The sequence below is a fragment of the Mesorhizobium sp. B2-3-15 genome (genome assembly GCF_006442875.1).
In the GTDB taxonomy this organism is placed as follows: domain Bacteria; phylum Pseudomonadota; class Alphaproteobacteria; order Rhizobiales; family Rhizobiaceae; genus Mesorhizobium; species Mesorhizobium australicum.
This window is the reverse complement of sequence record NZ_VFVO01000005.1, coordinates 1-55,828: the sequence shown is the minus strand read 5'-3', so window position 1 is coordinate 55,828 and position 55,828 is coordinate 1. Positions and strand designations below refer to the sequence as shown.

Sequence of the window (55,828 nt, the reverse complement as noted above, 5' to 3'; positions counted from 1 at the left end):
CGGTATCCGCAAGGCCGGTTCCTCGGTTGGCGCGGTGATCGAGATCGTCGCCGACGGTGTGCCTGCCGGCCTCGGCGCGCCGATCTACGCCAAGCTCGACCAGGACATCGCGTCCGGCCTGATGTCGATCAACGCCGTCAAGGGCGTCGAGATCGGCAATGGTTTCGAGGCCGCCCGCATCACCGGCGAACAGAATGCCGACGAGATGCGCATGGGCAATGACGGCAAGCCGGTGTTCCTGTCCAACAATGCCGGCGGCATCCTGGGCGGCATCTCGACGGGCCAGGCGATCGTCGCCCGTTTTGCGGTGAAGCCGACTTCGTCGATCCTGACGCCGCGCAAATCGATCGACAAGGACGGCAGGGATGTCGAAGTGATGACCAAGGGTCGCCACGATCCTTGCGTCGGCATCCGAGCCGTGCCGATCGGCGAGGCCATGGTTGCCTGCGCCATTGCCGACCACTATCTGCGGCACAGAGGACAGACGGGGAAGGGAGGGGAATAGGGCCGTAGGGCAGTAGGGCAGTAGGGCAGTAGGGCAGTAGGTTACGCAGCCAGCCGAAACAGCCAGGATTTTCCTTTCCCCTACTGCCTTACTGCCTTACTGCCCTATTCCCCTACTGCCCTGCGAGCAAAGCGAGCGTTCCATGCCTTATGACCAGAAGAAGATCGTCGAAGCCATCCGCGCCTTCGAACGCGGCGAGATCGTCGTCGTCATGGACGATGACGGGCGCGAGAACGAGGGCGACCTGATCGTCGCGGCCGTCCATTGCACGCCGGAGAAGATGGCCTTCATCGTGCGCAACACGTCGGGCATCGTCTGCACGCCGATGCCGCGCGAGGAGGCTAAGCGGCTGAACCTCGCGCCGATGGTGGCCGACAATGATTCGGCCCACACCACCGCCTTCACCGTCAGCGTCGACTTCAAGCATGGCACGACGACAGGCATTTCGGCCGACGACCGCACGCTGACCGTGCGTAACCTCGCCAACGGCAATGTCGGTGCCTCCGATTTCGTTCGCCCTGGCCACATCTTCCCGCTCATCGCGCGCGAGGGCGGCGTCTTGATGCGCTCGGGTCATACCGAGGCGGCGGTCGATTTGTGCAAGCTCGCCGGCCTGCCGCCGATCGGCGTGATCTCGGAACTGGTCAACGACGATGGCACCGTCAAGCGCGGCCCGCAGGTCGCGGCTTTCGCCGAGGAGCATGGCCTCAAGCAGGTATCGGTCGCCGACCTCATCGCTTACCGGCAGCGCAAGGAGACCCTGGTCGAGCGCGTCGCCTGCTCCGACATCGAGACGCTGGGTGGCAAGGCGCAGGTCTTCACCTACACGCTGCCCTGGGACACGATGCATCACGTCGCCATCGTCTTCGGCGACATCCGCGATGGCGAGGAGGTGCCGGTGCGGCTGCATTCGGAGGATGTGGTGACCGACGTGTTCGGAACCAGCCACCGGCTCGACGGCATCATGAAGGCGATGGGCGAACGCAAGCGCGGCGTCATCGTCTATCTCAGGGAAGGCTCGGTCGGCGTTGCCCACCAGGAGCGCAACCGGCCGGCGCCAGGCGACCGCGAGGACCATGAAGAGGCGCGCCGGCGCGAGAGCGAATGGCGCGAGATCGGCCTTGGCGCCCAGATCCTGAAGGACCTCGGCATTTCCTCGATCAACCTGATTGCCTCGCGCGAGCGCCACTATGTCGGCCTCGAAGGCTTTGGCATCCACATCGCTAAGACCGAGATCATCTGAGCTCGCCAAACCCTGCCTGTCACTCGGCCGGGATTGCCGCCTCGCATCGTTCCAACTCGCATTCGTGGGTGGCGAGGCTGCGCTGGCCGAGCAGCACCGTGATCAGCGCGATAGCGCCTGACGTCACCGAAACCCAGAACCCGTTCTGGGCGCCGAACACATCCACCACCGCGCCGGCGGCAAACGAACCAAGCGCCATGCCGATGCCGATGCCTGTCGTCACCCAGGTGATGCCTTCGGTCAGCATCGCTTCCGGGACATGCCGCTCGATCAGGCCGAAGGCGGTGATGAAGGTCGGCGAGATCGCCACGCCACTGATGAAGACAGTCAGCGCGAGCGCTGGCACGGTGCTGGCGGTAAGCGGCAGCAGTGTGCCGAGCGCGACCAAGGCAACCGCGATGGCGAGCTGGCGCTGCAGCGGTGCTTTCAGGTTGAGCGCGCCGATGATGATGCCGAGCACGAAGGAGCCCAGCGCATAGACGCCGATGACGAGACTGGCAGTGCCCGGCTGGCCGAGTTCCTTGGTAATCGCCACCGTGCTCACCTCCGTCGTCGCGAAGGTCGCGCCGATGAAGATCATGGCGAAGGTGATGATTTGGACCGGCCCCAGGCGGATTGCCGAGCCGCTGGAGCCATGGTCCACCGGCCGCACTTGCGGCTCGGTCGAACGCTGCAGAATGAAGGCTGTCGAGCCCAAGGCGAGGAACAGCGTGCTGACGAGCACGCCCGCTTCCGGGAACAGCGCGGCGCTGAGGCCCACAGACAGCGATGCGCCGGCGATATAGACCAGTTCGTCCGCCGCCGACTCGAAGGCGAAGGCGGTGTTCATCTCGGACCGGCCCCGGAAAATCTCGGTCCAGCGCGCCCGCACCATGGCCGGCATGCTTGGCATCGCCGCGGCCAGCAGTGCCGACGCGAACAGCGTCCATACCGGCCAGCCTTGATTGGCCGATGCGATCAGGGCCGCGAATGCGAGCACGGAGATGATGGTGGTGGGTACGACAACCCGCGTCTGGCCGAGGCGGTCGACCAACCTCGATATCTGCGGCGCCAGGAAGGCATTGGCCAAGGCGAATGTCGCCGAAACCGCACCCGCCAGCCAGTATTCGCCACGCGTCTGCGACAGCATCGCCACGATGCCGATCGGCGCCATGGCGATCGGCAGGCGCGCCATGAAGCCGGCGGCGGCAAAGCCCCTGGCTCCGGGAGCGCGAAAGATTTCCGAATAGGGGTTTTGCATGATCCTGTTCCTCGACAAGGGGCGATTCGACAATTACATACGAGACGTATAAGTGTTAAATAGAGCATACGTCGCGTATGTCAATTGGCATACGGAGCGTATGTAAGTAAGGCCAGAAGCATGCATCGACCGCGCAAGGAGATGATCGCCGAGACACGCGCCAAGCTGATCGCCGCGGCGCGCCAGGCTTTCGGCACCATCGGCTATGCCGAAGCGTCGATGGATGATTTCACCGCGTCGGCCGGGCTGACGCGCGGCGCCCTTTATCATCACTTCGGCGACAAGAAGGGACTGCTTGAGGCGGTTATCGCCGAAATCGACGCGGAAATGGCGGCCCGGGTGAATGAGGTCGCGTCGCGGGCGCCGACCCGCTGGCAGCATTTCGTCGACGAATGCACCACCTATATCGAAATGGCGCTGGAGCCGGAAATCCAGCGCATCATGTTCCGGGATGGTCCGGCTGTGCTGGGCGATCCGGCACTGTGGTCGAATGCCAATGCCTGCGTCGGTTCAATGACCGATCATCTGACAGCGCTGCAGCGGGAAGGGGTGGTCGTCCCCGGCGTCGACCCGGAGTCGGCAGCGCGGCTGATCAATGGGGCGAGCAGCCAGGCCGCGCAGCGCATCGCCAATTCGCAAGATCCCGAAGCGACATCGAAGATGGTGGTGGCCGCGTTCAAGCAATTGCTCGAAGGCCTGCTGAAAAAGCCGGAAGCGCTTTCAAGATGAACCACCATGGCAGTCCCGCCACTGCCTGCAATTGACAATAGCCGGTTTGAGCGCATCCTCCGCAGCCATCTCTGAGGGGAGATTCGGGCATGTGGGATTTCGATATCGGCAGGTCGGTGTCCATCATGATGCGGACCTGGCCTTTCATTGTCTTTCGCATGATCATCTATTTTGGGATCACCCTGGCCTACATCGTGGCCACCGGCACCGGCGCCTCCGTCGGCTATGGCGTCGGCCATATTTCCACCGATCCCGACGGACCATTGTCTTTTGCGATGTGGGGCGGCGTGGTCGGTTTCGGCATCGTCTCGATCGCCGTCTACTGGATCCGCGAATACATTCTCTACGTCGTCAAGGCGGGCCATATCGCCGTCATGGTGCATCTGATCGACGGCAATGATATTCCCCACGGCCAGAACCAGATCGCCTACGCGAAAGAGGTCGTGACCGAGCGTTTTGCCGAGGCCAACATCCTTTTCGTCGTCGACCAATTGGTCAAGGGCGCCATACGCGCCATCACCGGCCTGCTCGGCGGCATCGCGGCCTTCCTGCCCATTCCTGGCCTGAGCGGCCTGGTTTCGTTCCTCAACACGGTGATTCGCCTGTCGCTGACCTATGTCGACGAGATCATTCTCGGCTACAACATCCGCATCAGTTCGTCCTCGCCGTTCGAAACCGCGCGCCAAGGCGTTGTGCTCTACGCCCAGAACGGCAAGACCATGGTCAAGAATGCCGTCTGGCTAGGGGTCATCATGTGGGGCGTGTCGTTCGTGATTTTCCTGCTGATGCTGGCTCCGGCAGCCGCTATTCTTTACGTCATGCCCGGGCAGCTCGCCGGCTGGGCTTTCGTGCTGGCAATCGTCTTTGCCTGGGCTTTCAAGGCGGCCTTCATTGAGCCGTTCGCCATTGCCTGCCTGATGCAGGTCTATTTCAAGACCATCGAGGGTCAGGTGCCCGATGCCGCCTGGGACGCCAGGCTGGCCGAAGCCTCGTCGAAGTTCAGGGAACTCAAGGACAAGGCGCTCTCCACTTTCGGCGGTTCGCGCTGGGGCACTGCCGGCGCGACGAGCTGATCAACCGGCCTCGCCGGCGCACCGGCGACGGTGCCGAGGCGCGCCACTGCTGATTTGAGCGGCGCTTCGCCTTGCCCGCGAAAAGTCTCGCTCATGATAAGCTCGGGCAACGGCAGCCGCCGGCCCCAGCCGTGTGTTTCGAGATCCGGCTTCGGTGCGAACTCGGAAACACGGCCGACGCAGAGATAGGCGATCGGTGTCACCTGGTCGGGAATGGCCAGCAAGCTTTTCAGCGCTTGCGCCTCGATGATGCTGACCCAGCCGACGCCAACGCCTTCGGCGCGTGCCGCCAGCCAGAAATTCTGCACCGCGCAGACCGTGCTGTAGAGATCCATCTCCGGATTGTGCCAGCGCCCCAGCGGCGAGCCTTTCGAGCGTTCGCGGTCGCAGGTGATGCAGATGTTGAGAGCGCTTTCGCAAATGCCTTCGAGCTTGAGCTTGCGGTAGAGCGCCTGCCGTTCTGCCTCGATTTCAGGCAGTTCCCGTTCTCGCGCGGCCAGGAACAGGTCGCGCACTTCCGCCCGCCGCGCGGCATCGCGAATGACGATGAAATTCCAAGGTTGCATGAAGCCGACCGACGGCGCGTGGTGGGCGGCAAGCAGCAGCCGCGCCAGCACCTCGTCGTCGATGGCCTCCGATGTAAAATGGCTGCGGACGTCGCGCCGCGTGAAGATGGCGCGGTAAACAGCGTCGCGCGCAATCTGGTCAAATCCATCGCCCATTGGAGTGGTCATAGCTTCCGGCATCGCTTGTCCCCTTGCGATTGCAATCGATGTCATCCGCCTGACCATGCGGATGACGATGCCTGCCAGGCCGGTCTTCTGGCTCGGGATCAACCCGCGTCCGGTGCCTTCCCGTCATCGACAGTGGCATTTACCGGCGCGGTCCCCCTCACAGCGTTGGGCACGCCACGGAGTTCAACCGTGTTCCCGATTCTCCCGCCAGGGCATTTGCAGCCAAGTGGAATCACTTGGCGTCGCAAAATGCGGCTAAAACAAACAGCCCGGCGGGCACCAGGCAGTGGTTGCGACCTTACGCCGAAGGGCCGGCGCCGCCAATGCCCGCAGCGACATGAATGGACGCAGGTTCGATTTTCCCCAGCGATCAAGCCGCAACGCATGGCCATCACGACGCCGGGGCACTAGATAGGGGGCATGGCCACCCGTCTCTACACGCACCCGATCTTTCTCGAACACATCACGCCGCCCGGTCACCCCGAGCGGCCCGACCGCCTGCGCGCCATCGAGCGCGTGCTCGACGACGAAGCTTTTGCCACGCTTGACCGCGTCGAGGCACCGCACGGCGACGAGGCGACCATCCTCTACGCGCATCCCGCCGATTTCGTCGCGCGTGTCCGCGCCGCCATCCCCGACGAAGGCATTGCCCGCATCGACGCCGACACCACCGCCAGCCCGAAAAGCTGGCAAGCGGTGATTACGGCGATCGGTGCCGCCAATGCTGCCGTCGACGACGTCTTTGCGGGCCGCGCCGACAACGTTTTCGTCGCCGCCCGTCCGCCCGGCCACCATGCCGAAAAGACCACGGCCATGGGCTTCTGCTTCTTCAACACGGCGGCAATCGCAGCGCGCCATGCGCAGAAGAAGCACGGCGCCGAGCGTGTCGCGGTCGTCGACTGGGACGTGCACCACGGCAACGGCACGCAGGATATTTTCTGGGACGATCCCTCGGTGCTCTATTGCTCGACGCACCAGATGCCGCTTTATCCCGGCACGGGCGCGAAGAGTGAGACCGGCGCCGGCAACATCGTCAATGCGCCGCTGGCGCCTCGGACGGGCAGCGAGGTGTTTCGCGATGCGTTCCTGTCGCGCGTGCTGCCGGCACTCGACAATTTCGCGCCGGATCTGATTATCGTTTCGGCCGGCTTCGACGCGCACCATCGCGACCCGCTGGCGGAAATCAATCTGACCGAGGACGATTTCGACTGGGCGACCGGCCAGCTGATGCAGCGCGCCGCAATCCACGGCGGCAACCGGCTCGTCAGCCTGCTCGAGGGCGGCTACGATCTGCAGGGATTGGCATTTTCGGTCGCCGCCCATGTCGGGCGACTGATGAAAGGATGAATGATGACCGGTGAGATCAACGAAGACGTCAAGGCGATGAGCTTTGAACAGGCACTCGACGCACTGGAGAAGATCGTCGATGATCTGGAGCGTGGCGACGTGCCGCTCGACCAGTCGATCCGGATTTACGAGCGGGGCGAGGCGCTGAAGGTCCATTGCGACCGGCTGCTGAAGGCCGCCGAGGACAAGGTCGAGAAGATCAGGCTGTCGCGCGACGGCAAGCCGGTTGGAACCGAGCCGCTCGACGCGGACTGAGGTCCGGAGCAGCCTACCGGTTTTTGGACACGATCATCATTGAGGATACAGTTCGTCCCGATTGAAACGGACAAGAGGAGATACGGAAGCGATGTGCAGAAACATCAAGACCCTGTTCAATTTTGATCCGCCGGCAACCAACGACGAAGTCCGCGACGCGGCACTGCAGTTTGTCCGCAAGCTGAGCGGCACAACGCGGCCTTCTGCCAAGAACCAGCATGCGTTCGATCATGCCGTCGAAGCCATCGCGGCATCCGCACGCGAATTGCTCGATTCCCTCGAAACCCACCAGCATCCGCGCAATCGCGAAGAGGTGGCGGCCAAATTAAAAGCAAAAGCGGCGATCCGGTTCGCCTGATATGCCCAAGCGACCATTGACCGCTGACGAGGAGAGTTCATGAGCTTCTTCCCCGGCAAGGACCCTGAGGCCGGCGATGCCTTCGCCAGCGACCAGATCGAGTTGATGGTTATCCCCAACGCCAAGGACATTGGCGGTTTCGAGGTGCGTCGCGCCTTGCCGACAGCCAAGCGGCGCCTGGTCGGGCCGTTCATCTTCTTCGATCGAATGGGCCCCGCGATCATGCGTGCCGGCCAGGCGCTCGATGTCCGTCCCCACCCGCATATCGGCCTGTCGACCGTGACCTATCTGTTCGACGGCAAGATCAGGCACCGCGATTCGCTCGGCACCGAAATGGTCATTCAACCCGGCGACGTGAACCTGATGACGGCCGGTCGCGGCATCGTCCACTCCGAACGCACGCCGCAGGAATTGCGCGGCGCGCCGATGTCGATCTCCGGCCTGCAGACCTGGTTGGCTCTGCCGGACGGCAAGGAAGAGGTGGCACCGGTGTTCGAGAACACAGCGGCGCTGCGGCTTCCCGAAATCGACGCCGAAGGCGTCAGCGGCCGCGTCGTCATCGGCGATTTCCAGGGGTTGCGGTCTCCGGTGCGGGCCGATTCCGAAACACTCTATGCAGATTTGCGGCTGGCGCCTGGCGCCAGCGTCAAAATCCCGCGCGATGCCGAGGAGCGCGCCATCTACACGCTGGAGGGCGAGGTTTCGATTTCGGGTGATGCCTTTCCAGCGGAACGGCTGCTGGTGTTCCGGCCCGGCGACGAGATCATCATATCGTCATCGATGGGTGCGCATTTCATGCTGTTCGGCGGCGCGTCTCTCGGTTCGAAGCGCTACATCTGGTGGAATTTCGTTTCCTCGTCCAAGGAGCGCATCGAGCAGGCCAAGCAGGAATGGAAGACCGGCCGCTTCGATATCGTTCCTGGCGATGAGAAAGAATTCATCCCGCTGCCGGAAGGCTGAGAAGATCGTGAGGGGCTGACCGTCCGCGTCAGCGACACGCATTTACTTTCGCCGGCCGGCGGCCTATCCGCCGATGAACAGAAAGTCTGGGCCCAACGTGAACGCAACGCCGCATACGCCGCTTCTCGATAGGGTTCGCGTCCCGGCCGACCTGCGCACGCTGGCCGAGAGCGACTTGCCGCAACTGGCATCAGAGCTTCGCCTCGAACTGATCGACGCGGTGTCGCGCACCGGCGGCCATCTCGGAGCCGGGCTGGGCGTGGTCGAACTGACCGTGGCGCTGCACTATGTCTTCAACACACCCGATGACCGGCTGATCTGGGATGTCGGCCACCAGGCCTATCCACACAAGATACTGACCGGCCGTCGCGACCGCATCCGCACCTTGCGCCAGGAAGGCGGGTTGTCGGGCTTCACCCGCCGAGCCGAGAGCGAATACGACCCGTTCGGCGCCGCCCACTCCTCGACATCGATATCGGCCGGCCTCGGCATGGCCGCCGCCCGCGACCTCTCAGGCGGGCGCAACAATGTCATCTCCGTCATCGGCGACGGCGCCATGTCGGCCGGCATGGCTTATGAGGCGATGAACAATGCCGGCGCGCTCGATGCGCGCCTCATCGTCATCCTCAACGACAATGACATGTCGATCGCCCCGCCAACCGGCGCCATGAGCGCCTATCTGGCGCGTCTGGCTTCCGGCAAGGCCTATGTCGGCCTGCGCGACTTTGGCAAGAAGCTGACCTCCTATCTAGGCAAGCGGGCCGATCGAGCCATCACCCGCGCGGTCGAGCATGCGCGCGGTTACGTCACCGGCGGCACCTTGTTCGAGGAACTCGGCTTCTATCACATCGGCCCGATTGACGGTCACAATCTGGAGCATCTCATCCCGGTCCTGAAAAATGTCCGTGACAACGGCAAGGGTCCGGTGCTGATCCATGTCGTCACCCAGAAGGGCAAGGGCTACGCGCCGGCGGAAGCGGCCGCCGACAAGTATCATGGCGTCAACAAATTCGACGTCATCACCGGCGCACAGGCCAAGGCGCCGGCCAATGCACCGGCCTACACCAAGGTGTTTGCCGAAAGCCTGATCCAGGAGGGCCGCGAGGACGACCGCATCGTCGCCGTCACCGCCGCCATGCCGGGCGGCACCGGCCTCGACCTGTTCGGCGAGGTGTTTCCGTCAAGGACTTTCGACGTCGGCATTGCCGAGCAGCATGCGGTGACCTTCGCCGCCGGCCTGGCGACGGAAGGCTACAAGCCCTTCGCCGCGATCTATTCGACCTTCCTGCAGCGTGCCTACGATCAGGTCGTCCATGACGTCGCGATCCAGAAACTGCCGGTGCGTTTCCCCATCGATCGCGCCGGCTTTGTCGGCGCCGACGGTGCCACCCATTGCGGCGCGTTCGACACCACCTTCCTGGCAAGCCTGCCGGGCTTCGTCGTAATGGCCGCGGCCGACGAGGCGGAATTGCGTCACATGGTGCGCACCGCCGCCAGCTATGACGACGGGCCGATCGCCTTCCGCTATCCGCGCGGCAACGGCGTCGGCGTCGACATGCCCGAGCGCGGCTCTGTTCTGGAGATCGGCAAAGGCCGCGTCGTCCGGGAAGGCAGCAAGGTTGCCCTCCTGTCCTTCGGCACAAGGCTGCAGGATTGCCTCATCGCGGCCGAGGAACTCGGCGCGGCCGGGCTTTCCACCACGGTCGCCGATGCCCGTTTCGCCAAGCCGCTCGACCAGGATCTGATCCGGCGGCTGGCCCGCTCGCATGAGGTTCTGGTGACGGTGGAGGAGGGCGCAATTGGCGGCTTCGCCAGCCATGTGCTGCAATTCCTCGCCCATGAAGGACTGCTCGAAAGCGGCCTGAAGGTACGCCCGCTGGTGCTGCCGGATGACTTCACCGACCACGCCAAGCCAGAGAAGATGTATGCCGATGCTGGCCTCGACGTCGCCGGAATCGTGCGCACCGTATTCACCGCGCTCGGTCATACGGTCCGCGCCCAGCGCGCCTGAATCAAAACCTCAACAGCTTGAATCAGTTTGCCGGCTCGATTTTATAAGGCATTGTTAACGTTGCCGTTTGGCGTTTTGCTTACCCTGTCCCTTGGCCGTTTTTCAACGCCGCCCTGCTAGATCACAGCCAGGCAGGGAGACAACGAGAATGAAGACGCTTCTGTGCGGCGCGGCCTTCTTGGCGGTGATGGTCGTACCGGCTGCCGCCGAAACGCCCTACGACCGCAATCTCGAAAAGGCGGCGATAGGCATTGTCGCCGGCAAGATGGGCGATATCCGCGGCGGCTTTTCCTACAAGCAAATTCCGCAGCTTGTGGTGCCGCCGGATCCTTCGCCTGTATCACCTGTTGCGACCGGGCATGCGCGTGAGCAGGCTTCAGGCGGTCGAGACGACGGTTTGTCTCCAGCCATCGAGCGCCAGGCTCCGCGAACCATCTTCTAAAACCACATGTCGCGTACGCAGCGGCCGTCGCGCGGCAGATCGTCGTACGTGTCGAGACCATCGAAATGGTCGATCGGCAGATCGGCCACGGCCTCGGGGGGCGCCAGCCGGACATTGACGGCCATGCGTCTTCGACCCGAGGCGCTGGCGCGCAGTCCGCGCCAGCCGAGCACGCAGGCGCAACGCGGGCAGAACAGGATCTCGAGCGACGGGTCTTCCTGTCCGGCGCGCGTATAGCTGCCCATTGGCCCCGAAACGCGAATGCGTTCGTCGACATAATCATAGGCCCAGAGCGTGCCATAGCGGCGGCAAAGCGTGCAGTTGCAGGCCGTCACCGGGCCGGGGTCGCCCTCCAGCGTCCAGTGGGCGGCGCCACAGTGGCAGGTTCCCGTCAGCATTCGTTCTCCTTCGAGTTGCGACAAACAGAGGGCTCTTCGTGACCAATATTCTGCCGGACCCGGCATGATGGGCGCAAGCCGCGGCCTGGTTCGATGCACCAGCCGCTCTCGTAGGATCACTTTGGTCCATCTAATGTCCTTGCCTTCACCGCGGGCTTTCGTCAGAGAAGGCCGATGAACTCGCCTCTGCCAGCCAGCACACGCCAGCGGCTCGACGACCTGCTCGTCCAGCGCGGGCTGTTTGCCAGCCGCTCGCGCGCCCGCGACGCGGTGGAGCGCGGCACGGTGACGGTCGACGGCGCCATAGCCCGCAAGCCCGGCCAGAACGTTTCGCCGCAATGCGTTGTCGCCATCGACGATCCGGCGCAAGCCTATGTCTCGCGCGCCGCGCTCAAGCTGATCGCCGGGCTCGACCATTTCAGCCTCGACCCGGCCGGTCGCGAGGCCCTCGACATCGGCGCCTCGACCGGCGGTTTCACCCAGGTGCTGCTCGAACGCGGCGCGTCCCATGTCACGGCAATCGATGTCGGGCATGGCCAGATGCATCCTGATGTCGGTGGTGATCCGCGCGTGACGGTGATCGAGGGCCTGAACGCGCGCGATCTCACCGTTGCCGATCTTGCCGGCCGCAATCCGGATTTCATCGTTTCCGACGTCAGTTTCATCTCGCTGAAACTGGCGCTGCCGCCGGCACTCGCCATTGCCAAGCCCGGCGCCGGTGCGATCTTTCTGGTCAAGCCGCAATTCGAGGCCGGTCGAGAGGCGATCGGCAAGGGCGGTTTGTTGAAGGATCCCTTCGGTGCCGCCCGTGTCGCGGGCCTGCTGCAGGATTGGCTGGATGCCGTTCCCGGCTGGCGCTCGCTTGGCCTGCATCTGTCGCCGATCGAAGGTGGCGACGGCAATCGCGAATTCCTGCTCGGTGGGATCAAGGGCCGATGAGCGTACGCTTCACAATACGAAAGCTCGGATCGCAGGGCGACGGCATCGCCGAAACCGAGAGCGGCGATCTGTTCATTCCCTTCACGCTGCCAGGCGAGATCGTCACCGCCGCGCGCGAGCGGGATCGCGCCACGCTGATGGCGGTGCTGGAAGCCTCTCCGCTGCGCGTCGAACCAGCCTGCCGCCATTTCACCGAATGCGGCGGCTGTGCCCTCCAGCATTTCGAGACCGAAGCCTATCGCCGATGGAAACGCGAAAAGGTGGTGCACGCATTGAGGGGCAAGGGCATCGAGTGCGAGATTGGCGAACTGGTCGCCTGCGCGCCGCAGTCGCGCCGCCGCGTCGTGCTTGCCGCCCGGCGCACGGACGCAGACATGCTGCTCGGCTTCAATCGCCATCTGTCGCCCGAGATCATCTCCATATCCGAATGCCCGATCTCACTGCCCGAGATCGTCGCGGCACTCGGCCAGCTGAGGGCGCTGGCCGAATTGATATGCGCCACCACCAAATCGTTCCGGATGGCGGTCACCGTTACAGGTTCCGGCCTCGACATCGCGGTGCACGAGTCAGGCAAGCTCGGCGAACACCAGCGCCGTATCGCCTCCAACTTTGTCATTGCGCAAGGCTTTGCCAGGCTGTCCATCGATGACGAGATTGTCATCGAGCCAAGGAAGCCCGTGGTCATGTTCGGCAGTGTTGCGGTCGCCGTGCCGCCCGGCACCTTTCTGCAGGCGACGGAGGCCGCCGAACGGACCATGGCCGAGATCGTCAGCGGACATCTGAAGCGTGCAAAAAAAATTGCCGATCTCTTTGCCGGTTGCGGCAGCTTTGCCTTGCGGCTGGCGACGAAATCGGAAGTCCATGCGGTCGAAGGCGACGCGGCCGCGCTTTCGGCGCTCGACCGGGGATCACGTTTCGCGACCGGCCTCAAGCGGGTGACGGGCGAACGACGCGACCTGTTTCGCCGGCCACTGACCTTCAAGGAGTTGAACGCCTTCGACGGCCTTGTCTTCGATCCGCCGCGCGCCGGCGCCGAAGACCAGTCGAAGCAGATCGCCCGCTCGGATGTTCCATACGTTGCCGCGGTGTCCTGCAACCCGGTGACGCTGGCCCGCGACCTGCGCATTCTCATCGACGGCGGCTATACCTTGACCAGCGTGACGCCAATCGATCAGTTCCTGTGGTCGCCACATGTCGAGGCGGTCGCCTTGCTGGAGAAACCGAGGAGGAGGCGCGGCTGAGCACGGTTCGTTGAGACTGCTGAGGCCACAGAAAACCGCGCTTCCCAAGCGCTGCTGCGGGATCCTCCGGTTAAAGCGACTCCAGGAAGAATGGGTAGCGGTTTTCCGTCCGGAATTGCGTCGAAATGAAGAGAGAGCGGTTCAGCGATTCTATCAAACACCGAACCGCTCTAAAAAATTCGCCGAACGCCTGTAATGCCTGGACCGTACGGTCCAGGCAGGCTCAATCTACGAGCTTTGCAGCATTCGCGAAGGTTTTCGGCGTGCCGCCTCGCTGGTTGACCGACTGCCAGACGTTCGGATTCTGCTGCGATTGACGTTTCAGGAAGTAGTAGCCGGTTGCGTTCCAGGGCCTGATTTGGTCGACCATATTGTCGAGGACAAGATCGCCTTTATCGGTTTTCACGGTCAGGATGGTGTGGCCCTCATTGTTGAGATCGCGCACGACCGTCATCAACAGCGCCTGCCGGGGAAATCCAGCCTCTTGAAGGAGCTTGCGTTTGTAGAGTGCATAGATCTTGCAATCGCCTTTGCCGTCAACCGGATAATCCCAATGGTCCGCCATCGTGCCCCAGTGATCGAAATTGCTGACGGGTTTGATGGCGCTGTTCGCCTTCTGATTTATCCGCTTGAGGATACGAAAGGTCCGCGCTGTCAGCTTGACATTCGCGGCCGGCAGAGCAGGCACCTTGCACTCTTTTGGTCGGCGATGACAGAAATCGATCCAACCGTAGGGGACGCTGGTGCTTCCTCCCACGGAGGCAGAGCGCGACCCCTCCATGGAAGATTGGGTCGGTCGCGACTTGAACAAAGTCGACTGGGCCGACGCCGGACTGGCTAGCAGCGATGCCGCACCAATCAACGAAACAAAGCCAAGCAGGAGAGCCAGGACGGGGGAGTGCCGCATTGCCAAAACCACCACCGCAACGAGGAACTGGTGCTGCGTTCACGCGCGAGAGGCAGCCCAGGCAGTCAAAGACCTAATAATTTGTTAATGTGGATTGTGTCCACTTCAAGGTCCCGGCCGCCGGAAAGCCGGCCCCTGTCAGGCCGGCACCTGTCAGGATGACGATGGGCATGGTGGAGGGCGCCTGCATCCGGAAACGTCACGGCGGGTGATGACACCGGAACGGCACCGATTTTCAAACCCGCGTGCCGCCGACCGTCATCTGGTTCATCCTGAGATGCGGCTGGCCGACGCCGACGGGTACGCCCTGGCCGGCCTTGCCGCACATGCCGATGCCATTGTCGAGCTTCATGTCGTTGCCGACCATCGAGACGCGGTGCATGGCATCAGGCCCGTTGCCGATCAGCATCGCGCCTTTGATCGGCTGCGTCACCTTGCCGTTCTCGATCATGTAGGCCTCGGTGCAGCCGAACACGAATTTGCCCGACGTGATGTCGACCTGGCCACCGCCGAAGGAGACGGCGTAGATGCCGTTCTTGACGGAGGCGATGATTTCGTCCGGCTCCATGTCGCCTGAGGTCATGTAAGTGTTGGTCATGCGCGGCATCGGCTGGTGCGCATAGCCTTCTCGCCGGCCATTGCCGGTGGCTTTCATGCCCATCAGCCGGGCATTCTGCCGGTCCTGCATGTAGCCGACCAGTTTGCCGTCCTCGATCAAGACGTTGCGGGCCGAAGGCGTGCCTTCGTCGTCGACGGTGAGTGAGCCGCGCCGCTCTGGGATGGTGCCGTCGTCGACGACCGTCACCCCCTTGGCGGCCACCTGCTGCCCCATCAGGCCGGCGAACGCCGACGTTTTCTTGCGGTTGAAATCGCCTTCAAGACCATGGCCGACGGCTTCGTGCAGCATCACGCCCGGCCAGCCATTGGATAGCACGATGTCGAAAGTGCCTGCCGGGGCCGGGATTGCCTCCAGGTTGACCACCGCTTGCCGGAGCGCCTCCTTGGCGGCGTGCTTCCAACTATCCTCGATCAGGAATTCGCCGAATGCCTTGCGCCCGCCCATGCCATAGGAGCCGCTTTCCTGGCGGTCGCCGTCGCCGACGACGACCGAGACGTTGACGCGGACCATCGGCCTGATATCGCGCACTATCTGGCCGTCGGCACGAACGATCTCGACATGCTGCCAGGATGCGGCGATCGAGGCCGTTACCTGGCGCACGCGTGGATCCTCGGCGCGCAGCCAGGCGTCGATTTCTTGCAGCAGCTTCGCCTTGGCCTCGAAGGAAGGCGAGGGGATCGGGTTCTCGTCGCCGTAGAGATGGCGGTTGGTACGGGCGGGGGCTGCCGCAAGCGTGCCGGAATAGCCACCCTTGACGGTCGAGACGGCTTCGGCCGCGCGCAGCAGCGACGCCTCGGACAGGTCGCTGGAATGAGCGTAGCCGCTGGCCTCGCCGGCGACGGCCCGCAGGCCAAAGCCCTGGTCGGTGTTGAAATTGGCGGTCTTCAGCTTGCCATTGTCGAACATCAGCGCTTCGCTCTCGCTGTATTCGAGGAAAAGCTCGCCGTCGTCCGCGCCCTTGATGGTGTCAGCGACGATCTGCTTGATGCGGTCGTCTGAAATGTCGAATTGGCCGATCAGGCTGTTCATGGCGCGTCCGTCCGTGGGATGTTTGCTTTCCCCCGATGTAGGCGTGAAGCCGCGCCCGCACAATCGGCAATGAGGAATCGGCGCCGACGAATGATTTCGTTCGCTGAACGCAAGGCATGCGTCTGGGGTCGGCAAAAGCCGCGTCCAGGCCTGGTTCAGCGCGAAGCCGCGATCAGGGCAGAGCGGCGAAGCCTTCGGCGAAACCCTTGAGGTCGACGGGAATGCCGATACCCTCTTCCGGGGTCTGGAAAACGATGAATGTTGCCGACGTACCGGTCTTCAGCGTGTCGAGCAGCGGCTTTTCGAGAATGACCTCGGCATAACAGCCGTCCTGGAAGCAGCGCACGAAATAGGCGCGGCCAATGTCCTTGCCGTCGACGTTGAGGCCGAGGCCGTTCGGCAACAGCACGCCGAGCGGCGCCAGCACGCGCAGGATCTCGGCCTTGTTGTCGGCGGTGCGTAGCACGACGACCGAAAGCCCCATCTCCGGACGATCCTCGGCGACGACGTTCTGCATCATCACGCATTGTTCCGAGGTGGCGCCGGCCGGCGTGTCGCAGATGATCGACCATGCGCCATGCGTCGAGCGCACCGTGCCGCTTGGCTGGGCAGCATTGGCCTTGCCAGGGACGGACAGACCGGCCGCGCACAGGACCGCGAGAAACACGGCGTTTGCCAGGGTTCTCGAAAGGCCCAGTCGCGTATGCCTCAGTCTCGAAAGCCAAGAGTTCATGACGGCTCCATTGCGAATCACGGCACTTTAAGCCGCGCCAATGCCAAGTAAAGGACGAGACCGTGGCCGGACTGTCCCTAAAAAGGCAATGCGGCGCTTTTCCTTGCCAAATTCGCCTGAATTACGACGCTTTGCGGGTGTCGCCGGCACAAGGCGTGCGGCCCGCCGAACATACGCGATTCGCCACTACGGCCATTGCCCCGGAAGAGCCACGTCAGCTTGCGCGCAAAAATGCCGCACGGTTTCGACCGCTCCTTTCTTGCGGAGGGAAAAAGAGTATGGTTTGAACCAGCTTGAGACTGTCCGGGATTCCCGTCCCGGCATTGTTGGTTATTCTCGCGGGCACAGCCGGCGAGAGACTGGGAGACGAAGAGGGCGATGAGAAAATTCCTAGCGAGCACCGGTGCTGCTGCCACGTTCCTCGCCTGCGGATCCGCTTATGCGGACCAGCCCAGGCCGTGGGAGACCGGCTTCCAGGCGCCTGCGACCGACATGATGCGGCAGATCGAGTGGTTCGGAAACTACACGATGTGGTTTATCATCCCGGTCACGGTCCTGGTGCTGTTTCTGCTGATCTACTGCATCGTCAAATTCCGCGCGAGCGCCAATCCGACCCCGTCCAAGACCAGCCACAACACGCTGATCGAGGTGATCTGGACCATCGGCCCTGTCGTCATCCTGCTTTGCCTCGCCATCCCCTCGTTCCAACTCCTGACCGCCCAATATACGCCGCCAGAAGAGGCCAAGCTGACCGTCAAGGCAACCGGCAACCAGTGGAACTGGGATTACGAATACCAGACCGACAACACGCTCGCCTTCAATTCGGCCATTCTTCAGGATGGCGATCGCGCCAAGGCCGGCAAGGAGGATCGCGCGGTCTATCCGCGCCTGCTCGCCGTCGACAACGAGCTGGTCGTGCCGGTCAACACGATGACCCGCGTGCTTGTCACCGCGACCGACGTGATCCATTCCTTTGCCGTGCCGTCCTTCGGCATCAAGATCGACGCCGTTCCCGGCCGCACCAACGAGACCTGGTTCAAGGCGGAGAAAGAAGGCCTCTATTACGGTCAGTGCTCGCAGCTCTGCGGCAAGGACCATGCCTTCATGCCGATCGCCGTTCGTGTGGTGTCGGATACGCAGTTTAAGACCTGGCTGGCCGCGGCCAAGACCGACCTGCCAGGTGCCAACAGGACGCTCATGGCCGAGGTCGATGGCCAGAACAAGGTAGCGGCCGCCGGCAACTGATGCCGCGGGTTAGCAAGATTTAGGAACGGAGCGGAACATGGCAGACGCTGCAGCTCACGACGGGCACGACCACAAGCCGTATCATGGCTGGGTGCGCTGGGTTTATTCGACCAACCACAAGGATATCGGTACGCTCTACCTGATCTTCGCGATCATGGCCGGCATAATCGGCGGCGCGCTTTCGGTCGCCATCCGCATGGAGCTGCAGGAGCCTGGCATCCAGATCTTCAGCGGTCTTGCGCAGATGGTCTATGGCATGAACGGCGACGCCGCGATCGACGGCGGCAAGAGCATGTACAATGCGTTTGCCACCGCGCACGCGCTGATCATGATCTTCTTCATGGTCATGCCGGCCCTGATCGGCGGTTTCGCCAACTGGATGGTGCCGATCATGATCGGTGCTCCCGACATGGCATTCCCGCGCATGAACAACATCTCTTTCTGGCTGCTGCCGCCGGCCTTCATCCTGTTGCTCACCTCGATGTTCGTGCCGAGTGCGCCCGGCGCCTTTGGCGTAGGCGGCGGCTGGACGCTCTATCCGCCGCTGTCAACTTCGGGCCAGCCCGGACCGGCGATGGATCTGGCGATCCTGTCGATCCACATCGCCGGCGCCTCCTCGATCCTCGGCGCCATCAACTTCATCACCACCATCTTCAACATGCGTGCCCCCGGCATGACTCTGCACAAGATGCCGCTGTTTGCCTGGTCGGTGCTGGTCACCGCCTTCCTGCTCTTGCTGTCGCTGCCGGTCCTGGCCGGCGGCATCACCATGCTGCTCACCGACCGCAACTTCGGCACGACCTTCTTCGCGCCTGACGGTGGTGGTGACCCGATCCTGTTCCAGCACCTGTTCTGGTTCTTTGGCCACCCGGAAGTATACATCCTGATCTTGCCGGGTTTCGGCATCATCAGCCATATCGTCTCGACCTTCTCGAGGAAGCCGGTATTCGGTTATCTCGGCATGGCTTATGCCATGGTCGCGATAGGCGCGGTCGGCTTCATCGTCTGGGCGCACCATATGTATACGACGGGCCTGTCGCTCGATACGCAGCGCTACTTCGTCTTCGCCACCATGGTCATCGCGGTGCCGACCGGCGTGAAGATCTTCTCCTGGATCGCAACCATGTGGGGCGGATCGATCTCGTTCAAGCCGCCGATGCTGTGGGCGCTGGGCTTCATCTTCCTGTTCACCATTGGTGGCGTGACCGGTGTTCAGCTGGCCAATGCCGGCCTCGACCGGTCGCTGCATGACACCTATTTCGTCATTGCCCACTTCCACTACGTACTGTCGCTGGGCGCGGTGTTCGCCATCTTCGCCGGCTGGTACTACTGGTTCCCGAAGATGACCGGCTACATGTACTCGCCCGTCATCGCCAACACCCATTTTTGGGTCATGTTCGTCGGCGTGAACCTGATCTTTTTCCCGCAGCACTTCCTCGGCCTCGCCGGTATGCCGCGCCGCACCATCGACTATCCTGACGCGTTTGCGGGCTGGAACATGGTTTCGTCCTACGGTTCGTATATTTCGGCCGTCGGTGTGGTGATCTTCCTCTATGGCGTGTTCGAAGCCTTCCAGAAGAAGCGGATCGCCGGCGCCAACCCGTGGGGTGAGGGTGCTACCACGCTCGAATGGCAGCTGCCTTCGCCGCCGCCGTTCCACCAGTGGGAGCAGCTGCCGAAGATCAAGTAAGGCGGCTCCCGCTCGAATACAAAACCGCCGGCCCGCCGGCGGTTTTGGCCAACGGAATGATGGACTTGAGTACGCATGGCCCTAGTCGACAAAACCAGCATTGACGAAGCGGGCTTCCGTATGTCGGAAGCCACGGCGGGCGATTTCTTCGCCCTGCTGAAGCCGCGCGTCATGTCGCTGGTGGTGTTCACCGCCTTTGTCGGGCTGGTCGCGGCACCGGTGACCATCAATCCGCTGCTGGCGGTGATCGCCATCCTTGCCATTGCGATTGGAGCCGGCGCCTCTGGCGCGCTCAACATGTGGTACGACGCCGACATCGACGCGGTGATGACCAGGACCGCCAGCCGCCCGGTGCCTTCCGGCCGGATCCAGCCGCACGAGGCGCTGAGCTTCGGCCTGGTGTTGTCGGTGCTGTCGGTGATGACGCTCGGCGTGTTGGTCAACTGGTTGTCGGCGACGCTGCTGGCCTTCACCATCTTCTTCTATGCCGTGGTCTACACGATGTGGCTGAAACGCTCGACGCCGCAGAACATTGTCATTGGCGGTGCAGCGGGCGCCATCCCGCCGGTTATCGGCTGGGCCGCGGTGACCGGGTCGGTCAGCCTCGAAAGCATCATCCTGTTCCTGATCATTTTCCTGTGGACGCCGCCGCATTTCTGGGCGCTCGCGCTGTTCAAGTCCGAGGACTATGGCCGCGCCGGCATCCCGATGATGCCCAACGTCGCCGGCCATGCATCGACCCGCCGTCAGATTTTCGCCTACGCGCTGGTGCTGGCCCCGGTCGGCGTGCTGCCCTGGCTGCTCGGCTATACGACGCCGTTCTACGGCGTGGCCGCCTTGCTGTTGGGGGCTGGTTTCGTCTGGTATGCCTGGAAAGTGCTTGGCATGGCCGACGATGACCGCGTCATGAAGCCGGCCAAGGCCCTGTTCGCCTATTCGCTGCTCTATCTCTTCGCAATCTTCGCCGCCTATCTGGCAGACAGTGTCGTCGAACGCGCGCTTGCCATGGGTGGGGCATGACCATGGCCGAGAAAGAACTCGAAACGGTGACCTTGACCGATCGCCAGAAGAAGGCCCAGCGCAGCCGTTCCATCGCCATCGGCGTGGCGCTGGCGGTGCTGGTCGTGATCTTCTACATCGCGACAATCGTGAAGTTCGGCCACAATTTGTCGGGCTCGATGTGATGAGCGCCGAGACGTCCAAGAAGACGGTAAGCAAGACCGGCAACCGCGTTGTCGCGGTTGTCTGCCTTGCCTTCTTCACCGGCATGATCGGCATGGCCTATGCAGCCGTGCCGCTCTACAAGATGTTTTGCCAGGCGACCGGCTATGGCGGCACGACGCAACGTGCCGAGAAGCAATATGCCGGCCGCGTGCTCGATCGCGAGATCACCGTCCGTTTCGACGCCAACATCGCCGGCGTGCCATGGGAGTTCCAGCCGGTCCAGCGCTCGATGACCATGAAGATCGGGCAGACCGTGCAGGCGCATTATCAGGCGACCAACAAGTTCGATCGCCCCGTCACCGGCCGCGCAACCTTCAACGTGCAGCCGGAACTGGCGGGTCCGTACTTCAACAAGGTCGAATGCTTCTGCTTCACCGATACGACGCTGAAGCCGGGCGAGACGCTGGACATGCCGGTCCTGTTCTATGTGGACCCCGACATCGTGAATGTGCCGGAACTGAAGGACGTGAAGACGATCACCCTGTCCTATACGATGTTCCCGGTCGAGAAGACCAAGCCGGTGGCGTCGTCCGGGCCGGCCCAGGGCAATAGCAAGACAGTTTCAGATACCGAAGGAAATCTCGGGGGTTGATATGGCAGACGCGCACGCAAAACCACACCATGACTACCATCTCGTCGACCCGAGCCCATGGCCCTTCCTGGGATCGGTAGGGGCGCTTGTCACCGCTTTTGGCGGTGTCTGCCTCATGGAATACCTGAAAGGCGGCTCGTTCCCGATCTTCGGCGTCAACATCGCCAATCCGTGGCTGTTCTTCATCGGCATTGTGATCGTGCTGTACACCATGTTCGCCTGGTGGTCCGACACCATCAAGGAAGCGCATGAAGGCCACCATACGCGCGTCGTGTCGCTGCACCTGCGCTACGGCATGATCATGTTCATCGCCTCGGAGGTGATGTTCTTCGTTGCCTGGTTCTGGGCCTATTTCGATGCCAGCCTTTTTGCCGGTGAGGTGCAGAACTATGCCCGCCACACGTTTACCGGTGGTGTCTGGCCGCCGAAGGGCATGGAGGTTCTCGATCCCTTCCATTTGCCGCTCTACAACACCATCATCCTGCTGCTGTCGGGCACCACGGTCACCTGGGCGCACCACTCGCTCATCCATGGCGACCGCAAGGGCCTGATCAACGGCCTGGTGCTGACCGTCGGGCTTGGCATGCTGTTCACCATGGTGCAGGCTTACGAGTACATGCACGCGCCGTTCGGCTTCAAGGATTCCATCTACGGCGCCACCTTCTTCATGGCGACCGGCTTCCATGGCTTCCATGTCATCATCGGCACCATCTTCCTGCTGGTCTGCCTGATCCGGGCGATGAAGGGCGACTTCACCCCCAAGCAGCATTTCGGCTTCGAGGCGGCCGCCTGGTATTGGCACTTCGTTGACGTGGTCTGGCTGTTCCTGTTCGCCTCGATCTACGTCTGGGGATCGGTCGGCGCGGTGATCGAAGGCCACTGATCCAGCCTTTTGAGTTTCAATTTCGGGAAGGCGGCCGCGGCGACGTGGCCGCCTTTCTTCTTTTCGGCGCAAGGATCGCCAATCGATGAAAGATGCGGCTGACTTCAATTTGCGCATTTTATCGCCTTGGCATTCCGGCTCTTGCCCGAGAAGGTCTTGCGCGTCGAGGAGGCGAAGCGGCTTCAGCTAGTGGGGCTGGCTGCTTCAATTGGTCGACTGGACCGATGACTGCATTGGGGTTACGGAGTCCGATATGGACAAATCTGGGCGATGGTGGCCGATGGGGCGCCGATCGAGATCGAGCAATAGCCATGAATTACGGCACTACGCATGAGTGAAGACAAGGCGATCTGGCCTCCGATCGATCCGATTTCGGCCGGCCTGCACGGCCGCTGCCCGCGTTGCGGCGAGGGGCGGCTGTTTTCCGGCTTTCTCACCGTCGGCAAGCGCTGCGTCAATTGCGGCCTCGACTATTCCTACGCCGATGCCGGCGATGGACCGGCCGTGTTCGTCATCCTGATCATCGGCTTCATCATCGTCGGTCTGGCGCTCTGGGTGGAAGTGACGCTGAGCCCGCCGCTCTGGCTGCATCTGCTGATATGGATCCCACTCGCCCTGGTGCTGTGTCTCACGGCGCTTCGGCTAATCAAGGGCGTGCTGCTCACCCTGCAATACAGCAACAAAGCAGCCGAGGGTCGGCTGGATCGCGGCGAATGAGCGAAGCGTCCCTCAAAGACCGCGGCCATTCGCGGCCACGATCGGCACTGTTGTTCGTCCTTGGCCTTGTGCTGTTCTTGATTCTGCTGGCGCTGGGCACCTGGCAGGTCCAGCGCCTGCACTGGAAGGAAGGCCTGCTGCAGACCATCGACCAGCGCACCCATGCGGCGCCACGACCGCTTTCCGAGGTCGAGAAGGAATTCGCCTCGACCGGCGACGTCGACTACACGCCGGTGACTGTCACCGGCACTTTCCTGCATTCCGGCGAGCGGCATTTCTACGCGACCTGGGAAGGGGATGCCGGCTTCAACGTCTATACGCCGCTGGCCCTAGACGACGGCCGTTTCGTCCTGATCAACCGCGGCTTTGTTCCCTACGACCTCAAGGATGCGGCGAAGCGCGCCAAGGGACAGGTAACGGGCAGGGTCACGGTCACCGGGCTTGCCCGCAACCCGCTGCCGGCAAAGCCCTCCATGATGCTTCCCGACAATGATGTGGGGAAGAACATCTTCTACTGGAAGGACCGCGACGTCATGGCCGCGAGCGCCGGCCTGCCGGCTGGGTTCACCTTGGTGCCGATCTTCATCGATGCCGACAAGACGCCAAATCCCGGCGGCCTTCCGGTCGGGGGTGTCACCATCATCGACCTTCCGAACAGCCATCTGCAATATGCCGTCACCTGGTACGGGCTTGCCGCGGCACTCGCCGCGGTGCTTGTCCTCCGGCTCCGTCGGCCCGCGAAAGAGGAATGAACGCAAGCGACGCCTCTCTTTCCACCGACACCCTTGACAGGGCAGGGGTAGGCACCTCATTTCGGCGCTGACCAACCGGCAGGATTTGATGCTTCACACAATCGCCAAGCCTCCTCTGACGATCCGGCTCTGCCAGCCGCGCGGTTTTTGCGCGGGCGTCGACCGTGCCATCCAGATCGTCGTGCTGGCGCTGAAAAAATATGGCGCCCCGGTCTATGTCCGCCACGAAATCGTCCACAACCGCTATGTCGTCGAGGGGCTGCAGAGCCTTGGGGCCGTCTTCATAGAGGAACTTTCCGAAATCCCGGCCGAACATCGGCAGTCGCCGGTCGTCTTCTCCGCGCACGGTGTGCCCAAGTCCGTGCCGGCGGATGCGCAGGCGCGCAACCTGTTCTATCTCGACGCAACCTGTCCGCTGGTCTCCAAGGTCCACAAGCAGGCGATGCGTCACCAGCGGCTTGGCCGCCATGTGCTGTTGATCGGTCATGCCGGGCACCCCGAGGTGATCGGCACAATGGGGCAGTTGCCGGAAGGCGCGGTAACGCTGATCGAGACCGAAGCCGACGCAGCCCGGCTTGTACCGGCCGATCCAAAAGCACTTGGTTTCGTCACCCAGACCACGCTCTCGGTCGAGGATACCGCCGGCATCATCCGCGCGTTGCAGGAGCGCTTTCCGGACCTGCAGGCGCCGGCGGCGGAATCGATCTGCTACGCCACCACCAACCGCCAGGAAGCGGTCAAGGACACCGCCCCGGGTGCTGACCTCTATCTGATCGTCGGCGCCCCCAATTCCTCGAATTCGCGCCGCCTTGTCGAAGTTGCGGAACGGGCAGGTGCCTCGATGTCGCTTCTCGTGCAGCGCGCCGCTGAAATTCCGTGGAATGACATCGGCACCATTTCGACGCTCGGCCTGTCGGCGGGAGCATCGGCGCCGGAGATCATCGTCGACGAGATCATCGACGCGTTCCGCCAGCGTTTCGACGTCACCATCGACCTGGCCGTCACGGCCACCGAAACAGAGGATTTTCCGGTCATGCGGGTACTGCGCGATGTCGAACTGACGCCGGCCGACATGGCCTTCGTCAATGGGACCGCGTGAACGGCCATGGCGGTCTATACCGACGTTGCGGAGGGCGAACTCGGCGCTTTCCTGAAGCACTACCCGGTCGGCGATCTCCTATCCTACAAGGGCATCGCCGAAGGCACCGAGAATTCGAACTTTCTGCTGCACACCTCGAGCGGCTCCTACATCCTGACGCTCTATGAAAAGCGGGTCGAGAAGGCGGATTTGCCGTTTTTCCTCGGGCTAATGGGCCATCTCGCCAGCAAGGGGGTGTCCTGCCCGCTGCCGGTGACCGCGCATGACGGCAGCGTCATCGGCACGCTGGCCGGCCGGCCGGCCGTGATCATCACCTTCCTCGAAGGACTTTCGCTGCGGCGACCGGCCGCAACGCATTGCGCCGAGGTCGGCAAGGCGCTGGCGGCGCTGCACCTGGCCGGCGCCGACTTTCCGATGACGCGTCCGAACGCGCTCGCCGTCGACGGCTGGCGCAAGCTTTGGGATGCGTCTCGCGGCCGCGCCGACGAGGTCGAGCCGGGCCTTGCGGCCGAGGTCGATGCCGACTTTGCCGATTTCGAGCGGAACTGGCCCAAGGGCCTCCCCGAGGGCATCATTCATGCCGATCTGTTCCCGGACAATGTCTTTTTCCTGGGCGAGAAGCTTTCGGGGCTGATCGATTTCTATTTCGCCTGTGACGATCTCTATGCCTATGATGTCGCCACCTGCCTCAACGCCTGGTGTTTCGAGAAGGATTTTTCCTTCAACCTTACCAAGGGCAAGGCACTGCTTGCCGGTTATCAAAGCGTGCGCCCCCTGAGCGATGACGAGAAAGCGGCGCTGCCGATGCTGGCGCGCGGTTCGGCGCTACGCTTCATGCTGACCCGGCTTTACGACTGGCTGACCGTCCCCGATGGCGGACTGGTGATGAAACGCGACCCGTCCGAATATATCCGAAGGATGCGGTTCCATCGGGCGATCAGATTTCCTTCGGAATATGGATTGGCCGAAAACGGGGTGTCATGAGCAAGCAGGTTGAAATCTTTACCGATGGCGCCTGTTCGGGCAATCCCGGCCCCGGCGGCTGGGGCGCCATCCTGCGCTTCAACGGCACCACCAAGGAACTCTTCGGCGGCGAGGCCGAAACCACCAACAACCGCATGGAATTGCTGGCGGCCATTTCGGCGCTGAATGCGTTGAAGGAGCCTTGCACGGTCGAGCTTCATACCGACAGCAAATACGTCATGGACGGAATTTCCAAATGGATCCATGGCTGGAAGAAGAATGGCTGGAAGACCGCCGACAAGAAGCCGGTCAAGAACGGCGAACTCTGGCAGGCGCTGGACGAGGCCAACCGGCGCCACAAGGTCACCTGGAACTGGGTGAAGGGCCATGCCGGCCACATCGAGAACGAGCGCGCCGACGAACTGGCAAGGGAAGGCATGGCGCCGTTCAAGAAAGGGCCTTTCAGGCCGGTAGTGTCGGCGCCAAAGCCGGATGTCCAGGCAAAGCAGCCGCTGGCCCCGAAGGCGCGTCGTTCGACCCAGAGCTATTGAGCTTCTGGCACTCGCTGCGCCCGGCCGACAGGAGAATTTCTGTTATGCCGATCGCCTATTACATCACCCATCCTCAGGTTCAGATCGACGCCAGCGTGCCCGTGCCGGATTGGGGTCTATCCGACATCGGTCGTGCCAGGGCGCATGCAATGCTGAACCAGCCGTGGATCGCATCGATCGGGCGTGTGGTGTCGTCGGGCGAACGCAAGGCCGTTGAAACCGCCGAGGTGCTCGGGCGGCACCTCGACCTTGCGGTGCAGGTGAGGGAACGGATGCATGAGAACGACCGGTCGGCGACGGGTTTCCTGCCGCCTCCGGAGTTCGAGGCGGTCGCCGACCGGTTCTTCGCCAATCCGCACGAAAGCATTCGTGGCTGGGAGCGGGCCATCGACGCACAGCAGCGCATCGTGAGCGAGGTCGAGGCCGTCCTCGGTGCCGGCGGCAGCAACATCGCCCTTGTCGGACATGGCGGTGTCGGTACGCTCCTGCTACTGTCGCTCAGCGGCAGGCAAATCAGCCGCGAAGCCGATCAGCTGGCGGGCGGCGGCAACTATTTCGCCTTCGATACCCACACGCGCCAAATTATTCATGGATGGCGACCGATCGACAGGCTGTCCTGATCGGCGTACCGCAGCCGTACTCGTAGCGCAAGGACAGGCTCTTCTCGCGACATCGCAGTTGCTCGAGGATGTGGATGGGAGTAATATTTCCCACTATCGAGCAATGCAAGAGAGGACGCAGCGTGGCGAACGTTGAAAAAATGAGCGTGGCTGTGACCCCACAACAGGCAGCCCTGATGCGCGAGGCCGTGGAGGCGGGCGAGTATGCCACTGCAAGCGAGATCGTGCGTGAAGCGATGCGGGATTGGCTGGCCAAGCGCGAACTGCGGCATGACGATGTTCGCCGGCTGAGACGGTTGTGGGATGAAGGCAAGGCAAGCGGGAGACCGGAGGCTGTGGATTTCGACGTGTTGCGAAAGGAAGCTCGGCGAGAGCTGACGGAAACCTCGCGGAATGGCCGTTAGGCTAGTCTGGTCACCCGCGGCCAAGGCTGACCTCATCGACATCTACGTGACGATAGGCAGCGAAAACATACGGGCGGCCGATCGTTACTACGATCAGTTAGAAGCGCGTGCAGCTGGCAGACCAGCCGCGCATGGGTGTCAGGCGACCGGATATCAGGCCTTCCGCACGAATGCTGGTGGAGGCGCCTTTTGTACTGCTCTACGAAACGATTCCAAACACGGACGATGGCCCAGTGGAGTGGGTTGAAATCGTCCGTGTGGTCGACGGGCGGCGGGATCTGAACAGTCTGTTCTAGCTGTCTACCGGATCAGCAGCGCCGTACCGTAGAGCCCGAGCGCGAACACCGTGTGCGAGACCAGATTGAGGGCGCGGACCCGCATCGGATTCGGCCGCTTCGAGGCCGCCCAGCCGGCGCCCATGCCTGGCGCCAGCAGGAACCAGCCGGCGCCGACGGTAACGATGCCGAGGATGAAGGCCGGCAGGAAGGTCGGCGCGGCCAGCCAGCCCGCGCCCGCCAGCATCACCAGGATTATGCCGTAGGCGATGCCGACGAAGTAATGGAAGGCCCAGCCCAGCGCCTGTTCATACGCGTAGGGCGCCGCATCGCCGATATCGTCGTGAAACACCTTGTCGCGGAGGTGCCAGACCCAGCGCCCGACCGGCCCCCAGTTCGGGCGTGGCTGGCCGAACGCCTTGTGCAGGAAGAAGGCCCAGAGATCCATCAGGACGGTCGCGCCGACGCCGATCGCGACAGCGCGCCAGAAGATGTCAAACATCGTAGGATCCCCCCGAAAACCGGCAATTCTGGAGCGCGGCTGCTTGTCACGCGAGGCCGGCCATTGCGGCCTCGCGTGATTGGCCGTCGAAGTTCAAAGCTGGCCCAGAATATGAGCCGCGCCGGACTCGTCGACGCCGGGTTTGGTCTCGACATTGAGCGCGGTAACCTTGCCGTCGTCGATAATCATCGAAAACCGCTTCGAGCGCAGGCCCATGCCGCCACCGGAATGGTCGGCGTCGAGGCCGACCGCCTTGGCGAAATCGCCATTGCCGTCGGCGAGGAACAGGATCTTGCCTTCGCCGCCGGTGAAGCGCGCCCAGGCGCCCATGACGTGGACGTCATTGACCGAAACGACGGCGATGGTGTCGACGCCGCGCGCCAGGATCGCGTCATGGTTCTCGAGATAGCCGGGCAGGTGGTTGTTGCTGCAGGTCGGCGTGAAGGCGCCGGGAACGCCGAACAGCACCACTTTCTTGCCCGGAAAAATCTCGGCCGACGTGATCGGCTTGGCGCCGTCCGCGGTCATGGTCTTGAAGGTCGCCTCGGGCAGCTTGTCGCCAACGGAGATGGTCATGAATTCCTCGCTTGGGATGGGGAAAGACGCGTGCTTGCGTAACGAACTCGGCGGCTTCCTGCAACCATCGCGGCGCCATCAAGGGAAAGGCAGCAACCCTTCGACCGCGCCCGCCGAACTCGTCAACGTGTAGTGAAGCCCGCCGTCGGTCGGCGTCGTCGAAGGGCGATCGAGGATCGGCACGGTGAAGATCAGCTTGCCGTCCTTTTCCGAGCGGGAAGGTGTGCCGAACATATAGTCGCGCTCGCCGGCAACGAAGAAATCCGCTGCCTGCGGATCGCCAGGAAAACTTGCCTCGACAACCAGCGTCTCGTGATCGCCGGGCAGCACCTTGATGCCGAAGTCAGGCTTTGCCGCCGCCGGCAGTGCGGTGAAACTCGCCTTCACCAACGCCGCGTCGTCGGCATTATCGGGATCGGAAGCGGGGTCGACGCTCAGCCGTGTCTGCACGGGGATGCAGATGGATTCGCAAATGCCGAGAAAGACGTCGGCATCGATGACCGCCGGCTGGTTCGGCGTCCCCAGCGTGAACGTCACGGGCAAGGAAACCGGATAATTGTAACCGGCCCATTTGCCATAGCCATCATCGTGGCGCTGCGGCGCGGGAAAAGACAGTGTCGCATCGGTTATATTGGTGCTGGCCGAGACGTCGAGCTGCGGCGGCACACCTGCATCGCCCGGGTCGCGCCAATAAGTCTTCCAGCCGGGTTTGAGCGCGATATCGAGAACACCGTGTATGCGGCCAGCGTCGTCCGGCTTGCCGGATGTCACCAGCCGCACCTTGCCGCCTTCGCTGTTGTACCAGGCGGATGAGGAGGCGCTGGCGGGGAGGGCGGCCGCCAATCCAATGGCGGCGCCGAGCAACAGGATTTTCAAGCTTTGCATGGCGGTGATTTGATCGTCCCTTCGTGGCCGCGCAATGATTTCATGGCCGTGCTGATATCATATTTGCGTGACCTTTGCGGGCAAGCCAAGGCCGGACTCGCAATATGAGCTTTGGTCGAATCCGCTACGGCGCATCTTTTCGGCGCCGGGGAAACGCGTTACCTTCCCTGGCATGGATTTGTTGCGCCACAAAAAGACAGCCGCCGGCCGCGGCTTTCTCGACGATCAGTTCCTGATTGCCATGCCTGGTATGAAGGACGACCGTTTCACGCGCTCGGTCATCTACATCTGCGCCCATAGCGATGAAGGCGCGATGGGCCTGATCATCAACCAGACGCAGCAGATGCTGTTCCCGGACCTTCTGGTACAGCTTGGCATCATGAACGAGCAGGAGGCGATCCGCCTGCCGGCACAGGCGCGCGATTTCGTCGTGCGCAATGGCGGGCCTGTCGACCGCAGCCGGGGCTTCGTCCTGCATTCGGGCGACTACCGTGTGGATTCCTCGCTCACCGTTTCCGACGACATCTGCCTGACCGCGACCGTCGACATACTGCGGGCGATATCGTCAGGGCGCGGGCCGCGCCGCGCGCTCATGGCGCTCGGTTATTCCGGCTGGGGCGCCGGCCAGTTGGAAACCGAGATCGCTGAGAACGGCTGGTTGACCTGCCCGGCGACGCCGGAATTGCTGTTCGATGCCGACATCGAACGCAAATACGACCGGATTCTCGCCTCCATCGGCATCGATCTCGCCCATCTCAGCCTGGCCGCCGGGCACGCTTGAGCCTCGTCTTTGCCGGCCAGGGTCCCTTCGCCAGGTAAGGCGCAGCCGGAACGCTGCGCCGTTAGCGCAATCTCATCCCATGGCGATGCGCGAGAGCTGTTCAGGCTTGGAATTGCGTAAACAGGCGAAACCGCGTGTCCGGCTTGTTATCCGCTATGCCGGCTCATAGCCGTACGCTCCGTCCTCACGCATCACGCGGCCGATGCCCGGCCAGCCAAGGTGCGCTCCGGCGATCCATGTTCCAGCCTCGGCCGCGTCGCGGAAAACCTTCTGGCGCGTTGCGCGTGCGATCGCTTGGTCGTCGTCATAACCCCAACTCAACGCGGGATTGCCAAACTGCAAGGCCGGCACATGAACGATGTCCCCGAAGAACAGCAAGCGGGCCTCGTTCGTGTCGAAAGCGTAGCCGATGTGACCGGGAGCATGACCCGGCAGGGCAACTGCTCTCAATCGCTCGGCCACCTGGTCGCCATTCCGCATGGGCTTCAACAAGGATCTGAACCGCGCAAGGTTTGTTTCGGCGAGAAAGCTCTCCACAGCCTCCTCGGCGATTACGATCGCTTTCAAATTCGGAAAGAGCACCCGGTCGTCCCGGGTCAAAAGCCCGTACACATGATCCTGGTGGGCATGGGTGAGAGCCAAGACCGTGATCGAGGCAGGATCGATGCTGGCTTCGGCTAGCGTCCGCTCGAGGCGTCCTGTTGTTGAGGCCCAGCCGCCTCCTCCACTGTCGATCAGAATGCCGTCAACGCCTGGACCCGCGAGGGCAAAGCAATTGACGGAAAGGCGTAGCGCTCCCGCCTGCGCTACTTGCGGAACCGGCTTATTGCGCGGATCGCGCAGAAGGTCCGCCGGCATCTCGATATAGCCGTCCGAGAGCGACCAGACCCGCCAGGCGCCGGCGGTGCAGCCGAGGACGTTATCGCTGCGGAATGTTACGATCATAGAGTACCTCAATCTGCCGTTGCCGATCAAAGCTAGGACAGAGTCACCTATGAGGATAGGCCTGTTGCACAGCAAGGCCTCATGAGTGATATTCATGAATGATGAGAAACGAACTGAACGAACTCGCCGCGTTCGCGATGGTCGCCCGGGAACGAAGCTTTACACGAGCCGCGGCAAAACTAGGCGTGTCTCAATCTGCGCTGAGCCACACTATCCGTGGGCTCGAGCAGCGGCTCGAGCTACGGCTTTTGGCTCGAACGACGAAGAGCGTCGCGCCAACAGCCGCAGGGGCCGCTCTCTTGAAAGACCTGTCTCCGGCGCTTGAGCAAATCGCTGCTGCCCTTGACGGAGCGCGAAGCCTCAGGCGGCGCCCTGCGGGGCGCCTTCGAATTGTGATGTCACGCTCGGCCGCCGTAATGGTGCTGCTGCCACGGCTCGCGGCATTCGCGCAGGCCTACCCCGATATCGTTCTCGACGTTATCACCACGACAGGCCCTGTAGACCTCGTTGCCGGCGAGTTCGATGCCGGTATCCAGCTCGGCGAATATATTCAGAAAGACCTGATCGCGGTACGCGTCACGCCGGAGTTGCGGCTGGCTGTGGTGGGATCGCCTGGTTATTTCTCATCACGAAGAATCCCCCAAAAGCCGAGGGATCTCAAGGATCATCAATGCATAGCCCTGCGTCTTCCAGGTGGTCCATCTCGGTGGGAGTTCGAGCGTGCGAGAAAGTCGGTCACGATCAACGCCAGCGGCTCGCTCATAATCGATGATACTCACCTGGTGATTGAGGCGGCGCTCGCCGGCGTTGGTCTCGGTCTCGCCTATGAAGAGCAAGTCGCGGAGTATATCGCGGAGCGACGGCTTGTCCGCGTCCTGGAGGAATGGACGCCGCCAATCGCAGGCTTTTTCCTGTATTATCCCAGTCGTCAGCTTCAGCCAGCGGCGCTGTCAGCATTGGTCAATGCGCTGCGACTCTCGCAACAATAGTGATGCATGTCGTTGTTCCGGAACCGAGGACACTTCCGGGTGACATGCATTAGGCCTGCGTGAGCGGATACTGCTCCTTCAGCGTCTTCAGCACCTGGTCGCCTGGCATCGGCGCGCCGAACATGAAGCTCTGGACATATTCGCAGCCCATCTGGCGCAGCTCCAACGCATCGCGCTCGTCCGATATGCCCTCAGCGACCACCGAAAGGCCGAGCTCATGCGCCATGTTGACCATGGATTTGAGCAACACCGCGCGTTTTGGCGTGCTGTCGTCGACGAAGCTCTTGTCGATCTTGATGGTGTCGAACGGGAACCGCGTCAGATAGGCGAGCGATGAATAGCCGGTGCCGAAATCGTCCAGCGACAGCCCGATGCCGAGCTGCTTGAGCTTGGTCAGCACATGGGCCGTCTGCTCGGGGTTGTCCATGACCAGCGACTCGGTCAGTTCGAGCCGGAAGCAGCGCGGCTTCAGATTGGCGCGCGCGATCACGGAACGCACGTCGCTGACCAGGTCGCGGCGGATGAGCTGGCGGCTTGACAAGTTGACCGACACCGACAGCGGCGCGTCGCCGATCTGCTTTTGCCATCCTGCCAGATCCTCGGCCGCCTGCTGCATGGCAAACAGCCCAAGTTGCACGATCAGCCCGCAGCTTTCCGCGACCGGGATGAAATCGGCCGGCGGGATCATGCCGCGGCGCGGATGGTCCCAGCGCAGCAGGGCCTCGAAGCCGGCGACGCTGCCATCCTCGAGCCGCACGATCGGCTGGTAGGCCAGCGTGAATTCGCGCCGCTCGATGGCGCGCCGCAGATCGGATTCGAACTGCAGGCGATCGGTGCCGACGGTGCGGAACGCCGGGCGGAACGGCTCGATCCTGTCGCCGCCGAAACGCTTGGCCTGATGCATGGCGAGCTCGGCGTCCTTGACCATGTCCTCGGCCGAGGTTTGCGCCGAGGTCCAGGTGATCAGGCCGATCGAGGCGGTCAGCACGATTTCGCGCTTGGCAAAGGTGATCGGATTGTTGATCGCATGCTTGATGGCGTCGGCCACGCCGGCGATGCGGGCAGGGTCCTGCTCGGACAAAAGCATCAGGGCGAACTGGTCGCCGGCGAAGCGCGACAGCGAATCCTTCGGCTTGAGCAGCCGGTGCAGGCGGCGCGCTATGGTGAGCAGGATGGTGTCGCCGGCCGAGATGCCGAGCCCGTCATTGACCTGCTTGAAGCGGTCGATATCGATGACGAAGACGGTCGGGCGCACCTTCTCTTCGGTGCGGGCGATCGAAATGATCGCCTCCAGCCGGTTCATGAACAATTCGCGGTTTGGCAGGCCGGTCAGATTGTCGTGCACGGCGTCGTGCAGCAGCCGTTCCTCGGATTTCTTCTGTTCGGTGACGTCGACCATGGTACCGACGCAGCGGATCACCTCGCCGTCCGATCCGATGACGGGTCGCGCGCGCAGGGCAAACCAGTGATAGTGCCCATCGGCGCCACGCAGGCGGAAATTCTGCGACACCCGGCCGCGGCGATGTTCCAGCACCACGTCGAGCGTGGTGCGGAATGTGTCGCGGTCGTCGGCATGCAACACCGGCAGCCAGTTGCGGGCGGCACCACCCAGGCTGTTGGGCGCAAGGCCGAGCTGGATGCTGACGTCGGGCTTGGTCACCACGCGGTCGCGCAGCACGTCCCAATCCCACACCGTATCGCCCGATCCCGCGACCGCCAGCGCCTGCCGCTCGAGGTCGGAGAACAGCCCCTGATGCAGCGCACCGCCAGCAAAGGCGTGCTGCATGACGGTGAAGCCGATCAGCAGGATGATCAGGATCAAGCCGCCGCCAAGTGCCGGCTGGGCGATGTCGTTATCAAGCATGCCGGTGATCGCCATCCACGATCCGCATAACCACAACAGCACCATGACCCAGCTGGGCACCAGCATAATCGCTCGGTCATAACCACGAATACCGAGGAAGATGATCAAGCCGAGCCCGGTCAGTGCGGTCGCGGCAAACGAGATGCGGGCGATGCCGGCGGCGACCGCCGGATCGACGATTGCGACACCGGCGATCAGCAGCAGCCCCAGAATCCAGACCAGCGCGCCATAGCTGAAATGGCCGTGCCACCGGTTGAGGTTGAGATAGGCAAACAGGAACACCACGAAAGTCGCCGCCAGCGCCACCTCGGTGCCAGCCCGCCACATCTGCTCGTTGCCTGGCGAGATCTCGATGACCTTGTTGAGGAAGCCGAAATCGACACAGATATAGGCAAGCACCGCCCAGGCGAGGGCCGCCGTCGCCGGGAACATCGACGTCCCCTTGACCACGAACAGGATGGTCAGGAACAGCGCCAGAAGGCCGGCGATACCGATGACGATGCCGCGAAACAGCGTGTAGGAATTGACCGAATCCTTGTAGGATTCCGGATCCCAGAGGTAGACCTGCGGCAGCTTCGGCGAGGCGAGTTCGGCGATGAAGGTGATCACCGTGCCGGGGTTCAGCGTCACCCGGAACACGTCGGCGTCGGGGCTGGTCTGGCGGTCGAGCGCGAAGCCTTCGCTGGGCGTGATGGCGGCGATGCGCGTAGAACCCAGATCCGGCCAGAAGATGCCGGAATTGACCAGCCGGAAGTGCGGCGCCACGATCAGCCTGTCGAGTTGCTGGTCGGTGGTGTTGGCGAGCGCGAAGACAGCCCAGTCGCCGGTCGAACGGGCATCGTTGGCTTCGACCTCGATCCGCCGCACGATGCCGTCCGGCCCGGGCGCGGTCGACACCTGGAAGTTCTCACCCTGGTTGCGGTAGATTTCGACGGCGCGCGAAAGATCGAGCGCGACATCGTCGCGGGCGATCTTGATCGGTTCTACGGCAAAGGCCGACGAAGCCGCGCACAGCGTCAGCATCGTCGCCAGAAGAAAGGCGAACAGCGGCCCGTTTCGCAGGGAATTCGTCAAAAATCAGTCCTTCGTTCCAGCGCCCGGCGGATCGTCGGCGATCCGGGCGTAGAGGTAGTGATCCTGCCAGATGCCGTTGATCCTGAGATAGGATCGCAGAAGTCCTTCGCGCCGGAATCCGGCTTTTTCAAGCACGCGGATCGACCTGATATTGTCGGGAATACAGGCGGCTTCGATCCGGTGCAACCTCAGCGTATCGAAGGCGAAGCGGGCCACCACCTTGACCGCGTCTGTCATCAGCCCGCGGCCGCCGAAGCGCTCGCCGATCCAGTAGCCGACATGGCCGCTTTGCGAGACGCCGTGGCGTATGTTGCCAAGCGTGATGCCGCCCGCGAGCTTGCCGCTCGACTTCTCGAAGATGAAGAAGGCGATCGCGGTTCCCTGTGCGTAGTCCTCGCGATAGCGGCTGATGCGCAGGCGCCATGCCGTGCGGTCGAGTTCGTCCGGGGTCCAGCGCGGCTCCCATGGCTCCAGGAACGCCCGGCTTTCGCCGCGCACCGCCGACCACTCGCGGTAGTCGTTGGTGAACGGCACGCGCAGCGTGACGAGGTTGCCCTTCAGTGCCGGCAGGTCACGGCGAAAGAAAGGGAGCGCGAACACGGCGCTTGGGACTTAGACGGCGAGCCTGCGGGCCGTGGTCTGCGTACCCGGAAGCGAATCGAGGATCGCCTCGTATGGTGCCAGCGTACCCACGGGCCCGACAGCGGTAAGCGTCGGCTTGGTCGAGAACATCCGCGACGACAGGTCGGTAAGGCGCTCGATCGTCAGCGCCGCCAGGCGCTCCATCAGCTCTTCCTTCGCGATCGGCCTGCCGAAAAGGAGTAGTTGCCGCGCGATCTGCGAGGCGCGGCTGGCCGGGCTTTCGGCCGACATGATCAGGCCGGCCCGATATTGGGCGCGCGCACGGTCGAGCTCTTCCTGCAGGATGCTCTCGCCGGCCTTCTGCAACTCGTCGATGATGACAGGCACCAGCTTGGCGATGTCGCTTTGGCCCGTCGCGGCGTGAACGCCGAATATGCCCGTATCGGAAAAGCCCCAGTGGAAGGCGTAGACCGAGTAACAGAGGCCGCGTTTTTCGCGGACCTCCTGGAACAGGCGCGATGACATGCCGCCGCCGAGGATCATCGACAGCACCTGCGAGGCGTAGAAATCCCGCACATGGTAGGCGCGGCCCTCGAAGCCCAGCACGATCTGCGCGTCCATCAGGTCGCGGTCCTCGCGGAAGTCGCCGCCGACATATTGCGCGTATTGCGGGATGGTGCTGTCGGCCTTGCTGCGGAAACCGCCGAGCCGGTTTTCGACCTCGCGCACGAACTTGTCGTGCTTGATGTCGCCTGCGGCCACGATCACCATCCGCTCGGCGCCATACTGGCGTTCTATGAAATCGTGCAACTGCTTGGAGGTGAAGGATTTTACCGTTTCGGGCGTACCCAGGATCGAGCGGCCGATGGTCTGGTGGCGAAAGGCCGTCTCGGTGAAACGGTCGAAGACGATGTCGTCGGGCGTGTCGTGCGCGGCGCCGATCTCCTGCAGGATGACATGCTGTTCGCGCTCAAGTTCCTGCGGGTCGAATTCGGACTCCTGCAGGATGTCGGACAGGATGTCGACGGCCAGCGGCACATCGTCGGAGAGCACCCTGGCGTAGTAGGACGTGGTCTCGACGCTGGTGGCCGCATTGATCTCGCCGCCGACGTCCTCGATTTCCGAGGCGATCTCGAAGGCGCTTCGCCGCTTCGTCCCCTTGAACGCCATGTGCTCGAGCAGATGGGCCATGCCGTGCTCGTCTTCGCGTTCATTGCGGGCACCCGACTTGACCCAGGCACCCAAGGCAACCGATTCGATACTTGGAAGGGTTTCGGTGGCGACTGTCAGGCCGTTCGACAGACGGCTTACCTCAACACCCATATGGCTCGTACTCCCTAACGCGCCGCCCGCGCGCGGCGACTGACGTAATCTTCCACCATTTTGAGGTCGGATGGAAGTACCGTGTATTTTTCCTCGAATGTCATCAATCCCCCTAGCCATGCGGGCAGGGCGGGCGAGACACCGCTGGCGGCTTCGACGGCGGCCGGGAATTTCGCCGGATGGGCGGTGCCGAGCACCACCATCGGCACGGCGCCCGCAGCCCTGGCCGCCGCCACATGCATGGCTGCCGCCGTATGTGGATCGAGCAGGTAGTTGCTGTTTGCCAGCGTCGAGCGGATGGTGGCGGCAACCTCGTCCATATCTGCGCGGCCGGCGTCGAATTCGGTTCGCATACCGGCGATTTCCGCGGCTTCGATGGTGAAGGCGCCCGATTGTTTGAGGCCGGCCATGTAGCGCCGCACCGTTGCGGCGTCGCGGTTTGACGTCTCGAAAAGCAGGCGTTCGAAGTTCGACGAAACCTGGATGTCCATCGACGGCGAGGTGGTCGCAAACACCCCTTTGGTCCGGTATTCGCCGGTCGCGAAGGTGCGTGCCAATATGTCGTTGTCGTTGGTGGCGATGACCAGCCGGTCGATCGGCAGGCCCATCTTCTTGGCGGCGTAGCCGGCGAAGATATCGCCGAAATTCCCGGTCGGCACGGTGAAGGAGACCGGCCTGTCCGGCGCGCCGAGCGACAATGCCGAGGAGAAATAATAGACGATCTGGGCCATGATGCGTGCCCAGTTGATCGAATTGACCCCCGACAGCGACACCTGGTCGCGGAAGCCGTGATCGTTGAACATGTCCTTCAGCAAGCCCTGACAGTCGTCGAAATTGCCCTCGATCGCCAGCGCATGCACATTTTCAGCCTTCGACGTGGTCATCTGCCGCTGCTGCACCGGCGAGACGCGGCCATGCGGAAAAAGGATGAAGATGTCGGTGCGGCTGCGCCCGGCGAAGGCGTCTATGGCCGCGCCACCGGTATCGCCCGACGTGGCGCCGACGATGGTGGCGTGCTGGTCGCGTTCGGCAAGCACATGGTCCATCAGCCGGGCAAGCAACTGCATCGCCACGTCCTTGAACGCCAGTGTCGGCCCATGAAAGAGTTCGAGGACAAAAGTGTTGGCGCCGGTCTGCACCAGCGGGCAGACGGCCTCATGGCGGAAGGTGGCATAGGCTTCGCGGACCAGGCGCTCGAAGACCGGCGCGGCGATCTCGCCGCCCAGGAACGGCATCAGCACGCGTATGGCGAGGTCGGGATAGGCGAGGCCGCGCATGGCTCGGATCTCGGATGGCGAGAAATGCGGCCATTCGCGCGGCACGTAGAGGCCGCCATCGCGCGCCAGGCCCGCCAGGATGGCGTCGGAAAATCCAAGCGCGGGCGCTTCGCCGCGGGTGCTCACATAATGCATGTCACAGATCCGTTTGCCGCCTGTTTTTCCGTTCACCACAAGGTGGTTAATTTCTGCACCGGCTCTAGTCGCATTTTTGCCGCGCGGTTGATATACGTCACCAGCTTTGCGAGAGGGAAGTGCAGTTTCATGGCGTTTCGTATATCAAGTGGTCGCTTTTTGGCGGGTCTTGCGCTCACGGGCTTTATGCTTGCCGCCGCGGGCTGCCAATCAGGCGACAATGGCATCCTGAACCTCGGTTTCGGCAAGAAGGATCCGACGGCGCCACCGCCGCCGCAGGATCCCAAGGTGCTGGCCAGCCAGCTGAACGCCTATTGCCCAAGGGTGACGGTGCGCGACGGCACGGCCTTCTTCAACACCTATGTCAACGAGGTGCAGAAGCCCAAGCCGAAGCTCAAGAAGACCGGCGATGCCGCTGCGGATGCCGCGGCCCAGGCCGCCGCTGACGCCGCTGCTGCTACGCCGCCCGACGATTCGGCGAGGATCATTTATCAGGCGTCGATCAGCGACGTGACCCGCGATTGCAGCCGTGCCGACGGACAACTGACGATGAAGATCGCGGTTGCCGGCAAGATCGTGCCAGGGCCGAAATTCACGCCAGGCACCATCACCATGCCGATCCGCACCGCGGTCATGCATGGCACTGACGTGCTTTATTCGCAGATCCACCAGTATCAGGTTCAGGTGACCGATCCCTCGGTCGCGACCCAGTTTGTCTTCACCGATTCCAATGTGGTCGTACCGGCGCCGACGGCGCAGGACTATCAAGCCTATGCCGGTTACGACGAAACCGCGCCCAAGGCGACGACCGACAAGCCGAGGAAGAAGACCCACAGGAAGAAGACGGCCGCGACGAACTAGGCGGCTGTCGGCCTGGCGTGCCTCCAGCCGGACGCACGCATCTCAGGCATCCGCCGACCACTCCGACAGAGCGGCAATGACACTCTTCAGTTCCGCCCAGCGGCGGATCACCGTCTCGGCACCGGCCTCTGTCAAGGCGTCGGCATGGCCGGGATAGCTGTGGCTGGCGCCCGTAAAGCCGATCACGCGCATGCCGGCGGCCTTGGCGCCGGTGACGCCGTGCACGGAATCCTCGATGACGAAGGTGTTCGCCGGGTTGACGCCGAGCTTTTCGGCGGCATGCAGGAACACGTCTGGAGCCGGCTTGGTCTTTCCGGTCGGCGTTTCCATCGCCGAGAAGATGCGCCCGGCGAAGAACGGCAACAGATGCACCTTCTCCAGCATGAACTCGATCCGCTCCGAACGTGAGTTGGAGCAGACGCAGCGTTGCGACGTGACCGAGGCGACCGCTTCGCGCACGCCTTCGATGGCGCGCACGTCGCTGCGCAGTTTGCGGTCGACCAGTTCCTCGGCGCGGTCGATCAGCGACACCTGGAACGGGATTTTGGACTTCTCCTCGATTCGTATCAGTATGTCCTTGAAGGTCAGGCCGGCATAGGTCTCGGCAATCTCCTCCGCCGAGATTTCGTATCCGGCCAAGGTTATCAGTTCAGCTTCGACCCGCGCGGCGATGATTTCGGAATCGACGAGCACGCCGTCGCAATCGAAGATGACAAGATCTGGCTGGGGCATGGTGATCCGAACGATGGAGGGTGGAGGAATGGCCGCTCAGGGCTCAAGCGGCGCGGCATACACCAATGGACACGGCTTCGCAAACTCCTCCACGGCATCGATAAAGCTTCACCGAATATTTACGCTGATCGGTAACCATAACGGGCAGTAAACAGTAACGCGTGCCTTGGGTGTAAAAATGTCAGCCGTGCGTCTTCTCGACGAGCTCTCCCACGCTCCCCAGCAATCCGAATGGCTGGACACGATCCTGAAAGGCGACTGCGTCGCGGCGCTCGACCGCCTGCCGGAAAAGTCGATCGACGTCATCTTTGCCGATCCGCCCTACAATCTGCAGCTCGACGGCGACCTGCACCGTCCCGACCAGTCCAAGGTCGATGCGGTCGACGACGACTGGGACCAGTTCGAGAGCTTCGAAGCCTATGACGCTTTCACCCGCGCCTGGCTGCTGGCGGCACGCCGCGTGCTGAAGCCCAACGGCACCATCTGGGTCATTGGCTCCTATCACAACATCTTCCGCGTCGGGGCCAAGATGCAGGATCTCGGCTTCTGGATTCTCAACGACGTGGTCTGGCGCAAGACCAATCCGATGCCGAATTTTCGCGGCCGCCGCTTCCAGAACGCGCATGAGACGATGATCTGGGCTTCGCGTGACCAGAAGGGCAAGGGCTATACCTTCAACTACGAAGCGCTGAAGGCGTCGAACGACGATATCCAGATGCGCTCCGACTGGCTGTTCCCGATCTGCACCGGCGGCGAGCGCCTGAAGAATGAGAATGGCGACAAGCTGCATCCGACTCAAAAGCCCGAGGCGCTGCTTGCCCGTATCATGATGGCCTCGACCAAGCCGGGTGACGTCGTGCTCGACCCGTTCTTCGGCTCCGGTACGACAGGCGCGGTTGCCAAGCGCCTCGGCCGTCACTTCGTCGGCATCGAGCGCGAGCAGGCCTATATCGACGCCGCCAATGAGCGCATCGACGCGGTGCGGCCACTCGACGAGGCGGATCTCACCGTGCTCACCGGCAAGCGCGCGGAGCCGCGCGTCGCCTTCGTCAGCCTGATCGACACCGGGCTGATGACGCCCGGCGCCACGCTCTATGACGCCAAGAAGCGCTGGGCCGCCAAGGTTCGCGCCGATGGGACCGTCGCGATCGGCGACAGCGCCGGCTCGATCCACAAGATCGGCGCCGAGGTGCAGGGATTGGACGCCTGCAACGGCTGGACCTTCTGGCATTATGAGCGCAGCGGCGGGCTTACCCCCATCGACGAACTGCGCCGCATCGCCCGGCTTGGCATGGAACGGGCAGGGGGCTGAGCTCTGCCGCCTGCCTCATATTTATTGATTCAAATGCTCAACGGATCGTCGCAAGCGATGGAGATCACGTCCTGATCCCCAATCGCTCAAGGTCTGCTTTAAGCGTGCTGGCATCGGTGAACAGCACCGCTTGCCAGCCGGCGGCCTTGGCGCCGTCGACATTTTTCTGGCTGTCGTCGATGAACAGCGTCGCCGATGGCTCGAGGCCGAACGCGGCCACGTGATGGTCGTAGATGCCACGATCCGGTTTGATCTTGCCAATCTCGCCCGAGATGGTGACGCCGCGCGGACGATCGAGGAAATCGAAGCGTTCGCGCGCTTCGGCCAGCGTGTCGGAAGCAAAGTTGGTCAGCATCGTCACATCGTGGCCGCTATCGATCAGGCCGAGCATGATGGTGACACTGTCGTCATAGGCATGCGGCACCATCTCGTGCCAGTGGCGACGGAAATTGCGGATGTTTTCGGCGTGCTCGGGGTGCTCCGCGATCAGCAGCGCTTCGGCCTCTTCCCACGTCCGGCCGCGATCCTGCTCTATGTTCCAGTCATGCGTGCAGATATTGTCGAAGAACCACTTTCTCTCTTCGTCGTCGGGAATGAGGCGGCTGAAGGGAATGTTCGGATCGTAATGGATCAGCACCTTGCCGATGTCGAAAACGATGTGGCGGATTTCAGTCATGGGGCCTCTTTGCACTCAATGGCGACGGTTTTTTCGTCGCGCCGGGTATCGCAGCCTCGATTGCCTTTTTCATGACGGTGGGCAGCGCCTCGCCTGAAATCTCATGGGCGGGCGACCAGAAATACCCTGCCAGGGCATCACCTTTGATGTGGGCACGAAAGACTTCGAGTTCGAGCGCGAAATGGGTGAACACATGCGCGATTGTCCCGGCGCGCCGCCAGTCGCCGGCAAAGGGCGCTGCCGCCTCTGTGGTGGCTCCGTCCACCCGCGCCGTCCAGGCGGTGGTCGGCACTTCCGTCATGCCGCCGAGCAGCCCTTTCTCAGGCCGCTTGCGCAAAAGAATGGCACCGTCGTCGCGCATGGCAACGAAAGCAGCCCCCCGCCGCAGCGGCTTGTCGGCCTTCGGCAGGCGCACCGGGAAATTTTCGGGATCTCCTGAAACAACGGCGCTGCAGTCCTCGCGCAGCGGGCACAGCATGCAGCGCGGCCGGCGCGGAGTGCATATCGTGGCGCCGAGATCCATCATCGCCTGGGCAAAGTCGCCGGGCCTTGTCGCCGGCATCATGCGCTCGACATGGACCCGTATCTCGGCCTTGGCTTCGCTGAGCGGCGTCGTGATCGAAAACAGCCGTGAGATGACGCGTTCGACATTGCCGTCGACGACGGCGGCGTGGCGGTCGAAGGCGATGGCCGTTATTGCCGCCGATGTATAGGCGCCGATCCCCGGCAATTCTCGAAGTCCGATCTCGGTGTCCGGAAACCGGCCGCCGCGCGCCGCCACCAGATCCGCGCAGGCCTTGAGGTTGCGGGCGCGGGAGTAGTAACCGAGCCCCGCCCAGGCTTTCATCACATCCTCCGTCGGCGCCGCGGCCAGCGCTTCGACATCGGGCCATTTCTCGACAAAGGCGAGGAAATACGATTTCACCGCTTCGACGGTGGTCTGCTGCAGCATCACCTCCGACAGCCAGATACGGTAGGGATCGGGCCGCACACCGCGTGCATGCTCGCGCGGCGTCACGCGCCACGGCAATTCGCGATGATGCGCGTCATACCAGGCGAGCAGGCGCGACGCCGTATCATCCGAGATGGCCTTGCTGGTCTGGGCCTTGCGGGTCTGGTCTGCTGGTGCCATTGATCTTGCGTTGGCCTGGCCGGTATCTGCTGGGTCGTGGCTGGAGAACGCACATGGCAGGGAAAAGGCGCTTCGGCAATCCCGTTCCGGTGAGCGATCTCGCCACCGACATCCTCGACCCGGTGCTGCGCAAGCGGGCAGGCATCTCGATCGGTCTGGTCCAGTCGTGGGAAGAGATTGCCGGACCGCGCCTGGCCATCCACTCGCGGCCCGAAAAGATCCAGTGGCCGCGCCGCCTGCACGAGGATGATCCGTTCGAGCCGGCCGTACTGGTCATCGCCTGCGAGGGCATGGCCGCGCTTCATCTGCAGCACGAGACCAGCGAGATCATCAACCGGGTGAACGCCTTCCTGGGTTTCAGGGCGATAGGCCGCATCAGGATCGTGCAGAAGCCGATAAGCTCGGGAAGAGCCCGGCCCAAACCCACCCTCAGGGCGTTGAGCGCGGCCGAAAAGGCGAAATTGTCCGATACTGTCGGGCTTATAGAGGATGACGGGCTGCGCGCCTCGCTGGAACGGCTGGGGGCGACCATTCTGGGCGCAAGGAAAGCCTAGACGGCTGCAATGACCCCAGGGACTATCCCGAGGCCGTCTGGCCAAGTGCGAAGTGGAACGGTTACAGTTGCCCCGGTCGGCCCAAACGGAGACGATCCCCTTGGTTCTGATTGGAAACGGTCATAGGTTTGTCGTTAATCTCGCGCATTCGTGATCGCCCTTGTCAGGTTTCACGATTGGATTGGGGACAGGGATGCCTTAATTCGCGCCAACTCTCGCCTTTTCGTGCCTTTGCATTGCAAAATCCAACCCTTATCAGGTGATTCGTATGAGCCGTCCCCCGTTTGGCCAAAGCTTCTCTCGCAGAAACGTCCTGACATCGCTGGCCGCCATCCCGGCGGTGGCCCTGCTCGCCGCCTGCAGTGATTCCGGCGAAGAGGCGAAGGCCGCGGATGTCAAGCCCGCGAATCCGGCAACGCCCGCAAAGCCGGCCACGCCCGCCGCGGTCCAGGTACCGGAAGCGCAGGGCACCGTCGACATGACCGAACTGATGAAGCCGGGCGCGCTGCCCGACAAGCAGCTCGGCAAGGATGACGCCAAGGTCACCATCGTCGAATACGCCTCGATGACCTGCCCGCACTGCGCGCATTTCGCCGAAACCACCTTTCCGGATTTGAAGGCCAAGTACATCGATACCGGCAAGGCGCGCTACATCCTGCGCGAATTCCCATTCGATCCGAGCGCCGAAGCCGGTTTCATGCTGGCGCGTTGCGCCAAGGATAACTATTTCCCGATGGTCGACGTGCTGTTCAGGCAGCAGGCGAACTGGGTCGGCGTGTCGAACACCAAGGAAGCGCTGCTGCAAATTTCCAAGCTTGCCGGTTTTACACAGGAGTCCTTCGAGGCCTGCTTGACCGACCAGAAACTTCTGGACGATGTGAGATCGGTTCAGAAGCGTGGCGCCAATGAATTCAAGGTCGACTCGACGCCGACCTTCTTCATCAACGGTAAGACCTACAAAGGGGCGATGTCGATTGAGGAAATGTCGGCCATCATCGACCCTCTGCTCTGACATCGGCTCAGTGCTGAAGCGGCAGCGCTCCGGCGCTGCTTGCCTCTCTATCCGTTCGCGCGCTCTGCGCCCTATCGCAAAACCTCGGTACACTCTTGCCGAACCGGTGTATGAGGCGCGCGAATGAAGTTTTCGCGCCTCCGCCTCCTTGGTTTCAAGTCCTTCGTCGAACCCGGCGAGTTCGTCATCGAACGCGGCCTGACCGGCATTGTCGGGCCGAACGGCTGCGGCAAGTCGAACCTTGTCGAGGCGCTGCGCTGGGTGATGGGCGAAAGCTCCTACAAGAACATGCGCGCGTCCGGCATGGACGACGTCATCTTTTCCGGCTCGGGCACCCGTCCCGCCCGCAACACCGCCGAAGTCACGCTTTTCCTGGACAACAGCGACCGCTCGGCTCCATCCGCCTTCAACGATGCCGACGAACTGCAGGTGTCGCGCCGCATCGAGCGCGAGGCCGGCTCGCTCTACCGCATCAACGGCAAGGAAGCGCGCGCCAAGGACGTGCAGCTTCTGTTCGCCGACCAGTCGACCGGCGCGCGCTCGCCCTCGATGGTCGGGCAAGGCCGTATCGGCGAACTGATCCAGGCCAAGCCGCAGGCCCGTCGCGCCCTGCTCGAAGAAGCGGCCGGCATTTCCGGCCTGCACACCCGTCGCCACGAGGCGGAATTGCGACTTAAGGCGGCCGAGCAGAACCTCGAACGCCTGGACGATGTCGTGGGCGAGCTGGAAAGCCAGATCGAAAGCCTCAAGCGCCAGGCGCGCCAGGCTTCCCGCTTCAAGAACCTGTCGGCCGACATCCGCAAGGCCGAAGCAACGCTCTTGCACCTGCGCTGGACGCTGGCCAAGACACAGGAAGGCGAGGCGCGTTCGGCGCTGGCCACGGCCACGGCGCTCGTCGGCGACCGCGCCGCCACGCAGATGAACGCGGCCAAGGAGCAAGGCATCTCCGCCCATCGCCTGCCTGACCTGCGCGACGCGGAAGCCGCGGCTGCCGCGGCTTTCCAGCGCCTGTCGATCGCCAGGTCGCAGATCGAGGAAGAAGCTGGCCGTATCCGCAACCGGCAGGCCGAACTCGAACGTCGGCTGCAGCAGCTCGACGGCGACATTGCCCGCGAAGAGCGGATGGTGCGCGACAATGCCGACGTTCTCGAGCGCCTGCGTGCGGAAGAGGCCACGCTGAACTCCGAAAACGCCGGTGCCGCCGAGCGTGAGGCCACCACCCGCGCTGTATTCGAACAGGCCGCCTCGACGCTTGCGCAAAGCGAAGCCAAACTTGCCGCGCTGACCGCCGAGCGCGCCGAGGCCGCCGCCTCGCGCCACCAGATCGAACGGACTTTGCGCGAAACCGCGGAGCGTCGCGACCGCTTCGCCCGCCAACTCGCCGACGTCGACCGCGAATTGTCGGACATCCTCTCCAAGGTCGCCGGCTTGCCGGATCCGGCCGAGAAGCAGGTACTGGTCGAGCAGGCGATGGCATTGCTGGAGGAGTCCGAGGCGGCGGTGGAGCAGGCTGAACAGTCGGTCATCGACGGCCGTGGCGCTGAAAGCGCTGCCCGCCCGCCGCTTCAGGACGCCAAGGCGGAGCTGGCGCGGATCGAAACCGAAGCGCGCACGCTGGCCAAGATCCTGAACGCGGCCAGCGGCGATCTCTTCCCTTCGGTGCTGGAGCAGATCAGCGTCGAGCGCGGCTTCGAGACGGCACTGGGGGCCGCCCTTGGCGAAGACCTCGACGTGCCGCTCGACCGCAGTGCACCGGCGCATTGGGGCGAAAGCGAAATCCAGCCCGGTGATGCCGCGCTTCCGGAAGGGATCAAGAGCCTTGCCAGCGTGGTTCGCGCGCCGGCGCAACTAGCCCGACGTCTTGCGCAGATCGGTATCGTCGAGGCCGCTGACGGCCGCCGGTTGCAGGGGTTTCTGGCTCCAGGCCAGCGCCTGGTTAGCCGCCAGGGTGCGCTGTGGCGCTGGGACGGCCTGACCGCCAGCGCCGATGCGCCGACCGCCGCGGCACAAAGGCTGGCACAGAAGAACCGGCTTGCCGAACTCGATGCCGAAGCGGTGCAGGCGACGCTTGTGCTGCGCCAGGCCGAGGAAGCGCTAGCGCAGGCCGAGCAGGCGCTCCGCCAGGCAAGCGAAGCCGAACGCAACACGCGCCAGGCGGGACGTGAGGCCCAGCACCGGCTGGACGCCGCCCGCAATGCGCTGGCCGAGGCGGAAAAGGCCGGCGGTGAACTATCGAGCCGGCGTGCCGCGCTGGACGAGGCGCGCGCCCGCATCGTCGACAGCCATGAGGAGACGTCAGCGGCTTTCGCCGAGGCCGAGATGCTGCTGCAGGATGCGCCCGACCTCGGCGACCTGCAATTGCAGCTCGAACAGTCCTCGGCCAATGTCTCGCGCGACCGCGCCGCGCTTGCAGACGCGCGCGCCGTCCACGAGGGCTTGCGGCGAGAAGCCGAGGCACGCACACGCCGGCTTGACGCCATAGGTGCCGAACGCAGCAACTGGCTGGAGCGCGCCGAAAACGCTTCGACGCAGATCGCGTCGCTTGCCGAACGCAAGGCAGAGGCCGAAGCCGAGCGCGAACGGCTGGCCGATGCGCCCGACGAGATCGACGCCAAGCGGCGTGCGCTGCTGTCGCAGCTCACCGAGGCCGAAACCTTGCGCAAGGCGGCAGCCGACCGGTTGCAGGAGGCGGAGAACAGGCAGGCCGAACTGGACAAGGCGGCCACATCCGCCATCCAGTCGCTGGCCGAAGCGCGCGAAACCCGCGCCCGTGCCGAGGAACGGCTGACGGCGGCCGACGAACGCCGGCTGGAGGTCGAGGCGCGCATCCAGGAAACGTTGAACACGCCGCCGCATCTGGTCATTCGCCACACCGGCCTGGAAGCCGACGATCCGATGCCCGAAATGCCCGAGATCGAACGCCAGTTGGATCGGCTGAAGGTCGAGCGCGAGCGGCTCGGCGCCGTCAATCTGCGCGCCGAGGAAGAGCAGAGGGAGCTTTCCGAGCGCCTGGAGGCGATCGTTTCCGAGCGAGAGGACATTATCGAAGCGATCCGCAAACTCAGGCAAGCGATCCAGAGCCTCAATCGTGAAGGCCGCGAACGGCTGCTGGCCGCCTTCGATGTCGTCAACAGCCACTTTCAGCGACTGTTCTCGCATCTGTTCGGTGGCGGCACGGCGGAATTGCAGCTGATCGAATCCGAGGATCCGCTGGAGGCGGGCCTGGAGATTCTTGCCCGACCGCCCGGCAAGAAGCCGCAGACCATGACGCTGCTGTCGGGCGGCGAGCAGGCGCTGACGGCGATGTCGCTGATCTTCGCTGTCTTCCTGACCAACCCGGCACCGATCTGCGTGCTCGACGAAGTCGATGCGCCGCTCGACGATCACAATGTCGAGCGCTTCTGCAATCTCATGGACGAGATGGCCAAGACCACCGAGACGCGTTTCGTCATCATCACCCACAATCCCATCACCATGGCCCGCATGGACCGGCTGTTCGGCGTGACCATGGCCGAGCAGGGCGTCAGCCAGCTTGTCTCTGTCGATTTGCAGGCGGCAGAGGCGATGCGCGAGGCGAGTTGACGCGTCCGACCGCCATCGCGAGTTGAAGCGTCCGGCAGCCATCGGCGGACCGCTTAGGTTTTCTGATCGTGTCCGTGGGACTGGTGTTTGGCCGAGGCCCGGAGGAATAGAGCGGGCCCATTTTCAGCACAGGCACACGACGATCCCGCTCGCGATCGCGCAGTTCGTGGTAGACCTTCACCTTCAGCGCCAACTTGCTGATTTGGCTATCTCAATGCACGCGTCGCGAAACCCAGTTCGCGCAGATTGCCGCCAGAAGTCCGCAAGCCATGCCGACGCAATCGGCGATCCAGTCGAACACGTCGAGATCACGCTCTATCAGCGACGTGCCCTGGAGGATTTCGATCGCGGCTCCAACCAGGGCGAGGAAGATGATCAGCCTCGTCTTGCGGCCGGGCCAGCCCAGACTTCCCAGAAACGCCAGGATCGCGAAGGCGCTCGCATGGTTGGCCTTGTCGTAGTGGAAGCCGATATCGATGCCGAATTCGTCGAGGCGAGATATCGGCAGCAACGCGAGCACCAGGACCGCAATGAGCGTGGCGATAAAGGCAATCCGCTCGGCGGCTGAGTAAAATTTCATTCTGTTCCGTCGATACACCAGCCATCGAGGTCGGGTCCGGAGATCTTGGTCAGGTGGCATGCCGGGTGTAAGCGGCAGGCTGGCGTCCATGGCCACGATTGCATAAGCCGGCTTCGAAAAGCAACGAGCCAGTCTCGCGATCAAGAGGGGATCCCAAGGCGTGCCCGCCCGTTTGCCGGGCAGGGCACGCCTTCCGCCTATTGGCGACGGAATGCTGCGGGCTCGTCAGATTGAAGCGCGTTGAATACGCGAGAGTCCAAAACCGCCTTTGCCCGACAAGCTCTCTTCGGCAGGCCGGAACATGTCCTCAAAGTCCAGGTCCTGCTCGAAAACCACGCCCCCGACGGACACGGCCAGGATCTCCTCGGCTCCCTGAGGGGCGAAATAGACCTGCGAGACAGTGGCACGGATACGCTCGCCAACCGTCCTTGCTTCGGCCTCGCTCGTTCCGGGAAGGAACACACCGAACATGGAGGCACCTATGCGGCCGACGACGTCTTGCGAGCGCACGCAAGACCGGATGGTTGAAGCGATCAGGCGCAAGGCCTCGTCGCCCCAGTTCAGGCCGAAGCGCAAGTTGATGGCGTTCAGGTGTTCAGGATGAATGACCAGAAAGGCGCCCGATCGCTCGCCTTGTGGGGAAGACCTGATCGCCCGTCTCTCGATCAGCGACGTGAAGACCCTCCCGTTCAGGCAACCGGTCAGCGTATCGAAGGTCGCGGCCCGGTTGAGTTCCCGCCGATAGCGACGGATCTCGGCCAGTTTCAGGCCTATGAACACAAACAGCGGCAGGCAGATCACCACAGGCAAAAGCGTTGCCGTGATCATGCCGCGCCCGAAAGGCGTCAGCGCCTCGCTGAACAACAGCAGATAGTTCAGGACGAGGGACACGCACAGGCTGCCGACGGTTCCAAGAAATGCCAGCCAGGCAATGGTCTTCCATTCATGATGGACCGGGACATCAGCTGCTGCATTGCTCATCGTCGATCTCCGTTCGATCGCCAAGCATAAGACCGGCAAGTTACGATTTCGGTTTCGAAGAACAATACAATTTGACACGTTGGTTAGATCGCCAAGCTTCTGAACGGAGGATGCTGCCCTTTGTGGCGAATCCGGTGCTGTCGCCTATGGCGGGCTGAAGATTCCCATCTCCGCCGCCCTGGCTGTTGCTTCGGCCTTGCCATAGATGCCGCTCGGCAAGGCCAGCGCCCAGCCATTCGATACCAGCCAGGCGCCGACATCCTGTTTGCCCAGCCTGCATGTCGCCGCGACAGGGAAGCGGTCGACCACCGGAGGCACGAAGCAGTTCAGCGCTCGCCCGCGCATCCAGTTGTTGAAAGCCGCGTAGGCCCGCTGTCCGCATGGCCACGCGCTCTCGTGAAACAGGCAGACCCTGTCGGTCTGGACGCCCTGGGTTCCACTGATGAACAGTTTCCGCCCCATGGAGTCGAAACCAGCCGACGACGTGGCCACTGGATCGTAAAGCAATGTTTCCCGCCAATCCCTGGGCATCGATGACTTGGGGCGTGATGCGAGGCCGAGGTCGCCAAGCGGCAAACGAGGTTCCACCCGCTCCATCTCCGATCCCTCGATCTGCGGCGGTGCGATGAGATCCTCGGCAATCTTGCGGGCTGAGTTGACGATCGATCGAGCCGGATGTCGCGCGACGTCATCGCCGACGTCAGGGGCTGGGTCGGTGAGGCTTCGTTCGACGGGGAACAGGGTCGCTGCCTTGACCAGCAGCAGGATACCGATGAGAAGCTCGATGCCTGCGAGCGCGATCATCATGCGAACGCGCCCCCGATGTCCCATCGGGCCGCCCGCGCCCAATTCGCTAGAAGCTGGACGTCGATTTGGCAACCAGTTTGAGCGCACCTTTTTCAATCCGGTAAAACGGCATTGAGCGTTCGCTGGATCCATCCGCGCGGAACCTGAACAAGCCGGTCGATCCGCGAAAGCCATTCGGGTTCTCGAAAACCTGCCTGTTGAAGCCATTGGGTCCGGCAGCGCTCGCGATCCCCGCAGTAAGGGCGACCATATCATAGGCATAAGCGACATTGACGTCGGCCTGGTAATTGAAGCTTGCCTTGAAACGATCCGAAATGGGGCCTGTTTCATGTTGGTCGAGCGTCGCGATATAGGCGCCTTCGAAAAGCGGACTGGTCGGGTGCTCCAGCCAGCGGTTCGTGCCAACCACGGAGGTTGATTTTCCAGGGATGCCTTTTGCCTTCAGGGCGATCAGGATTGGCGATGGATTGCTGTCGCCGCTGGCGACGATCACGGCGTCGGGGGCGTCAACCAGCGAGCCCATGTCCGCGACCGCCTTTGCCGCGCTGTCGGCGCTCGTGTAGGGGATGGTGATCGCAAGTGCGGCGCCGTACACGCTGAGGCTGTTGGCGACCCGTTTTTCGGCAATATCGGCACCCGCGCCCGCTGGCACCAGCAGGACGAATTTCTTGCCGCCCTTGGCCGCGATTGCGCCGGCGCCCGCCGCGGCGCTGTCCGCCTCGCCAAGGCATACCGCATAGACGCCCGGGCCGCCGGCAAAATTGTCCGCGAGAGCCAGAACCACCGGCCGGTTCGAGCCCGACAGTTTGGCGACATGCTGCGCCGCCGGCAGTTCGGTCGGACCGATGACCACTTTCGCTCCCGAAGTTATGGCCTTTACCGCCAGTTGCTGGGAGTAAGCCGCGTCTCCCCTTGTGTCCTCGACGGTAAGCGTCAGCAGGGGATTACCGAGGTCCGTCATGGCGAGCTTGGCGGCGTCGAGCATCTTTTTGCCGTTTTCGCCCGCTGATCCGGAAGCGGACAGCGGCAGCAGCATGGCGACTTTCGTGGGTCCCGTGCCGAGGGACTGCGTCGCCTGGCTTGCGTTTGCCACAGCAACAACAGCAGCCGGCTGATTGGCGACCTGGATGGCAGCGGGGTCGAGCGCGTCCGACACCGAGCCTTTGGATTGGCAGCCGAGCAGCGATAGCGCCATCGCGCAAGCGACCGCCCATGTCCGCGGGCCGTGGACCGGCCGGTCGGATTCCATTTTCTGCCAGTGCGCTCTCGCTCCTGCGGTCAGTTCATGTACTCGACCATACGGTCGTGAAAACACTCGCATTTATTGAGCGTGTCTTCGTCCTTGTAATTCGTCTTCAGGTAGCCGTAAGCCATGCCGCAAGCGACCTTGGCTTCCGACGCCCAGACGAAGACCGGCCGGGATGAGTTGATCCATTCCGGGCTGTTGGCGACGGCAACCGACTCGTCCATCAGCTTGACGACCTGTTTCGTGAGGTCGACCGTGTTGTCGGTCAGCACCAGATTAGAGGTTCCAACGGTGCGGCAATAATCGGCCACAGGTCCCTCGATGATGTCGGCGGCAAAGCCGGTCGATCCTGCCAACAGCAGCGCCGTGGCCGAAATCAGCAACCTTGAACGAATTCTCATGTAAGCCCCTCTCCAAATTGCCATTTCATGTCCCGCTAATGCATAGCATGGGAGCACGAGCGCGCAGAAGCGTTAAATCGTGACATGCTGCTGCGTGTGTGTTGCGTCGTCATAAAGGATGTTGATGGTGCCGGCCGCGGGCGCGTTCTGCAGTACAGCCACATCCACGAAGTTTGCCGCGTTGCCTGAGCCGCTGGTGTCGACGCTTACCGTGCTGGTCGCGCTGTTGTAATGCACGTAGTCGGCGATATTGCCGGCGGCGGCTTTGTCGAACAGAGCGGTCAGGTCGATCTTGTCGCCCTCGGCGCCATGGTAGTCGGCGATCAGATCCTTGATGTTCAGATTGTCGATCTTGAACGTGTCGGCTCCCGAAGTGCCGGTGATAGTCGATGTGGCGCCGGTGGCAACGCCATCGTAATTGCCGAAGCCGATGTCGCCCACCGCGCCTGACTGGCCATCAGCGGTCGTGAACGTGGCTTCGCCGAAGGTCACGACCGAGCCATCCGCCGAAACCGACTGCTGGTGGTTGCTTTCGAGACCGATCTCGACGATGCCCAAGGCGGCAAGGGACTTGAACTCGCCTGAGTCCGCCACGCCATTGCCATTGGCATCCTGCCAGACGCCAAATTTCGCGAAATCGTGATCGGCGGCGGTCAGCTTGCCGTCATGGTTTGTGTCGTAGAGCTGCTCAAGTGCGGCAAGGTCGGTCGCGGCGCCGGGGGCTTGCTGGGTGAAGACAAACTCCGACGCATTGCTCACCTTGCCGTCGCCATTGAGATCGATCGCCAGAATGCCGTCATGCTGGTCGACCCAGGCGGTCTTCGAAGCGAGACCGTCGCTATTGTAGTCGTACGAGATGGTCGAGTGCGTAAGATCGGTGGTATGAATTCCGTCGTGGTTGAGGTCCAGGACGACCGGAGTTGCCAAGACAAAGGGCGTCAGTCCGGCGGCCACGTGGACAGTAAAATTCGCCGTCCCGGTTGTATCGCCATCTCCATCCGTGAGTTGCAGCGTCACCGGAATTGTGTGGTCGACCGTGGTGCTGCTGACCCCGAGATCCGTGAGGTTGAGCTTGGTCGCACCCGCCGACTCGTAGGCGTCAATCCATGCGAGCTGCAATCCCGCGGGCGAATTGATTGTCAGTGTTGTCGCACCGGTGACTGGAACGAAGTGGGCGGTGCTTCCATCGGTGTAGTGGGCGACGAACTCAACCTTGTTGCTGGCGGAAACCGCGTCGAACGAAAACTTGGCGTAGCTGACATTCGCTATGGTGATGGCTGGTGGCGTGTAGGGGCCGCCGCCGTCATAGTCGTTCGGCGTTCCGAAATCGAAACGCATGAACTCGCCTGTGTTGAAGTTGTTGTTGCCAAGCCCCCAACCGGCATTCGAGCCGTTGACGTTGTTTGTTTGCGTCAAGGATGGCATGCCGCCGGCCAGCCAGGCCGCCTCATGAGCCGGGGTAAAGGAGCCTCCGGCATCCGTAGGCGCCCAGCCGGTCACCATCACGACGTTCTGACCACCCGCCGCCACGAGGATGGAATTGCTGGGGCCGGAGCCGTAGGCGCCGTTTGAGGTTATGGAGACATTGCTGACCGTGCCGTCCAGCGCGGCCAGAAGATCGAACGTATACTGGCCCGACGTGCCGGCACTCGGATTCACGGTGATGGTGAACACTGCTGTGTCGCCCGCATCATGGGTTCCGTTGTTGTTGTTGTCGGCGTAGGCGGTCAAGACATTGCCCGACTGCTCCGTAATCAGGTTGTGGCCAGCCGACGTAATGCCTGTGGTGTTGGCCGTGATCGTCATGGTGGCCCCGACTCCGTCAGCGCCGGCGACGAAGTGAAGTGTTCCAACCGCTGGCGCTTGCGACGTGTCGGTGCTTGCCTGCTGGCTTTGCACTGTTCCCAATGTCGGCACGTCGTCGATGATCTGGACCGAGAGGGTGCCGGGAAGCGAGACGTCGCCATCGGTGTCGGTGACGGTGACGGTCATGTTGTCGAAGATGGAATCGGCGCCTGCGGCGGGATGGGTCTCGTTGTCGAGGAGCGTGTAGGTGTAGCTGACCTGTCCGGTGCCGGCATTGAAGCCGGTGATGGTCAGTATATTGCCGTCGGGGGTGGTGACGTTGACCGGAACCGAGGCGCTGTTGGTGAGGGCGGCGGCCGAGATCGCGGTGCCGTTGATGGTCAGCGTCGCGATGCCGTCCGGCGAGGTGATGGTGAAGGTGCCGGTGTTGTGCTCCGACGGGTCGCCGTCAGCGCCTGGTGCGGCCAGTTCGCCCGAGCCTTCCGAGCCGGAGCTTGCCGGCAGGCCCTTCTCGTTGACGGTGGTGTCGCCGCCGTTGCCCTGTGGCGTCAGGTTGGAGATGGTGGGGGTGGAGTCGCCGACCGAGATGGTCAGCGTGGTGTGCGACAGGTCGCCGTCGCCGTCCTTGATGGTGTAGGTGAAGACGTCGTTGACGCCGCCTGGCGAGCCGGCGTTGCGGGTATAGGAATAGTCGCCATTGGCGCCGAGCGTCAGGTCGCCATAGGTGCCGTGGATGACGGTGCCGACGGTTGCGGCGCTGTCGAGATTGGCATTGGTGGTGCCTGCGGCGACGCCTGCGACAGTTGCGCCGTCGGCGCCGAGCACGTCGACGCCGGTGACCGGCGAGGTGGTGCCGACCGCGGTCAGCACGTTGCCGGCTTCTGGCGTGAACTGGTTGGCGGCGACGCTGTCGGTATCGGCATGCGCCGTCGGCACGTCGTCGACGATGTTGATGGTGAGGTTGCCGGCCGGGGCGCTGTCGCCGTCGGCGTCGGTGACGACGACCGCGAAGGAGGTGCTGGTGTTGTCGCCCGAAGTGTTGGTGGTGAGCGTGTAGGCGTAGCTGATCGAGCCGACGCCGGTCGCGGCGTTGTAGGCATAGCTTGCCGTCATCGAGCCGGTGGCGTCGGTGAAGGTCTGCGGCACGCCGGTCAGCACATGGCCGCCGAGCGAGACGGTCTGGACGCCGTCGGGCGAGGTGAAGCCGATGGTGCCGGACGTGGTCTCGGACGTGTTGGAGTTGTTGTTGGGATTGCCGTCGGCGATCTCGCCGGAGCCGGCCGGCAGCCCGCCATGCGGCGGCAGGCCTGCTTCATAGACGGTGGTCGTCGCGCCGCCCGGTGCCGGGATGCTGTCGCTGGGGGTGGAGTCGCCGACCGAGATGGTCAGCGTGGTGTGCGACAGGTCGCCGTCGCCGTCCTTGATGGTGTAGGTG

General features: G+C 63.0%; 54 protein-coding genes, 2 pseudogenes and 1 riboswitch (1 of these 57 cut by a window edge). Of the genes and pseudogenes, 33 read left to right on the top strand and 23 right to left on the bottom strand.

Going from position 1 to position 55,828, the window contains the following annotated elements; translation table 11 throughout:
• Together aroC and ribB are read left to right on the top strand one after the other, a co-directional pair.
• Nucleotides 1–505, top strand: partial view of a chorismate synthase gene (aroC, locus tag FJ954_RS11910; RefSeq protein WP_140661423.1) — the end only. 602 nt of this gene lie to the left of the window's left edge; the window shows 505 of its 1,107 coding nt (coding positions 603–1,107); its start codon lies off the left edge, out of view; the stop codon is at nt 503–505.
• A gap of 142 nt (nt 506–647) precedes the next feature.
• Nucleotides 648–1,748 carry a 3,4-dihydroxy-2-butanone-4-phosphate synthase gene (gene ribB, locus FJ954_RS11905; protein WP_140661422.1) on the top strand — a complete coding sequence of 367 codons (1,101 nt, stop codon included), beginning with the start codon at nt 648–650 and terminating at the stop codon, nt 1,746–1,748.
• A gap of 19 nt (nt 1,749–1,767) precedes the next feature.
• Here the strand turns inward: ribB and FJ954_RS11900 are convergent, their stop codons facing one another.
• Entirely contained in the window at nt 1,768–2,988 is a 1,221-nt protein-coding gene (locus tag FJ954_RS11900; protein WP_140661421.1) for an MFS transporter, read from the bottom strand.
• A 120-nt stretch (nt 2,989–3,108) separates the two neighbouring features.
• On the opposite strand from FJ954_RS11900, the gene FJ954_RS11895 reads away from it, so the two are divergent.
• Both FJ954_RS11895 and FJ954_RS11890 read left to right on the top strand, forming a co-directional pair.
• Nucleotides 3,109–3,717 carry a TetR/AcrR family transcriptional regulator gene (locus FJ954_RS11895; RefSeq protein WP_015318812.1) on the top strand — a complete coding sequence of 203 codons (609 nt, stop codon included), beginning with the start codon at nt 3,109–3,111 and terminating at the stop codon, nt 3,715–3,717.
• An 89-nt stretch (nt 3,718–3,806) separates the two neighbouring features.
• On the top strand, nt 3,807–4,790 hold the full coding sequence (locus FJ954_RS11890) for a hypothetical protein (RefSeq protein ID WP_224587714.1): 984 nt from the start codon (nt 3,807–3,809) through the stop codon (nt 4,788–4,790).
• A gap of 116 nt (nt 4,791–4,906) precedes the next feature.
• Here FJ954_RS11890 and bluB read toward each other — a convergent pair.
• Nucleotides 4,907–5,512, bottom strand: a pseudogene (gene bluB, locus FJ954_RS31995) (5,6-dimethylbenzimidazole synthase); the annotation flags it as partial.
• Between the two features lie 71 nt (nt 5,513–5,583).
• Nucleotides 5,584–5,766, bottom strand: a riboswitch (cobalamin riboswitch).
• A gap of 178 nt (nt 5,767–5,944) precedes the next feature.
• Here bluB and FJ954_RS11880 point away from each other — a divergent pair.
• From FJ954_RS11880 to FJ954_RS11855, 6 genes are all read left to right on the top strand, one after another.
• On the top strand, nt 5,945–6,871 hold the full coding sequence (locus FJ954_RS11880) for a histone deacetylase family protein (RefSeq protein ID WP_140661419.1): 927 nt from the start codon (nt 5,945–5,947) through the stop codon (nt 6,869–6,871).
• 3 nt (nt 6,872–6,874) lie between these two features.
• Nucleotides 6,875–7,126 (top strand): exodeoxyribonuclease VII small subunit, encoded by a 252-nt coding sequence (locus tag FJ954_RS11875; RefSeq protein ID WP_015318808.1) that lies wholly within the window; start codon nt 6,875–6,877, stop codon nt 7,124–7,126.
• Nucleotides 7,127–7,217: 91 nt separating this feature from the next.
• Nucleotides 7,218–7,484 carry a DUF2277 domain-containing protein gene (locus FJ954_RS11870; RefSeq protein ID WP_015318807.1) on the top strand — a complete coding sequence of 89 codons (267 nt, stop codon included), beginning with the start codon at nt 7,218–7,220 and terminating at the stop codon, nt 7,482–7,484.
• Between the two features lie 39 nt (nt 7,485–7,523).
• Nucleotides 7,524–8,444 (top strand): pirin family protein, encoded by a 921-nt coding sequence (locus FJ954_RS11865; protein WP_140661418.1) that lies wholly within the window; start codon nt 7,524–7,526, stop codon nt 8,442–8,444.
• A gap of 73 nt (nt 8,445–8,517) precedes the next feature.
• Entirely contained in the window at nt 8,518–10,455 is a 1,938-nt protein-coding gene (gene dxs / locus FJ954_RS11860) for a 1-deoxy-D-xylulose-5-phosphate synthase (RefSeq protein WP_015318805.1), read from the top strand.
• Nucleotides 10,456–10,603: 148 nt separating this feature from the next.
• Complete coding sequence (locus FJ954_RS11855; RefSeq protein WP_015318804.1) at nt 10,604–10,897, top strand: hypothetical protein; 294 nt, start codon at nt 10,604–10,606, stop codon at nt 10,895–10,897.
• On the opposite strand, the gene FJ954_RS11850 is transcribed toward FJ954_RS11855, so the two are convergent.
• Nucleotides 10,894–11,295 (bottom strand): GFA family protein, encoded by a 402-nt coding sequence (locus tag FJ954_RS11850; protein ID WP_140617295.1) that lies wholly within the window; start codon nt 11,293–11,295, stop codon nt 10,894–10,896. The two genes, FJ954_RS11855 and FJ954_RS11850, sit on opposite strands and share 4 nt — an antisense overlap.
• Nucleotides 11,296–11,469: 174 nt before the next feature.
• On the opposite strand from FJ954_RS11850, the gene FJ954_RS11845 reads away from it, so the two are divergent.
• Both FJ954_RS11845 and FJ954_RS11840 read left to right on the top strand, forming a co-directional pair.
• Nucleotides 11,470–12,234, top strand: a complete 765-nt coding sequence (locus tag FJ954_RS11845; RefSeq protein ID WP_140661417.1) for a TlyA family RNA methyltransferase — start codon at nt 11,470–11,472, stop codon at nt 12,232–12,234.
• Entirely contained in the window at nt 12,231–13,475 is a 1,245-nt protein-coding gene (locus FJ954_RS11840; RefSeq protein ID WP_140661416.1) for a class I SAM-dependent RNA methyltransferase, read from the top strand. The genes FJ954_RS11845 and FJ954_RS11840 overlap by 4 nt, the downstream gene beginning before the upstream one ends.
• Nucleotides 13,476–13,698: 223 nt before the next feature.
• On the opposite strand, the gene FJ954_RS11835 is transcribed toward FJ954_RS11840, so the two are convergent.
• From FJ954_RS11835 to FJ954_RS11825, 3 genes are all read right to left on the bottom strand, one after another.
• Nucleotides 13,699–14,382, bottom strand: a complete 684-nt coding sequence (locus FJ954_RS11835) for a transglutaminase-like cysteine peptidase (protein ID WP_181177803.1) — start codon at nt 14,380–14,382, stop codon at nt 13,699–13,701.
• Nucleotides 14,383–14,617: 235 nt separating this feature from the next.
• On the bottom strand, nt 14,618–16,030 hold the full coding sequence (tldD, locus tag FJ954_RS11830) for a metalloprotease TldD (RefSeq protein ID WP_140661415.1): 1,413 nt from the start codon (nt 16,028–16,030) through the stop codon (nt 14,618–14,620).
• Between the two features lie 172 nt (nt 16,031–16,202).
• A complete protein-coding gene (locus tag FJ954_RS11825; protein WP_140661414.1) occupies nt 16,203–16,763 on the bottom strand; it encodes an invasion associated locus B family protein in 561 nt (186 codons plus the stop codon).
• Nucleotides 16,764–17,141: 378 nt separating this feature from the next.
• Between FJ954_RS11825 and coxB the strand changes: the two genes are divergently transcribed.
• The 14 genes and pseudogenes from coxB to FJ954_RS31990 all read left to right on the top strand — a co-directional run bounded on the left by coxB (nt 17,142) and on the right by FJ954_RS31990 (nt 27,799).
• Complete coding sequence (coxB, locus tag FJ954_RS11820) at nt 17,142–18,008, top strand: cytochrome c oxidase subunit II (protein WP_140661413.1); 867 nt, start codon at nt 17,142–17,144, stop codon at nt 18,006–18,008.
• A 37-nt stretch (nt 18,009–18,045) separates the two neighbouring features.
• Nucleotides 18,046–19,698 (top strand): cytochrome c oxidase subunit I, encoded by a 1,653-nt coding sequence (gene ctaD, locus FJ954_RS11815; RefSeq protein WP_015318796.1) that lies wholly within the window; start codon nt 18,046–18,048, stop codon nt 19,696–19,698.
• A gap of 75 nt (nt 19,699–19,773) precedes the next feature.
• Entirely contained in the window at nt 19,774–20,718 is a 945-nt protein-coding gene (locus FJ954_RS11810; RefSeq protein ID WP_140617290.1) for a heme o synthase, read from the top strand.
• A gap of 2 nt (nt 20,719–20,720) precedes the next feature.
• Entirely contained in the window at nt 20,721–20,882 is a 162-nt protein-coding gene (locus FJ954_RS11805; protein ID WP_015318794.1) for a hypothetical protein, read from the top strand.
• Nucleotides 20,882–21,514, top strand: a complete 633-nt coding sequence (locus FJ954_RS11800) for a cytochrome c oxidase assembly protein (RefSeq protein WP_140617289.1) — start codon at nt 20,882–20,884, stop codon at nt 21,512–21,514. Before FJ954_RS11805 ends, FJ954_RS11800 begins: the two co-directional genes overlap by 1 nt.
• Nucleotide 21,515: 1 nt before the next feature.
• Entirely contained in the window at nt 21,516–22,397 is an 882-nt protein-coding gene (locus FJ954_RS11795) for a cytochrome c oxidase subunit 3 (protein WP_015318792.1), read from the top strand.
• A gap of 330 nt (nt 22,398–22,727) precedes the next feature.
• Complete coding sequence (locus tag FJ954_RS11790; RefSeq protein ID WP_015318791.1) at nt 22,728–23,114, top strand: DUF983 domain-containing protein; 387 nt, start codon at nt 22,728–22,730, stop codon at nt 23,112–23,114.
• Nucleotides 23,111–23,866: an SURF1 family protein gene (locus tag FJ954_RS11785; protein ID WP_181171244.1), complete on the top strand. Its 756-nt coding sequence runs from the start codon at nt 23,111–23,113 to the stop codon at nt 23,864–23,866. The genes FJ954_RS11790 and FJ954_RS11785 overlap by 4 nt, the downstream gene beginning before the upstream one ends.
• Nucleotides 23,867–23,954: 88 nt before the next feature.
• Nucleotides 23,955–24,965, top strand: a complete 1,011-nt coding sequence (ispH, locus tag FJ954_RS11780) for a 4-hydroxy-3-methylbut-2-enyl diphosphate reductase (RefSeq protein WP_015318789.1) — start codon at nt 23,955–23,957, stop codon at nt 24,963–24,965.
• Between the two features lie 6 nt (nt 24,966–24,971).
• The gene (locus FJ954_RS11775; protein ID WP_140617288.1) at nt 24,972–25,949 is read left to right on the top strand and encodes a homoserine kinase; all 978 of its coding nucleotides are present in this window, start codon (nt 24,972–24,974) and stop codon (nt 25,947–25,949) included.
• Nucleotides 25,946–26,479, top strand: a complete 534-nt coding sequence (gene rnhA / locus FJ954_RS11770) for a ribonuclease HI (protein ID WP_015318787.1) — start codon at nt 25,946–25,948, stop codon at nt 26,477–26,479. Before FJ954_RS11775 ends, rnhA begins: the two co-directional genes overlap by 4 nt.
• 44 nt (nt 26,480–26,523) lie before the next feature.
• The gene (locus tag FJ954_RS11765) at nt 26,524–27,099 is read left to right on the top strand and encodes a histidine phosphatase family protein (protein WP_015318786.1); all 576 of its coding nucleotides are present in this window, start codon (nt 26,524–26,526) and stop codon (nt 27,097–27,099) included.
• A gap of 122 nt (nt 27,100–27,221) precedes the next feature.
• Entirely contained in the window at nt 27,222–27,503 is a 282-nt protein-coding gene (locus FJ954_RS11760) for a type II toxin-antitoxin system ParD family antitoxin (protein ID WP_140617287.1), read from the top strand.
• Nucleotides 27,493–27,799 (top strand): annotated as a pseudogene (locus FJ954_RS31990) (type II toxin-antitoxin system RelE/ParE family toxin). The gene FJ954_RS11760 and the pseudogene FJ954_RS31990 overlap by 11 nt, the downstream one beginning before the upstream one ends.
• Nucleotides 27,800–27,803: 4 nt before the next feature.
• On the opposite strand, the gene FJ954_RS11750 reads toward FJ954_RS31990, so the two are convergent.
• The 3 genes from FJ954_RS11750 to FJ954_RS11740 form a co-directional block, all read right to left on the bottom strand.
• On the bottom strand, nt 27,804–28,280 hold the full coding sequence (locus FJ954_RS11750; protein WP_140617286.1) for a DUF2938 domain-containing protein: 477 nt from the start codon (nt 28,278–28,280) through the stop codon (nt 27,804–27,806).
• A gap of 93 nt (nt 28,281–28,373) precedes the next feature.
• On the bottom strand, nt 28,374–28,856 hold the full coding sequence (locus tag FJ954_RS11745) for a peroxiredoxin (RefSeq protein WP_140661412.1): 483 nt from the start codon (nt 28,854–28,856) through the stop codon (nt 28,374–28,376).
• A 78-nt stretch (nt 28,857–28,934) separates the two neighbouring features.
• Nucleotides 28,935–29,741 (bottom strand): protein-disulfide reductase DsbD domain-containing protein, encoded by an 807-nt coding sequence (locus FJ954_RS11740; RefSeq protein ID WP_140617285.1) that lies wholly within the window; start codon nt 29,739–29,741, stop codon nt 28,935–28,937.
• Between the two features lie 172 nt (nt 29,742–29,913).
• Between FJ954_RS11740 and FJ954_RS11735 the strand changes: the two genes are divergently transcribed.
• Entirely contained in the window at nt 29,914–30,522 is a 609-nt protein-coding gene (locus FJ954_RS11735) for a YqgE/AlgH family protein (RefSeq protein WP_015318780.1), read from the top strand.
• A gap of 153 nt (nt 30,523–30,675) precedes the next feature.
• Here FJ954_RS11735 and FJ954_RS11730 read toward each other — a convergent pair whose 3' ends face one another.
• Nucleotides 30,676–31,467, bottom strand: a complete 792-nt coding sequence (locus tag FJ954_RS11730; protein WP_181177802.1) for an MBL fold metallo-hydrolase — start codon at nt 31,465–31,467, stop codon at nt 30,676–30,678.
• Between the two features lie 98 nt (nt 31,468–31,565).
• Here FJ954_RS11730 and FJ954_RS11725 point away from each other — a divergent pair, with 98 nt between their 5' ends.
• Complete coding sequence (locus FJ954_RS11725) at nt 31,566–32,456, top strand: LysR family transcriptional regulator (RefSeq protein ID WP_140661410.1); 891 nt, start codon at nt 31,566–31,568, stop codon at nt 32,454–32,456.
• A 49-nt stretch (nt 32,457–32,505) separates the two neighbouring features.
• Here FJ954_RS11725 and FJ954_RS11720 read toward each other — a convergent pair whose 3' ends face one another.
• Genes FJ954_RS11720 through thrC form a run of 4 tightly spaced genes read right to left on the bottom strand, consistent with a single transcriptional unit; the run spans nt 32,506 to nt 38,711 of the window.
• Nucleotides 32,506–35,394 (bottom strand): EAL domain-containing protein, encoded by a 2,889-nt coding sequence (locus FJ954_RS11720; RefSeq protein ID WP_140617282.1) that lies wholly within the window; start codon nt 35,392–35,394, stop codon nt 32,506–32,508.
• A 3-nt stretch (nt 35,395–35,397) separates the two neighbouring features.
• Nucleotides 35,398–35,994 (bottom strand): GNAT family protein, encoded by a 597-nt coding sequence (locus FJ954_RS11715; protein ID WP_140661409.1) that lies wholly within the window; start codon nt 35,992–35,994, stop codon nt 35,398–35,400.
• Between the two features lie 12 nt (nt 35,995–36,006).
• Complete coding sequence (locus FJ954_RS11710) at nt 36,007–37,299, bottom strand: pitrilysin family protein (protein ID WP_140617280.1); 1,293 nt, start codon at nt 37,297–37,299, stop codon at nt 36,007–36,009.
• A gap of 14 nt (nt 37,300–37,313) precedes the next feature.
• Entirely contained in the window at nt 37,314–38,711 is a 1,398-nt protein-coding gene (gene thrC, locus FJ954_RS11705; RefSeq protein ID WP_140661408.1) for a threonine synthase, read from the bottom strand.
• Nucleotides 38,712–38,840: 129 nt separating this feature from the next.
• On the opposite strand from thrC, the gene FJ954_RS11700 reads away from it, so the two are divergent.
• Nucleotides 38,841–39,572, top strand: a complete 732-nt coding sequence (locus FJ954_RS11700; RefSeq protein WP_140661407.1) for a hypothetical protein — start codon at nt 38,841–38,843, stop codon at nt 39,570–39,572.
• A gap of 42 nt (nt 39,573–39,614) precedes the next feature.
• On the opposite strand, the gene FJ954_RS11695 is transcribed toward FJ954_RS11700, so the two are convergent.
• Nucleotides 39,615–40,304, bottom strand: coding sequence for an HAD family phosphatase (locus FJ954_RS11695; protein ID WP_140617277.1), 690 nt, complete (start codon nt 40,302–40,304; stop codon nt 39,615–39,617).
• 178 nt (nt 40,305–40,482) lie between these two features.
• Here FJ954_RS11695 and FJ954_RS11690 point away from each other — a divergent pair, with 178 nt between their 5' ends.
• Nucleotides 40,483–41,616: a site-specific DNA-methyltransferase gene (locus tag FJ954_RS11690; protein ID WP_140617276.1), complete on the top strand. Its 1,134-nt coding sequence runs from the start codon at nt 40,483–40,485 to the stop codon at nt 41,614–41,616.
• Between the two features lie 64 nt (nt 41,617–41,680).
• On the opposite strand, the gene FJ954_RS11685 is transcribed toward FJ954_RS11690, so the two are convergent.
• Both FJ954_RS11685 and mutY read right to left on the bottom strand, forming a co-directional pair.
• Nucleotides 41,681–42,292, bottom strand: coding sequence for an HAD family phosphatase (locus FJ954_RS11685; protein WP_140617275.1), 612 nt, complete (start codon nt 42,290–42,292; stop codon nt 41,681–41,683).
• Nucleotides 42,285–43,424, bottom strand: a complete 1,140-nt coding sequence (gene mutY, locus FJ954_RS11680) for an A/G-specific adenine glycosylase (RefSeq protein WP_140661406.1) — start codon at nt 43,422–43,424, stop codon at nt 42,285–42,287. Before mutY ends, FJ954_RS11685 begins: the two co-directional genes overlap by 8 nt.
• 53 nt (nt 43,425–43,477) lie before the next feature.
• Between mutY and FJ954_RS11675 the strand changes: the two genes are divergently transcribed.
• From FJ954_RS11675 to smc, 3 genes are all read left to right on the top strand, one after another.
• Complete coding sequence (locus FJ954_RS11675; RefSeq protein WP_015318768.1) at nt 43,478–43,978, top strand: DUF721 domain-containing protein; 501 nt, start codon at nt 43,478–43,480, stop codon at nt 43,976–43,978.
• A 268-nt stretch (nt 43,979–44,246) separates the two neighbouring features.
• Nucleotides 44,247–44,990, top strand: coding sequence for a DsbA family protein (locus tag FJ954_RS11670; RefSeq protein WP_015318767.1), 744 nt, complete (start codon nt 44,247–44,249; stop codon nt 44,988–44,990).
• 123 nt (nt 44,991–45,113) lie between these two features.
• A complete protein-coding gene (gene smc, locus FJ954_RS11665; protein WP_140661405.1) occupies nt 45,114–48,572 on the top strand; it encodes a chromosome segregation protein SMC in 3,459 nt (1,152 codons plus the stop codon).
• Between the two features lie 211 nt (nt 48,573–48,783).
• On the opposite strand, the gene FJ954_RS11660 is transcribed toward smc, so the two are convergent.
• The 6 genes from FJ954_RS11660 to FJ954_RS11635 all read right to left on the bottom strand — a co-directional run.
• Entirely contained in the window at nt 48,784–49,152 is a 369-nt protein-coding gene (locus FJ954_RS11660) for a VanZ family protein (RefSeq protein ID WP_140661404.1), read from the bottom strand.
• Nucleotides 49,153–49,377: 225 nt separating this feature from the next.
• The gene (locus FJ954_RS11655; protein ID WP_246680454.1) at nt 49,378–50,157 is read right to left on the bottom strand and encodes a GGDEF domain-containing protein; all 780 of its coding nucleotides are present in this window, start codon (nt 50,155–50,157) and stop codon (nt 49,378–49,380) included.
• A gap of 120 nt (nt 50,158–50,277) precedes the next feature.
• Nucleotides 50,278–50,940 (bottom strand): thermonuclease family protein, encoded by a 663-nt coding sequence (locus FJ954_RS11650; protein WP_140661403.1) that lies wholly within the window; start codon nt 50,938–50,940, stop codon nt 50,278–50,280.
• Between the two features lie 46 nt (nt 50,941–50,986).
• Nucleotides 50,987–52,189 (bottom strand): ABC transporter substrate-binding protein, encoded by a 1,203-nt coding sequence (locus FJ954_RS11645; RefSeq protein ID WP_140661402.1) that lies wholly within the window; start codon nt 52,187–52,189, stop codon nt 50,987–50,989.
• A gap of 29 nt (nt 52,190–52,218) precedes the next feature.
• Complete coding sequence (locus tag FJ954_RS11640) at nt 52,219–52,587, bottom strand: hypothetical protein (protein ID WP_140661401.1); 369 nt, start codon at nt 52,585–52,587, stop codon at nt 52,219–52,221.
• A 72-nt stretch (nt 52,588–52,659) separates the two neighbouring features.
• On the bottom strand, nt 52,660–55,828 hold a 3,169-nt coding region (locus FJ954_RS11635; RefSeq protein ID WP_140661400.1), incomplete at its 5' end, for a type I secretion C-terminal target domain-containing protein.

Excerpts from the sequence above, each read along its gene's own strand:
- FJ954_RS11880 (WP_140661419.1), top strand. The coding sequence starts at position 5,945 with ATGGCCACCCGTCTCTACACGCACCCGATCTTTCTCGAACACATCACG.
- thrC (WP_140661408.1), bottom strand. The coding sequence starts at position 38,711 with ATGCATTATGTGAGCACCCGCGGCGAAGCGCCCGCGCTTGGATTTTCC.
- FJ954_RS11645 (WP_140661402.1), bottom strand. The coding sequence starts at position 52,189 with ATGGAATCCGACCGGCCGGTCCACGGCCCGCGGACATGGGCGGTCGCT.
- FJ954_RS11810 (WP_140617290.1), top strand. The coding sequence starts at position 19,774 with ATGGCCCTAGTCGACAAAACCAGCATTGACGAAGCGGGCTTCCGTATG.
- FJ954_RS11790 (WP_015318791.1), top strand. The coding sequence starts at position 22,728 with ATGAGTGAAGACAAGGCGATCTGGCCTCCGATCGATCCGATTTCGGCC.
- dxs (WP_015318805.1), top strand. The coding sequence starts at position 8,518 with ATGAACAGAAAGTCTGGGCCCAACGTGAACGCAACGCCGCATACGCCG.
- FJ954_RS11775 (WP_140617288.1), top strand. The coding sequence starts at position 24,972 with ATGGCGGTCTATACCGACGTTGCGGAGGGCGAACTCGGCGCTTTCCTG.
- FJ954_RS11850 (WP_140617295.1), bottom strand. The coding sequence starts at position 11,295 with ATGCTGACGGGAACCTGCCACTGTGGCGCCGCCCACTGGACGCTGGAG.
- FJ954_RS11710 (WP_140617280.1), bottom strand. The coding sequence starts at position 37,299 with ATGGGTGTTGAGGTAAGCCGTCTGTCGAACGGCCTGACAGTCGCCACC.
- FJ954_RS11900 (WP_140661421.1), bottom strand. The coding sequence starts at position 2,988 with ATGCAAAACCCCTATTCGGAAATCTTTCGCGCTCCCGGAGCCAGGGGC.
- FJ954_RS11895 (WP_015318812.1), top strand. The coding sequence starts at position 3,109 with ATGCATCGACCGCGCAAGGAGATGATCGCCGAGACACGCGCCAAGCTG.
- FJ954_RS11695 (WP_140617277.1), bottom strand. The coding sequence starts at position 40,304 with ATGCCCCAGCCAGATCTTGTCATCTTCGATTGCGACGGCGTGCTCGTC.
- FJ954_RS11865 (WP_140661418.1), top strand. The coding sequence starts at position 7,524 with ATGAGCTTCTTCCCCGGCAAGGACCCTGAGGCCGGCGATGCCTTCGCC.
- FJ954_RS11800 (WP_140617289.1), top strand. The coding sequence starts at position 20,882 with ATGAGCGCCGAGACGTCCAAGAAGACGGTAAGCAAGACCGGCAACCGC.
- FJ954_RS11825 (WP_140661414.1), bottom strand. The coding sequence starts at position 16,763 with ATGAACTCTTGGCTTTCGAGACTGAGGCATACGCGACTGGGCCTTTCG.
- FJ954_RS11890 (WP_224587714.1), top strand. The coding sequence starts at position 3,807 with ATGTGGGATTTCGATATCGGCAGGTCGGTGTCCATCATGATGCGGACC.
- ispH (WP_015318789.1), top strand. The coding sequence starts at position 23,955 with ATGCTTCACACAATCGCCAAGCCTCCTCTGACGATCCGGCTCTGCCAG.
- FJ954_RS11675 (WP_015318768.1), top strand. The coding sequence starts at position 43,478 with ATGGCAGGGAAAAGGCGCTTCGGCAATCCCGTTCCGGTGAGCGATCTC.
- ribB (WP_140661422.1), top strand. The coding sequence starts at position 648 with ATGCCTTATGACCAGAAGAAGATCGTCGAAGCCATCCGCGCCTTCGAA.
- FJ954_RS11740 (WP_140617285.1), bottom strand. The coding sequence starts at position 29,741 with ATGCAAAGCTTGAAAATCCTGTTGCTCGGCGCCGCCATTGGATTGGCG.
- tldD (WP_140661415.1), bottom strand. The coding sequence starts at position 16,030 with ATGAACAGCCTGATCGGCCAATTCGACATTTCAGACGACCGCATCAAG.
- FJ954_RS11670 (WP_015318767.1), top strand. The coding sequence starts at position 44,247 with ATGAGCCGTCCCCCGTTTGGCCAAAGCTTCTCTCGCAGAAACGTCCTG.
- FJ954_RS11650 (WP_140661403.1), bottom strand. The coding sequence starts at position 50,940 with ATGATGATCGCGCTCGCAGGCATCGAGCTTCTCATCGGTATCCTGCTG.
- FJ954_RS11730 (WP_181177802.1), bottom strand. The coding sequence starts at position 31,467 with ATGATCGTAACATTCCGCAGCGATAACGTCCTCGGCTGCACCGCCGGC.
- FJ954_RS11835 (WP_181177803.1), bottom strand. The coding sequence starts at position 14,382 with ATGCGGCACTCCCCCGTCCTGGCTCTCCTGCTTGGCTTTGTTTCGTTG.
- FJ954_RS11785 (WP_181171244.1), top strand. The coding sequence starts at position 23,111 with ATGAGCGAAGCGTCCCTCAAAGACCGCGGCCATTCGCGGCCACGATCG.
- mutY (WP_140661406.1), bottom strand. The coding sequence starts at position 43,424 with ATGGCACCAGCAGACCAGACCCGCAAGGCCCAGACCAGCAAGGCCATC.
- FJ954_RS11735 (WP_015318780.1), top strand. The coding sequence starts at position 29,914 with ATGGATTTGTTGCGCCACAAAAAGACAGCCGCCGGCCGCGGCTTTCTC.
- FJ954_RS11660 (WP_140661404.1), bottom strand. The coding sequence starts at position 49,152 with ATGAAATTTTACTCAGCCGCCGAGCGGATTGCCTTTATCGCCACGCTC.
- FJ954_RS11745 (WP_140661412.1), bottom strand. The coding sequence starts at position 28,856 with ATGACCATCTCCGTTGGCGACAAGCTGCCCGAGGCGACCTTCAAGACC.
- FJ954_RS11845 (WP_140661417.1), top strand. The coding sequence starts at position 11,470 with ATGAACTCGCCTCTGCCAGCCAGCACACGCCAGCGGCTCGACGACCTG.
- ctaD (WP_015318796.1), top strand. The coding sequence starts at position 18,046 with ATGGCAGACGCTGCAGCTCACGACGGGCACGACCACAAGCCGTATCAT.
- smc (WP_140661405.1), top strand. The coding sequence starts at position 45,114 with ATGAAGTTTTCGCGCCTCCGCCTCCTTGGTTTCAAGTCCTTCGTCGAA.
- FJ954_RS11855 (WP_015318804.1), top strand. The coding sequence starts at position 10,604 with ATGAAGACGCTTCTGTGCGGCGCGGCCTTCTTGGCGGTGATGGTCGTA.
- FJ954_RS11805 (WP_015318794.1), top strand. The coding sequence starts at position 20,721 with ATGGCCGAGAAAGAACTCGAAACGGTGACCTTGACCGATCGCCAGAAG.
- FJ954_RS11725 (WP_140661410.1), top strand. The coding sequence starts at position 31,566 with ATGATGAGAAACGAACTGAACGAACTCGCCGCGTTCGCGATGGTCGCC.
- FJ954_RS11700 (WP_140661407.1), top strand. The coding sequence starts at position 38,841 with ATGGCGTTTCGTATATCAAGTGGTCGCTTTTTGGCGGGTCTTGCGCTC.
- rnhA (WP_015318787.1), top strand. The coding sequence starts at position 25,946 with ATGAGCAAGCAGGTTGAAATCTTTACCGATGGCGCCTGTTCGGGCAAT.
- FJ954_RS11875 (WP_015318808.1), top strand. The coding sequence starts at position 6,875 with ATGACCGGTGAGATCAACGAAGACGTCAAGGCGATGAGCTTTGAACAG.
- FJ954_RS11765 (WP_015318786.1), top strand. The coding sequence starts at position 26,524 with ATGCCGATCGCCTATTACATCACCCATCCTCAGGTTCAGATCGACGCC.
- FJ954_RS11795 (WP_015318792.1), top strand. The coding sequence starts at position 21,516 with ATGGCAGACGCGCACGCAAAACCACACCATGACTACCATCTCGTCGAC.
- coxB (WP_140661413.1), top strand. The coding sequence starts at position 17,142 with ATGAGAAAATTCCTAGCGAGCACCGGTGCTGCTGCCACGTTCCTCGCC.
- FJ954_RS11840 (WP_140661416.1), top strand. The coding sequence starts at position 12,231 with ATGAGCGTACGCTTCACAATACGAAAGCTCGGATCGCAGGGCGACGGC.
- FJ954_RS11640 (WP_140661401.1), bottom strand. The coding sequence starts at position 52,587 with ATGAGAATTCGTTCAAGGTTGCTGATTTCGGCCACGGCGCTGCTGTTG.
- FJ954_RS11870 (WP_015318807.1), top strand. The coding sequence starts at position 7,218 with ATGTGCAGAAACATCAAGACCCTGTTCAATTTTGATCCGCCGGCAACC.
- FJ954_RS11750 (WP_140617286.1), bottom strand. The coding sequence starts at position 28,280 with ATGTTTGACATCTTCTGGCGCGCTGTCGCGATCGGCGTCGGCGCGACC.
- FJ954_RS11685 (WP_140617275.1), bottom strand. The coding sequence starts at position 42,292 with ATGACTGAAATCCGCCACATCGTTTTCGACATCGGCAAGGTGCTGATC.
- FJ954_RS11690 (WP_140617276.1), top strand. The coding sequence starts at position 40,483 with ATGTCAGCCGTGCGTCTTCTCGACGAGCTCTCCCACGCTCCCCAGCAA.